This is a genomic window from Roseovarius sp. THAF27 (assembly GCF_009363655.1).
Classification (GTDB): domain Bacteria; phylum Pseudomonadota; class Alphaproteobacteria; order Rhodobacterales; family Rhodobacteraceae; genus Roseovarius.
Genome location: NZ_CP045393.1, coordinates 724,563 through 780,356, shown reverse-complemented (window position 1 = coordinate 780,356; position 55,794 = coordinate 724,563). Strand labels below are relative to the sequence as shown.

Below are 55,794 nucleotides of genomic sequence, written 5' to 3'. Positions count from 1 at the left end.
GGCGAAAGAGATCATCGAACGGCTGGGCGCCCGCGTGATCGGACCGGAAGACGTGCGCAAGAAGCTGGGCCTGACCAAGCGGGCGCCGGTCTAAAAATGGCTGTCGGTATCGCGTCGGTATCCCGGTTGCATCGCGTCGGTGTCATCTGCGCGTGTCGGGATACCCGTCCATGAGCCGCCGCGTGGTCATCACCGCCGGCGCGTCGGGCATCGGCAAGCGGCTGGCCGAACGGTTTCTGGAGGCGGGCGACCGCATGGCGATCTGCGACGCCGACCCGGTGGCGGTGGCCGCGATGGCCGAGGCCAATCCTTCGATCATAGCGCAACAGGCCGATGTCACCGACGAGGCGCAGATGGACGCTTTCCTGGGTCAGGTCGAAGGCGAATGGGGCGGCGCGGACGTCGTGTGTGCCAATGCCGGGACCGGCGGGCAGGCGGGACTGATCGAGGACCTCGATTATGCCGCGTGGCAGCAGTGCGTGGCGGTCAACCTGCACGGGTCGTTCCTGACCTGCCGCTGGGCCGCGCGGGTGATGCGGGCGCAGGGCTCAGGGCTGATCGTGCTGACGACTTCGACGGCGGGGCAATGGGGCTATCCCTATCGCTCGCCCTATTCCTCGGCCAAGTGGGCGCTGGTGGGGCTGACCAAGACACTGGCGATGGAGCTGGGCCCGGCGGGCGTGCGCGTCAACGCCATCGCCCCCGGAGCCGTGGAAGGCGACCGGATGGACCGGGTCGTGGCCATGGAGGCCGCCGCCAGCGGCAAGACCGAGGACGAGGTGCGCGCGCAATACGTCAGGGGCGTCAGCCTGCGCAGCTGGGTCACGGCGGACGATCTGGCCGACATGGTGCTGTTTCTCGCCTCGTCGGGCGCGTCCAAGATCTCTGGGCAGGTGATGGCGGTGGACGGCCACACGGAAACGCTGGTGCCATGATCATGCGCCCTATTTGGCCCGCACGACCCGGCACAGGAAGCAATTGTTCGACGCGCTGCGGAGGTCGACGAACGCGATCTTCGGGGTCTCCAGCAAGCGCGCCGCGTAGGTTCGGATCTGCGGCGTCGCGGTTACCTGACCCGTGCCCGGGCATATGCGCTCGTCGGATGTGTAGCCCCGGACGATATAGGTCGGCGCCGTCAGCATCGGCGGCAATGTGTCTGCCAGTGAGGCCGCGTCGCAATCGTCTGCACATAGAAAGATCGGCCCGGTTTCCGTATAGGGGTTCAATCCCTGGAACGGGCGCCATGCCAGAACGAGATAGCGCTTCCCGTCCGGGACGGTTCGCAGGCAATGGCGGCATGGGGTTCCCGTGCCGTCGGATACCAGCGCTTCGATGGGCTGGTCGTGGATATCGCGCAGGGTTCCGCGCAGGTGCCGCACCTGATCGGTCGGCAGAGGTTGAAACTGTATGCTCATCATGTGTCTCCTTTACCCGGGACAGTCTTGCCGTGTTCGACGGCCCGGACGATCCGGATATTGCGGAAAGGAGAACGCGATGCTGAAACACGTGATCGGAGCAGGCATGGGCTTGCTGATGCTGGCGGGCTGCGGCGGCGGGCCCACCTCGCGCGAGGGATCGTTTCGCGACACGGGGCAGCCGCTGTCGGTCACGACGCGCGGCAACGGGATGCAGGACATGGGCGGGCCGTGGTTCGTGCGGGGGTATTTCCCCGGCGACGGCGGTTTGGCGATGGTGACGCTGCTGCCCGATCTGCGCGGCCAGCAGGCGGTGGAGTTCCGCAACGAGGCTTGCCTGCTGTCCGGCGACTGCGAAACGGACACCGAGATATGGATGGCAAAGCCGCTGGGGCAGAATCGTTGGCAACTGAACCGCGAGGGCGAAGCGCCGCGGCAGATGTGGGTCGTCTGGGTGGACGACGATTTCCGCACGGCGGCGATCGGGACGCCTGACGGCAGCTATGGCTGGATCCTCGACCGTCGCCCCGAAGGCGGTGCGGACCGGCTGCGGGCGGCGGCGGAAATTCTGAATTTCAACGGCTATGACACCTCGCGGATCAAGGTGAGATGACGAAGGGAACGACGATGACGAAACGGGCGGCAATCATCGGTGGCGGCGTGATCGGCGGCGGCTGGGCCGCGCGGTTCCTGCTGAACGGCTGGGATGTGCGGGTGTTCGACCCCGACCCGCAAGCCGAGCGCAAGGTGGGCGAGGTTCTGGAAAATGCGCGGGGTGCGTTGCCGATGCTCTATGACTGCGCCCTGCCCGCCGAGGGGAAGCTGAGTTTTCACGGCTCGATTGCCGAGGCGGTCGACGGCGCGGACTGGATCCAGGAAAGCGTGAGCGAGCGGCTCGACCTGAAGCACAAGGTCTTTGCCGAGATCCAGGCCGCAGCACCGGGCGTGCCCATTGGCTCCTCGACCAGTGGGTTCAAGCCGTCGGAATTGCAGCAAGATGCGACCGACCCGTCGACGATCATGGTCACGCACCCGTTCAACCCGGTCTACCTGCTGCCGCTGATCGAGGTGGTGCCGTCCGAGGCCACATCGCCCGAGATGGTCGAGGTGGCCAAGGCGACGCTGACCCAGGTGGGGCTCTATCCCCTGCATGTGCGCAAGGAGATCGACGCGCATATCGCGGACCGCTTCCTCGAGGCTGTCTGGCGCGAGGCGCTGTGGCTGGTCAAGGACGGCATCGCCACCACCGAGGAGATCGACAACGCCATCCGCTACGGCTTTGGCCTGCGTTGGGGGCAGATGGGCCTGTTTGAGACCTACCGCGTGGCCGGCGGCGAGGCCGGGATGCGGCATTTCATGGCGCAGTTCGGTCCGGCGCTGAGCTGGCCCTGGACCAAGCTGATGGATGTGCCGGAGTTCACGCCCGAGTTGGTGGACCTGATCGCGGACCAGTCGGACGCGCAGTCGGGGCACCTGTCGATCCGCGAGCTGGAGCGCAAGCGCGACCGCAACCTGATTGCCATGATGCGGGCGCTGAAACAGCAGGGCACCGCTTCGGGCAAGCTGGTCGGTCAGCATCAAAGGACGCTGATGCATCCGCCGCAGGACGCCCGGCCGATGATCACGCAGGACCGGATGGTGCCGGTCGACTGGACCGACATGAACGGGCATATGAACGAGGGCCGCTACGGGCAGGTTTTCAGCGATGCGGCTGAGGGCGTGATGGCCTATGTGGGCGCGGACGAGGCCTATGTGAGTGAGCGGCAGCTGAGCTATTTCACGGTGGAGACGACGATCAAGTACCTGGCCGAAACGCGGGCCGGGGAAGCGATCATCGTCGAGAGTCGGGTGACCGAAGGCGGCGGCAAGAAGCTGCGCTGTTTTCACGAGATGAAGCGCAAGAGCGACGGCGAGGTGATGGCGACCTGCGACCAGCTGATGCTGCATGTGAGCCTGGAGACCCGGCGCACCTGCGCGCCGCCAGAGGATGTGGCAGAGAAGGTGGCGGCGCTGGCCGCCCTGCACGCGGAGGAGTGAGACCATGCATTTCGGATTGACCGACGAGCAGGAGATGATCGTCTCGACGGTGCGCAGTTTCGTCGAGAAGGAGATCTATCCGCACGAGGAACTTGTCGAACGGACCGGCGAGGTGCCGGACGAGGTGGCGCAAGAGATCAAGCGCAAATGCATGGATCTCGGGTTTTACGCCTGCAACTTTCCCGAAGAGGTGGGCGGCGCGGGCCTCGGCCACGTGGATTTCGCGCTGGTCGAGCGGGAATTGGGGCGCGGGTCGATGGCGCTGACGCATTTCTTCGGCCGGCCGCAGAATATCCTGATGGCCTGCGAGGGCGAGCAGCGTGAGCGGTACCTCATGCCCGCCGTGCGGGGCGAGCGGATGGATGCGCTGGCGATGACCGAGCCCGATGCCGGGTCGGATGTGCGCGGAATGAAGTGCTTCGCCAAACGTGACGGCGGCGACTGGGTGGTGAACGGCACCAAGCATTTCATCTCGGGCGCGGATCATGCCGATTTCATCATCGTCTTCATCGCCACGGGCGAGGACGACACGCCGAAAGGACCCAAGAAGCGCATCACCGCCTTCCTAGTGGATCGTGGCACGCCGGGCTTCACCATCCGCGACGGCTACAAGTCGGTCAGCCACCGGGGCTACAAGAACATGGTGCTGGAATTCGACGATTGCCGGCTGCCCGACGCGCAGGTGCTGGGCGACGTCGACGGCGGATTCGCGGTAATGAACGAATGGCTCTACGCCACGCGGATCACCGTGGCGACGATGAGCGTGGGACGGGCGCGCCGGGCCTTTGATTACGCGTTGAACTACGCCGCCGAGCGCAAACAGTTCGGCCAGCAGATCGGCAAGTTCCAGGGCGTGAGCTTTCAGATCGCGGACATGGTCACCGAGATCGACGCCGCCGACTGGCTGACGCTGGCCGCGGCATGGCGGCTGGATCAGGGCCTGCCGGCGAACCGCGAGATCGCCTCGGCCAAGCTCTTTGCCAGCGAGATGCTGGCCCGCGTGACCGACGCCACCTTGCAGATCTTCGGCGGCATGGGCCTGATGGACGACTTCCCGGTCGAGCGGTTCTGGCGCGACGCACGGGTCGAGCGGATCTGGGACGGGACGTCCGAGATCCAGCGCCACATCATCAGCCGCGAGCTTCTGCGGCCGCTGGGGGCATAAGAGACGAATGCCTTCGGCGAGGATATTTTCGGCCAGAGGAAAAGGGGGGAGCCGGGAAAGCCCCCCCCGGGAAAAGGCGCGGCCTCTTCCCCTGGCGCGGTCATCGGCGTCCCCGCCTGTACCGCATGGCAAGCATTGCAGGGCGTGGTTAACAAACCGTTTCTTCCTCTGGCCGGAAATATCCCCGCCGGAGGCAATAAACTCTTCGGCGCAAGGATCCGCCCCATGCGCGACCTGAGCCGCCTCATTCAGCCGAAGTCGATTGCGGTGATCGGCGGCGGGGCCTGGTGCACCAGTGTCGTCGAGCAGTGCCGGAAGATGGCATTTCCCGGCCCGGTCTGGCCGGTCCATCCGGCGAAGGCGGAAATCGCGGGCCTGCCTGCCTGCGCCCGGCTGGATGATTTGCCCGCGCCACCGGATGCCGTCTTCATCGGGGTGAACCGACACGCCACGGTCGATGTCGTCCGCCAACTGCGCGAGATGGGCGCGGGCGGTGCGGTCTGTTTCGCAAGTGGCTTCAGCGAGGCGCAGGCCGAAACCGGCGACGGGGCCGACCTTCAGGCGACGTTGCTGGAGGCCGCGGGCGAGATGCCGCTCCTGGGACCCAACTGCTATGGTTTCATCAACTACCTGGACGGCGCGCTCTTGTGGCCGGATCAGCATGGTGGTGCGCGGGTCGAAAGCGGCGTGGCGGTGCTGACGCAAAGCTCCAACATGGCGATCAACATCTCGATGCAGTCGCGCGGCCTGCCGCTGGCCTATGTGACCACCGCCGGGAACCAGGCGCAGACCGGGTTGGCGGAGCTGGGCCACACGCTGTTGCAGGACCCGCGGGTGACCGTGCTGGCGCTGCACATCGAAGGGATCGGCGACGTGCCCGCCTTCGAGCGGCTGGTGCAAACGGCCCGGGACCTGGGCAAGCCCGTGGTCGCCCTGAAGGCCGGCAAGTCGGCGCGGGCGCAGGCGGCGGCGGTGTCGCACACGGCCTCGCTCGCCGGCAGCGACGCCGGAGCGCGCGCGCTTTTGCGGCGGCTGGGCGTGGCGCAGGTCGACAGCCTGCCCGCCTTGCTGGAGACGGCGAAGCTGTTGCACTACGCAGGCCCGTTGTCCGGTGTCTCTCTGGCCTCCCTGTCCTGTTCGGGGGGCGAGGCCAGCCTGATGGCGGACAGCGCCGAGGACCGGAAGGTTGCGTTTCCCGACCTGACCCTGACGCAACACGACCGCCTGCGCGAGACGCTCGGCCCCATGGTCGCACTGGCCAACCCTCTGGACTATCACACGTTCATCTGGAACGACGCCGGTCGCATGGCGCAGGTCTTTGCCATCATGCAGGAGGGCTCGGCGAACCTGACCTGTGTGATAATAGACTTTCCGCGCACGGATCGATGCGACCCCGGCGCCTGGGACTGCGTGTTCGAGGCCGGGGCGACGGCAGTGGCCGAGACCGGCAGACCATTGGTGCTGGTGTCCACCCTGCCCGAGCTGCTGCCCGAGGCGATGGCCGCGCGCGCCACGGCGGGCGGCATGATCCCGATGCAGGGACTGGACGATTTTCTGACCGCTGTCGAGGCAGCGGCCTTCATTGGCCGGTGCGGCCCGCTGCCTGCGCCGGTGGTGCAGGGAGACCGGCCGAAACGCGCAAGAGTGCTGGCGGAGGCCGAGGCGAAGCGCGCGCTGGCCGCCGCGGGCCTCGACGTTCCGCGGGCGATGGTCGCGGACACGGTCGACGAGGCCGTGGCGGCGGCCAAGGAGATCGGCTTTCCCGTGGTGTTGAAGGGCATGGGCGTCGCGCACAAGACCGAGGCCGGACTGGTGGCGCTTGGTCTGCGGGACGCGCTGGAAGTCGAGGAAGCGGCCAAGGGCATGGCCTGCGACGGCTTTCTGCTGGAGGAGATGATCGGCGACGGCGTGGCCGAGCTGTTGCTCGGCGTCGTCCGGGACCCGGCGCATGGGTTCGTGCTGACGCTGGGGGCCGGCGGGACGCTGACGGAAATCCTGCGGGACACGGTGTCGCTTATCCTGCCCGTGACGGAGGACGAGGTGTTCGGGGCGCTCGACAGCTTGCGCATCGCCCCCGTGCTTGCAGGGTATCGCGGCAGGCCCGGCACGGACCGCGCCGCCATTGCACGCGCCGTTCTGGCGGTGCAGGACTATATCGGCGCCGAACGCAACCGGCTGGAGGAAATCGAGATCAACCCGCTGATCTGCACGACCGAAAGGGCCGTGGCGGCGGATGCACTGATCCGGAAAGGAGACTGACATGACGGACAACCCGGTTAAGACCGAGACTCGCGGCCATGTGCTGGAAGTGACGCTGGACCGGCCCAAGGCCAACGCGATCGACCTGGCGACCAGCCGGATCATGGGCGACGTGTTCAAGGACTTCCGCGACGATCCGGAACTGCGCGTGGCGCTGATCACCGGCGCGGGCGACAAGTTCTTCTGCCCCGGCTGGGACCTGAAAGCCGCCGCCGGGGGCGATGCGGTGGATGACAACTACGGCGTCGGCGGCTTTGGGGGCCTGCAGGAAATGCGGGCGATGAACAAGCCGATCATCGCGGCGGTGAACGGGATCTGTTGCGGTGGCGGCCTGGAATGGGCGCTGAGCGCGGACATCATCCTGGCCGCCGATCATGCGCAGTTCGCCCTGCCCGAGATCCGGTCGGGGACGGTGGCCGATGCGGCCAGCGTGAAGCTGCCCAAGCGCATCCCCTATCATATCGCGATGGAGATGCTGCTGACCGGACGCTGGATCGACGCCGAGGAAGCAGCGCGGTGGGGCTTGATCAACCAGATCCATCCCGGCGATCAGCTTATGGCAAAAGCGCGGGAGATGGCGGATTTGCTGGCGAGCGGGCCGCCGCTGGTTTACGCCGCGATCAAGGAGATCGTACGCGAGGCCGAGGCGATGACATTCCAGGACGCGATGAACCGGATCACGCGGCGGCAATTCGAGAGCGTCGACGTGCTGTATGACTCCGAGGACCAGCTGGAAGGCGCAAAGGCTTTTGCCGAAAAGCGCGACCCGGTCTGGAAAGGGCGCTGAGGGCGGTCGAAGGCGGCTGAAAATTCGGAGGATTTTCTGGCCACATTCTTCTGCGAAGAATGTGCTGGCGCGCGACGTGCCAGCCGCGCGCCTGTGGCGTCAGTTGGTTATGATCTCCGGCCCCATGAAGGTTGTGGGCAGGTAGGTCGATATCCACGGGATATAGGTCACCATGATCAGGAAGACGAAGAGCACGGCGAGGAACGGCAAGGCCGCGCGCACCACGTTCATCATCGGCATCCCGGCCACGCCCGAGGTGACGAAGAGGTTCAGGCCCACGGGCGGCGTGATCATCCCGATCTCCATGTTCACCACCATGATGATGCCAAGGTGGATGGGGTCGATCCCGAGTTCGATGGCGATGGGGAACACCAGCGGCGCCACGATGACCAGAAGCCCCGATGGCTCCATGAACTGGCCGCCGATCAGCAGGATCACGTTGACCATCACCAGGAACATCACCGGGCCGAGGCCCGCGGCCAACATGCTTTCGGCGATGGCCTGGGGGATCTGTTCGTCGGTCAGCACGTGCTTCAGCAGAAGCGCGTTGGCGATGATGAACATCAGCGTGATCGTCAGTTTCGCGCCCTCGAAGACGGTGTTCACCGTGTCGCGGTGCCAGAAGGCCGTGACCAACGCCCAGGGCTTTTGCAGCAGGGTCGCGGGGCGCGGGGCCTCGGCGGCGTTGACGCTGCGCTCGCCCATGGCGCCGGTATAGGTCTCCTCTTCGGACGGTGCCGCCAGGGGGCCCATGTCGCGATAGATAAAGCAGGCCACGAAGAAAGCGTAGACGGCGGCGACGGCGGCGGCCTCTGTCGGGGTGAAGGCGCCGGGTTGCCAGTAGATCAGGCTGCCCTCACCGGTGAGATTGATCCACGGGTGGCCATAGATGCCGCCCATGATGATCCCGATCAGCAGAAGGCCCCAGAAGGCGTCGCGGAAGCTGTCGAAGATCTCGGCCCAGCCTTTCCACTCGCCGGCTGGCATGTTGCGGATGCGGGCCATGATGTAGATCGTGACCATCAGCATCGTGCCGGCCAGCAGGCCGGGGATGACACCGGCTAGGAACATCCGGCCCACGGACACGTCGGTGGCCGAGGCGTAGACGACCATCACGATGGAGGGCGGGATAAGGATGCCGAGCGTGCCGGCGTTGCAGATGACGCCGGCGGCGAAATCCTTGGTGTAGCCCACCTGCCGCATGGCGGCGATCACGATGGTGCCGATGGCGACCACAGTGGCGGGCGAAGAGCCCGAGAGCGCGGCGAAGATCATGCAGGCCAGAACGCCCGCGATGGCCAGACCGCCCTTCAGATGCCCGACGCAGGCGATGGAGAAACGGATGATCCGTTTCGCCACGCCGCCCGTGGACATGAAGCTGGAGGCGAGGATGAAGAACGGGATGGCCAGCAGCGTGTAATGTTCGGCCATCGCGTCATAGAGCGACTTGGCCACCGCACCGATGGACGTGTTCGAGAACATCAGCTGGAACACGATCGAGGAGAACCCGAGCGAGACCGCGATCGGCACGCCGATCAGCAGCAGGCCGATGATCATGATGAAGAGAAATGCGACTTCCATGGTCCTAGCCCCTGTTCACGGCTTCGCCGCGGGCGAGCTTGTCGGCGGCGGTTTCCACCGCGTCCTCGGCCTCGTGGCTGGTGATGATGCGCTGGCGGGTGCCGCGGATGACGCCCAGGGTCGCCTGAAGCACGCGGAAGAGGAGCAGTGCGGCGCCGATGGGCAGGATCAGGTAGGGAATGACGCGCGGGAGGTAATCGTATTCCTCGACCACGCGGGTGTCGCCGTCCATGTACCAGTTGAACGTGTTCTCGAGGAACTCCTTGCCGAAGGGGATCGGCACAGGGCGGACCACGGCATAGCCCTGGGCGCGCGCCTCGTCAAAGCCGGTGGGGAACCAGCGGCCCGAGGTCGGATTGAGGTTGGAGAACGGCGCCCAGAAATCGTAGGCGCCCTTGAGCAGAAGAAAGGCATAGGCCACGCAGACGAGACAGGCGATGATCGCCATGACCCGCTTGAGTCCGCCGCCGACCATGTTGACGATGGCATCCACACCCAGGTGGGCGGTGACCTTGAACCCGTAGGAAATGCCGAAGAGGACCAGCCAGGCGAAGAGGATTTCCACCACCTCCTGCCCCCAGAGCAGGCTTTCGGAGAAACCGTAGCGCAACACGACGTTGGCAAAGGTGATCAGGGTCATCGCGCCCAGGATCAGGGCGATGAAGATTTCCTCGGCGCGATGGACGACGCGTCCGACCGGGCCCGATGGTGTGTATCCGCTCACGCTCATGGCGTTTCCCTCCGGATCATGTGGGGTAAGGCCGGTGCAGGGTCCGGCGACACGGGTGGTGCCGCCGGTATCCGGCGCTGCGGGCACGGTCGGGCCTCAGGGAAGCCGCAGCCGCGCGCCCGCCTTGCCCTGCGTCAGCTGCCGCTGTTGTGCGACTGGGCCGCGTCGATGTTGTCCTGGCCCACATCCTCGACGAACTGGTCCCAGACCGGGCGCATCGCATCGACCCAGGCCTGACGCTGGTCGGCGCTCAGCTCGCGTACCTCGCCGCCGGCGTCGATGATCGCCTGGCGGTTTTCCTGGTTCACGCTGTAGCTTTCGGCGTTCCGGGTCTCGGTCACTTCACCCACGATGGTCATGAACTGGTCGCGCACGTCGGGTTCCAGCGAGTCGAGCCAGTCGCTCGAGGTCACCAGCAGGTAGTCGATGATGCCGTGGTTGGTCTCGGTGATGCCGTCCTGCACCTCGAAGAACTTCTGGCCGTAGATGTTGGACCAGGTGTTTTCCTGACCGTCGACCACGCCGGTCTGCAGCGCGCCGTAAACCTCGGAGAAGGCCATCGGCTGCGGCGAGGCGCCGAGCGCTTCCATCTGCGCGACCAGAACGTCGGAGGTCTGCACACGGAACTTCAGGCCCTTGGCGTCTTCCGGCGTTTCCAGCGGAACATTGGCCGAGAACTGCTTCATGCCGTTATGCCAGAAGCCCAGCCCCTGCAGGCCGCGGCGCTGCATGGAATCGAGCATGTCCTGACCCGCCTCGGAGGCCTGGAAGCTGTCCACGGCGTCGATGTTCTTGAACATGAAGGGCAGGTCGAAAATGCGGAAGACCTTGGTGAAGTTCTCGAATTTCGACAGCGACGGTGCGGCCAGCTGGACGTCGCCCTGCAGCATCGCCTCGAGCACCTGGTCATCGTTGTAGAGCGTGGAGTTGGGGAACACCTCCATGCACATCTTGCCGTCCATTTCCTCGTTGATGCGCTCTTGCAGCAGCGAGGCGGCGATGCCCTTGGGGTGTTTGTCGGTGTTGGTGACGTGGCTGAACTTGACGACGATTTCGCCATCGTCACAGGCGGCGCTCACGGCGCCGGCAGACACGGTCAGTGCGAGTGCCGCGGTTGCGGCAGACAGGAATTTCATGGTCTCTCCTCCCAAATTCGAGACTGGTTTCGATACCGTCACGGTATTGCGGGGCAAAGAATGGCGAATGGGGGAAATGCCTCAAGATGATTCGGGCGAAGATCAGCCGAATCAAAATATATCGAACGCTATCAGTGCATTAAGGCTTTCGAATCGCTGTGAGCCGCGTCACCCGCGAAAGGTCTGTGCGGATTCCCGCACGCGCCTCGCCTCTGCTGTGCGGATTTTCGCACAATTCGGTGAAGCGGCGTTCAGACCGCCCTGCCGGGCCAGCGCCGCGTCGCCACCAGGACACCGAGGACGACAAGCCCCACGGCCAGCCAGTTGACGCCGGTGATATTGTCCGCGCCAAGCCCGACCATGGCCATGACGACAAGCCCGGCGCAGGTCATCAGGGCGCCCAGCATGGCGAGGATCGGACCGGGCCGACCGGCGGGTTTGGTGCGGCTGCCGGCCTCGAACCGCACGAAGACCAGGACGAGAGGCAACAGAACGACGCTGAAGAGCGCCAACCAGACGGGCCGCATGGCCCACCAAGCGCTGCTGCCCGGCGGCTCTTGCAGGCCGACGCCGCCCAACAACACGGCGATGCCCACGACGATGATCAGCGCCGTCATGTGCCACAGGTAGATCGACATGATCATCTGATTGAAGAGGATCACCAACGCCCAGGGCCGCGTGCGCTGCAGCCAGGCCTGCGCGAGGTCGGTGAAAAGCAGGATCGCGCCGATCTGCATGGCCCCCACGGCCAGCATCGCGGTGGTGGGCGGGCGCGTGTTGGACATCTCGGCGTCCGGCACGCTGACCATGGCGACGGGGTATCCGAACTGCACGATCAGAACGTAGAGCCACGAGACACCCAAGGCGATGAAGCCCAGCGCCCATGTCTTGGGCCGCGCGGCGCGGCGCCACCAGTACCCAAGCTGGTGCACCGCCAGCCAGACGAAGCCGTAGTTGGCCCAGCGCAGCCAGCCCTGATCGAGACCGAAGGCGATGGCGTCCACGGCGATGGCACCGAGGACCAGCAGGAGGACCGACAGGACACCGATGCGATCCCACAGCGCGACGGTGACCGGCACGGCCATGGTGATGACGATGTAGACGGCCAGAAACCAGACCGGCACCAATGCAGCCTGCGAGGCAAAACCGATCAGATCTGGCGAGACGCCCATGGCGCGCGCGATCACTCCGCCAGCGGCCCAGGCCAGAACCACGGGAACGGTCGGTTTCAGAAGGCGCGACAGGCGCGTGGCGGCCCAGGCGCGCTTCGTTTCCGGGTCCTTCTGGGCGGAGTCCCATGACAGGCTGTTGGAAAATCCGCCGACGAAGAAGAAGACCGGCATCACCTGGAAGAGCCAGGTGGCGTAATGGGTCCAGCGTTGTTCGGCCAACAGGATCACCAGCGTCACCTCGCCGTCGCGCATGACGGCGGCGACCAGCAGCCAATGACCGAGGATCACGAAACTGATCGCGATGGCCCGGTAAAGATCGACGGCGCGGTTGCGGGTGTCGGGCGTGCGCTCGGCGGCCCAGCGGGCGGCGGCCATCAGGCCCTTGGGCATCTTGTCGGGGGGTGTCGGGGTGGTCATGGGGTCTGCCTGCTCTGCCGTCTTTCGCCCGCGATCTGGTGCAGCGTGGCGTGTCGCAGGAGCCTAAGGTCTTTCATCTGTGCGCGGAATCACCGTTTGCCGATCCGGGCACCAAGGCCCGGGTCTGTGGCACGGATGCCGCGTCAGCCCTCGCCGCGGCGGTAGTCCTCGGGCTTTATCCCGTAGCGGGCGAGCTTGTCGTAGAACGTCTTGCGCGGCAGCTTCAGCGCCTTTGCGGCCTCGGAGGCGCGTCCGTTCTGGCGCCCCAGCGCCGCGATCAGCAGCGACCGCTCGACCTGCGCCATCTGCTCGGACAGGCCCAGGTCGGCCGCGCGGGTGACCTCGTCGGGCATGCCGAGGACGAAACGCATGGCGGCACTCATGAGCGAGCGTGCGTTGCCGGGCCAGTCCTGCGCCATCAGGCGGGCCAGGTGATCGGGGGCGATATCGGGCGCGGCGATGCCGGATTGCTCGGCGGCCTGGGCCACGTAGTGGCGGAACAGCACCGGGATATCCTCGGGCCGCTCGGAAAGGGCCGGGATGCGCACGGGCGCCACGTCGAGCCGGTAGTAAAGCTCCGGGTAGAACCGCCCGTCCTGGGCGGTCCTGGCGAGATCGGTGGTGGTTCCGGCGATCAGCCGCGCCTCGGCCCCGTCCTCGAGCCGATCGAGAAGCGCGTGCTGCGATGGCGGCGGCAGGGCGGTGATCTCCTCGATGAAGAGACTGCCGCCCCGGGCGGCGGCCAGCGCCTCGTCGAGCGCGTCGACATCCAGCGCCGCCGCGGGCTGCTTGACGTAGGGCCCCCGCCCCGCCGGCGTCATCAGGTGCAGCACCTCGGCCACCTTCGAGATGCCGGCGCCGGGCGGGCCGCTGACCAGAACGTCGGTGCCCATGGCCGCCACGCGGCGCACGCGTTCGCGCAGGTCCTCGGCCAGTTTCGATGTCCCGAAAAGCATCCGCGCCGCCGCATCGCCGGTTTCCAGCTGGCGCTTCAGCCGCCGGTTTTCCAGCACCAGCGCCCGGGTCTGCAGGGCGCGGGTCAGCACGGGCAGCAGGGCGTCGGGCGCACAGGGCTTTTCCAGGAAATCGAACGCCCCCTTGCCCATCGCGCGGACCGCCATGGGAATGTCGCCTTCGCCGGTCAGCAGGATGACGGGCAGGTCGGCATCGGTCTTGCGAGTATGTTCCAGCAGGTAGAAGCCATCGCGGCCCGGCATCCGGATATCCGACAGGATGACGCCGGGAAAGTCCGGCGTGATATGGTCCTTGGCCTCGATGAAGGACCCGGCGACACGCGGCGCAAGGTCATGCAGTTCCAGCGTCTGGGCCAGCGCCTCGCGCACGGCGGCGTCATCGTCGACGATCAGGACATCGGTGCTCATGCCGCCACCTCTTCCTGCCAGGGATCCAGTTCGATGCGAAAGATCGCGCCGCCATCGGGCGCGTTGCTGCCGCTGATACGCCCGCCGAAACTTTCGACCAGGCCGTAGGAAATCGAGAGGCCAAGGCCAAGGCCATCCTCGCCGCCCACCTCCTTGGTGGTGTAGAACGGCTCGAATATCTTGGCGGGGTCCGAAATGCCGGGGCCGGTGTCGCGCACGGTCACCGTCGGACGGGCACCGGGGACGAGAGAGATCTCGATGCGCTTGCGGGCCTGTCCCGCCATGGCATCGACGGCATTGTTGATCAGGTTCACGAAGACCTGGCCAAGGCGGACCTCGCCGGCGCGGACGTGCACGGAGATGGCCGGACGCCGCCAGTCGAGCGACACGTTTTCCTGCGCGAGCCTTTGTTCGGTCAGTTCCACCGCGGTGTCGATCACGGCGCCAAGATCGACCTTGCCCGCCGGCTCCGCCTCGTTCCGGGCGAAGGCGCGCAGGTTCTTGATGATCCGCGCGGCCCGCGCCGCAAGGTCCGCTATGCGGGTCATGTTGGCCCGCGCCGGCCGCGTCTTGCCCGCGTCGAGGAAGGCCGCGCCATTGTCGGCAAATTGCTGGATCGCCATCAGCGGCTGGTTCAGTTCGTGGCTGATCCCCGCGGACATCTGGCCCAGGGCATTCAGCTTGCCGGCCTGCACAAGCTCTTCCTGGGCACGGGTCAGGGCCGCCTCGGCCTCCTTGCGTTCTGCCACTTCGCGGCGCAGCGCGGCGTTGGCCTGCGACAGTTCCGCGGTGCGGTCGGCGACACGGGTTTCAAGCTGTGCGTTGGCGATGCTCAGGGTCCGGCGCCGTTCGGCCAGGAGCAGCAGCACGGCTCCGAAGGCGAGGCAGATGGCGGCGAACACCGCCGCCTGCAGGTTTGCGACCCGCGCGGCGGCGGCGACGTCCATCAGCGCGTGGCCGGTCATGCCGATCACCGGCTTCGGGCTGGCCAGGTGCAGGGCGCGCTCGGGCAGGTAGGCCCCCTGGGACAGGTCCCAGATTTCGGCGAGCCGGCGCTCCGGTGCGCCGACCGGCGCGTCGCTGTCGGGCGAGACCAGCCCGACCGAGCCGGGCGACAGGCGCCATCCGATGATCTCGGCACGGTTGGACAGGAACACCCGCCCGTCAATGTCGGTGAAGAACACAACCGGCTGCCCCCCGATCCAGCCCCACTCGATTTCGGAGATGTCGACCACGACGATGAGGCTGCCGCGGATCGCGCCCGCGCCGGAAAAGGACGGGGCGGCATAGGCGTAGACGCGGCGCCCCTCGGGGCCGAGCCGGCCGAAGAACGAGCCCAAGGCCCCCTGCATCGCGCGTCGGAAATAGGCACTGCCCTGCGGGTTCAGTGTAACCGCGCCGGCCTGCGCCAGGACGGCGCCGGTCGCGTCAGTGAAGATCAGGCCGGCGGCGCCGCTCTTGTCCACGGCCGCCTGCAGCAGTCGGGTCGCCGCGGGCAGGTCGCGCCCGGCGCCGGTCAGCGCGGCCAGGGTCGGATGATCGGACATCAGGACCGCAAGTTCGCGATAGCGCCGCATCTCGCCGGTGAAGCGGTCGGCGGCGAGCGCGAGGTCGGCGCGCCCCTGCTTGGCCAGCTGCGTCAGCCCCTGGGAATAGCCGTAGCGCCAGACCCCGCCGGCCGCCGCAGCGACGGCGAGCAGGAACAGGACGATGACCAGCCAACGGGCGCGAAGGAGCGACAACATGGCAAGGTGATAGCAAGCCGGCGGCCCGATTGGCCAGACAAAGCGTGCGGCGCGGTCTAGGCCGGGGCGGTCGCCAGCGGCAGGTCGAAGCGCAGGCACAGCCCGCGGGGCGCGTCGGTGGGACCGACGGCGATCTCGCCGCCGAGGCTGCGCACGACTTTGCGCGCGATGGCGAGGCCCACGCCGGCATGGCCTGTTTCGCTTTTGGGGCGAAGGGTGGAGAGCGGTTTGAAGATCGTCTCGTACTGTTCGGGCGATATGCCGGGGCCGTCATCGGCCACGGTGACGTGAATCCGCCCCAGGCCCGGCGCGGCCGTGACGCGCAGCTTGCCGAAATCGCGGTCGTGATGGACCGCGGCATTGCCCAACACCGCGTCGAAGAGCCTGATCAGATCGTTCGCGGGCCCCAGAACGAAGACATCGTTGCAGGCTATGTCGCACGAGAGCCTGGGCGTGGCAGGCAAACGCGCGCAGGCCTCGGTGACGAGAGCCTGAAGGTCGTGGGCAGCAGGCGGATCGGCCCGCCGGCGCACGCGGGACAGCTCGGTCAGTGCGGTCATCGCATCATCCAACCTGTGCGCGTAGTCCCGCATCATGTCGATGTTTTCGCGCGTATCGGCGGGGATGGCGACGCCCTGGCTGGCCAGATCCTCGTCGATCCAGTCCGGAATGGTGCGCATGGCGCGGGCAAACGCCTTGAGGTCGTGGGTCACGATATAAAGCAGGTCCTCCGCCTCGCGGACCGTACCGAGCGGATCGTCTGGGAGGTCTTTCGACACGATTGCCCACTTTCCTCGTTCTCATGCAGGTGAGCAGCGACATTGCCACAGTGGACTTTCCATTTCGTGAACGGTGCCGGGGCCGCGGCGCCGCAATCGTTAAAATCAGCGATACAGCCCGGTCCACGAGTAACGCTCCGGTAACGATCGCGCGGGTAGCGTGGGGCCAGGTATCCAGGACGTTTGAGTTAGAAAGGTGCACCATGGCCTCTGTTTCTCCGATCCCGACCGAGACAATGGTCGCTCAGGCGCTTCCCGTGCCCGGCTTGCACGGCGCCCGGCGCGGCGATTGTTTCGATGTTCTGATTCTGGACGACGACCCGTTCGACCAGAAACGGCTGACGCGCTCGCTGGAATCGACGGGCCTGCCCGTCAACGCCGTCACCGCGGCCTCGATCAACGAGTTTTCCGCGGCGCTGGATGCGGACAGTTTCGATGTTGTCCTGATCGACTATCTTCTGCCGGACAGCGATGGCCTGGCGGCGCAGAGGATGGTGCAGAATCACCCGAAGAATTTCGCGGCGGCCGTGGTGATGATGTCGAACCGGATGCGCACCGATGTGGCGATCGAGTCGATCAAGCAGGGATCGCTGGATTGCCTGGACAAGGTCGAGCTCGATACCGACAGGCTGCGCGAGCTGATGATGGCGTCGGTCAAGTTTCTGGCCGAGACCTCGCGCCACTGGATCGGCGAATTGCTGGCGAAGCAACGGGTGATGATCGCGCAGGACGTGGCGAAACTCGTTCGCGACGAAATGGAGTTCGGACGCCTGATCGACACGATCGACAAGCGCATTCTCGACATGCTCGCGGCGCGCGGGCTGACCCAGCCGGACCGCTGGGATGCCGATGGCATGAACGATCCCGACCCGCCCTTCGTCTTTCGCTGAGTGCGGCGCATCCACCCCGTTGCCTCGACGCCGCGGTTGGGCGAGACTGTCCCCGCCACAGCTTCGGAGGACGACATGGCCGCGAACACCCCGCCCGTATGTGACTTCCACTGGCCTGCGCCGGATTTCGATCTGCCCGGGACGGACGGATTGCGTTACACGCTGCATGACGTGTCCGGCCCGCGCGGCACGCTGATCATGTTCATCTGCAACCATTGTCCCTATGTCCTGGCGGTGCTGGACCGGATCAAGCGGGACGCCAGGGAGTTGCAGGCGCGCGGCATCGGCGTGGCCGCCATATGCTCCAACGATGCCGAAGCCTATCCCGACGACAGCTTCGAGAACATGGTCAGGATGGCAGAGAAAGAAGACCTGCCCTTCCCCTATTTGCATGACGAGGATCAGTCGGCGGCGCGGGCGTATCACGCCGCCTGCACGCCGGACTTCTTCGGGTTCGATGCCAAGGGCGGGCTGCAATATCGCGGTCGGCTGGATGCGTCGCGCATGTCGCCCGCGCCCGAGGACGCGCCACGGGAACTTTTCGAGGCGATGAAACAGGTCGCGGACACCGGCGAAGGCCCGCGCGACCAGGTCGCATCGGTCGGCTGTTCGATCAAGTGGAAACCGGCCGCCTGACACCGCGGCGCTTGCGCTGCGCCCAACATTCGCACATATTCCTATAAGAGAATTTCTGGGAGGAATATCATGCGACTGACCCGACGCCACCTGATGGCGACCGGCGCCGCCCTGCCCCTGGCGGCAGCACTGCCGCGCTGGAGCCTGGCGGACATGTCCCTTGGCGATGCGACGGTCACGACCGTCAGCGACGGCCACCTCGTGCTGCCGGGCGACTTCCTGTTCGAGCCGATGCCGCAGGAGGAATTGCAGAAAGTCCTGGAGGCCACCGGCCAGAGCCGCGACGAGCTGCGCCCCGAATGCAACCTGACGCTTTACCGCGACGGCACCAACACCGTGCTGTTTGATGCCGGCGCCGGGTCGAACTTCATGCCCAGCGCGGGCGAGTTGCCAGCGAGCCTGGAGGCTGCGGGCCTTGCCCCGGAGGATATCACCCACGTGGTGTTCACCCACGCGCATCCCGATCACATCTGGGGCGTTCTGGACGATTTCGGAGATCCGCTGTTCTCCAACGCCGTCTACATGATGGGCCGCACCGAGTGGGATTACTGGTGGGACCCCGAGACCGTGAACACCATCGACGAGGCGCGCGCCGCCTTCGCCGTGGGCGCCAAGAACCGGATGGAGGCGATCGAGGACGTCGTCGAGTTCTTCGATGACGGACAGGAAGTCTTGCCCGGTATCGCGGCGGTCTCGACCCCCGGTCACACACCGGGCCATATGAGTTTCGAACTGCGTCGCGGCAGCGAGGCGGCAATGGTCATCGGCGACGCGATCGTTAACCACCACGTCGCCTTCGCCCGGCCCGACTGGCCCAGCGGATCGGACCAGGACCCGGACTTGGCCGTGGCGACCCGCAAGACGCTGTTCGACCGGCTGACCGCCGACGACATGACCCTGATCGGGTTCCACCTGCCGGGCGGCGGCGTGGGCCGGGCGGAAACATCCGGGACCGGCTATCGTTTCGTCGGAAAGGATGCGTGATGCGCGTCCTGACAGCCTGTCTTGTCGCCCTCGGCACGGCCCCCGCGCTGGCCGATGAAAACATACCCGATCAGTATCCCGGCTCGCCGCTTTATTCCAAGCCGGTCGAGGTGATCCCGCATGTCTGGTCGGCCATCGGTGCCACCGCGCCGCCGACCTATGAAAACACCGGGCATAACAACAACCTGAGCTTCATCGTCACCGGCGATGGCGTTGTCGTGGTGAATGGCGGGGCCGCCTATGTGTTGGCCGAGGCCCTGCACGACGAGATCAAGCGCATCACCGATCAGCCGGTGAAGCTGGTGATCAACGAGAACGGCCAGGGCCACGCGATGCTGGGCAATGCCTATTGGGCCGAACAGGGCGTACCGATCCTGGCGCATGTGGATGCCGCCGAGGAGTTCGAGGAATACGGCGCCCAGATCCTGCGGCGGATGGAGGAGTATAACCGCGACAAGGCCGAGGGCACGGTGCTGGCCGGGCCCACCGAGACGTTCGAGGACAAGAAGATCATCGAGTTGGGCGATTTCCGGATCGAGGTCTTGCACCTGGGGCCGGCGCACAGCCCCGGCGATATCTCGGTCTGGTTGCCCGAGCAGGGCCTGGTGATCGCGGGCGACATGGCGTTTCACGAACGGATGCTGCCGATCTTCGACGATACGATCACGAAGGACTGGCTGGAAACATGGGAGACCGCGTTCGAGCCGCTGGAGGCGACGTATGTGATCCCCGGCCACGGGCACCCGACCAACATGGCGCAGGTGCGGCGATACACGCGTGACTACCTGATTTACCTGCGGGAAAAGGTGGGCGCCCATCTGGAGGAAGGCGGCAGCTTGGCCGATGCCTACTACGTCGACCAGACGCCATACAAACATCTGCATACATATGAGGAACTGGCAACCAAGAATGCGGGCCGGGTCTTTGAGCAGATGGAGTTCGAGTAGGGCTTACTCGGCAGGAACGGCGACACCGCGCGGCGCGAGGACGCCGCGGGCCACAACCGCGCCAAGCACGATGAATCCGAGCGCCAGCAGGGCGGCGATGCTGAGGTTCGCGCCGCCGCTGAGGCCCGCGCCGATGGTGCAGCCACCGGCCAGCACGCCGCCGAAGCCCATCAGCACCGCGCCCGCGCTGTAGCGCAGCGTTTGCACGGGGGACCCGAAGCTTTGCAGGGCCAGTTCGCCGCGCGCGGCGGCGCTGAGGAAGCTGCCGACGATGACCCCGCCGATCACACCGACGCCGAAGCCCGCGGGCACGGCGGTGGAGGCGATGGCGTAGAACAGTGTGTCGGTCCATGGCAGGGTGAAGGCCATCGACTGGACGGGCAGCGGGTCGAAATCATCCAGCAGCAGCACCGAGGTTCCGGCCCAGCCCGCGACGACCACGAGGCCGATCACCGCGCCCATGACAAGGTGCAGGACGCGGGCGCCGGAGCGGTGCGCGAGCAGGACTGCGACGGCCAGCAACCCCAGTGCCACGGCGGGCGCCACGCCGGGAATAGACGCGAGGCTGCCGATGCCGAAGTCATACTGGATCGCACCGAGGGAAGTGCGCAGAGGGGCCAGAACGCCCTTGAGCGTTGCGTGGGCGACGATGGCGAAAAGCGCAATGACGCTGACCGCGCGCAGGTTGCCCGTGCCGGCAAGCACGGTCAGGCGGGACATGCAGCCGCGTGTGAGCACCATGCCGATGCCGAAAGCGAGCCCGCCCAGGGCGATCGCTGCGACCGGCACGCTGCTGGAGAGGTAGCGGTGGTCGCCAAGCTCGACCCAGCCCATGACCCCGGCCAGGGCCATGCCGCCGATGGCCACGGCAAGCGCGACCAGCCAGACCGAGAGCGCCGAGCGGTCCACGCCGTTTTCACCCGCCACGGCACGCCGCAGACAAAAGCGCGAGATCTGGGCGGCAACACCGAAGGCAAGGCCCAAGAGCGCGCCAAGCAGAAGATGCAGGGATTGCGCGGGCAGGTCGAACGGCAGGGAGTCGAGCAGCATGGGTCACGTCCTGATTCAGGTAATCCGTCCTTATCTGGTGTGATATCGCGCGAGTCAAAGCCCAGGGCGAAGAGCATTGTTCCGGCTTTGCCAGCAATGGCGAAACAACGTTCCGGAACGCGGAAAACGTTACAACGCCGGACCATCGGGGGACGGTCCGGCGAAACGGATTTTCCTATTTTTCGTGTGCGCGGAATATTTTTCCGATCACTGGGCCGCGATGGGCAGCCGGGCAAGCTGGCACTGCGCCCAGAGCTTTTCGAGGGCGCCGATCAGCCGCTCGACATCCTCGGCGGAGTGAACCGGAGAGGGCGTGATGCGCAGCCGTTCGGTGCCCTTGGGCACGGTCGGATAGTTGATCGGCTGAATGTAGATCCCGTGGTCGCGCATCAGGACGTCCGAGATGTATTTGCACTTGACCGGATCGCCCACCATCACCGGGATGATGTGGCTGGGGTTCTCGATATGCGGCAGGCCGATGGCGTCGAGCCGGGCACGCACTTCGGCCACGCGGGCCTGTTGCTGGCTGCGCTCCTCGCTGCTGTTCTTCAGGTGGCGCACAGCGGCGGCGGCGCCGGCTGCAACGCAGGGCGGCAGGGCGGTGGTGAAGATGAAACCCGAGGCGAAGGAGCGGACGAAATCGCACAGCTCGGTCGAGGCGGCGATATAGCCGCCCATGACGCCGAACGCCTTGCCCAGCGTGCCCTCGATCACGGTCAGGCGGTCCATTAGTCCCTCGCGCTCGGCGATACCACCGCCGCGCGGACCATACAGGCCGACGGCGTGCACCTCGTCGAGATAGGTCATGGCGCCGTATTTGTCCGCCAGATCGCAGATCTCCTTGATCGGGGCGATGTCGCCGTCCATCGAGTAGACGCTCTCGAAGGCGATCATCTTGGGCGCGTTGGCAGGAAGGGCCGCCAGCTTGGCCTCGAGATCGGCGAGGTCGTTGTGTTTCCAGATCACTTTCTGGGCGCGACTGTGACGGATGCCTTCGATCATCGAGGCGTGGTTGAGCGCGTCGGACAAGACCACCAGCCCCGGAATGCGCGACGCCAATGTGCCCAGCGCGGCCCAGTTCGAGACGTAGCCGGAGGTGAAGAGGAGCGCGCTGTCCTTGCCATGCAGATCGGCCAGTTCGGCCTCGAGCTGCACATGGGCGTGGGTGGTACCGGAAATGTTGCGCGTGCCCCCTGCCCCGGCGCCGGTGGTGTCGAGGGCATCGTGCATGGCCTCGAGCACGACCGGGTGCTGGCCCATGCCCAGATAATCGTTCGAACACCAGACAGTCACCGTTTCGGGGCCGTTATAGCAATTCGCCTGCGGAAACTGGCCGCGCCGCCGCTGCAGTTCGGCGAATTCGCGATAGTTGCCTTCGGCCCGCAACCCGTCGAGTTCGGAGCGGAAAAATTCCTGGTAGTTCATCAGTTCTCTGTCGCCTCTTTCACGATCTCGGCCAGCAGTGCCTCGACCTTTTCCATCGGACCATCAGGGTAGTCGCGGTAGCCTATCGTCACGGCACCCTCGGGATCCTCGGCCACGAAGATGCCGTAGGGGCAGTGCGCAAGGTTCATCGGGTCGGCCTCCATAACCTCGCGCGACACGACGGCCGAGCAGAAGATAAAAATGTCCGCTTCCTTGAAGATCAAGACATCGCTGCCGACGTCCTCGCCCGTGCGGTTGAGCATTTCGCCCACGTGGCTGACATAGTCGATCACCAGCCCCTGCCCCACTATCGCGGTCTCCACGGCAAAGGCCGCGTCATCGAAGGAACCCTCGTAGGCCGTGGTGATCGGGGCTTCGGCGTGGGCGGCGGTGGCAAAGGCCAGGGCAGCCGTCAGAATCACGGGTTTCATGGTCGGTCCTCCTCGGTGTCGGTTGGTTTTCGCACGGGGGCGCCGCCCCGGTCTTTGAGCGAGATCAAAGCCGGGACGGCGCGTTGGCTTAGCCGAACATGTCGGTGGTGATGCCGGTGTACCAGCCTTCGGACTCTTCGTAGGTCGCCTTGCGCAGGGCGGAATCCTCGCCGGTTTCGCTGATGAAGCCGTCGACCTTGGCGATTTTCTCTTCGGTTGCCTCGTAGGTCGCACCAACTTTGACGCCGTCATCGGTGGCGATGAGCGACCAGCAGGTATTCGAGAACTTGGCCGGGAACACCTTGGACCCGGTCAACGCGCCGCGCACGGCATTGGCGCAGACCTTGGCCTGGCTGTTGGCGGCGAAGCCCGATTTCGGCATGTCGCCCTGTGCCGCGGCGTCGCCCAGCACGTAGACATCCGCATCGGCCTTGGTGGACATGTCGGCGGCATTCACCGGCGCCCAGTTGCCATCGGTCACGCCCGCCATGTCGGCGATGCGGCCCGCTTTTTGCGCGGGGATGACGTTGCAGACGTCGACGCTGGTTTCCTCGCCGTCGATGGTGACGGTCATGTTCGCCGTGTCAACCGAGACGTTGCCGCCGCCGAACTCCTCGCCGATCCAGTCGACCATGCCGGGATAATGCTTGTTCCAGCCTTCCTGGAAGAGCGACATCTTGGAGAATTTGGGCTTGGGGTCCGCCACGATGATCTTGGCGGTCGGGTTGTTCTCCTTCATGAAATGCGCGACCATCGAGATGCGCTCGTAGGGGCCCGGGGGGCAGCGGTAGGGGTTCGGAGGGGCCACCATGGCAAACGTCCCGCCCTCTGGCATCGCCTCGAGCTGGGCGCGCAGGAGTTCGGATTGCGAGCCGGCCTTGTAGGCATGGGGCATGGCGTTCTGGGCGCTGATGTCCCAGCCTTCGACAGCGCCGTCGACGAAGTCGATGCCGGGGCTGAGGATCAGCTTGTCGTAAGGCAGCGTCGCGCCACCGGCGAGCGTCACGGTCTTGGCGTCGCGGTCGACATCGACGGCCCAGTCGTGGATCACGTTCACGCCGCTGGCGGCGATGGTGCCATAGGTGTGGCCGATATCGCTGATCTCCTTGAAGCCACCCAGATAGAGGTTGGAGAAGAAGCAGGTGAAGTAGGTGCGCGTCGGTTCGACCAGCGTGACGTCGATGGCGCCGTCGCTGTCCTTGGCGATGTAGCGCGCCGCCGTGGCGCCGCCCGCGCCGCCGCCGATCACGACGACGCGCGGCTTGCCCGCGCCCTGCGCCAGCACGTTCGGCGCCGCGAGCACTGTCGCGGCCGCGGCTGTCGTTCCGAGGAAAGTCCGTCTGTCGAGTGTCATGTTTAGTCCTCCCTAAGGTATTATTATCTTTATTGTTCCGTCAGTTGGCCGAAATAGGCGGCCAGTGCGGCGATCTCCTCATCGCCCAGGCGCCCGGCGACCATCTGCATCACCGGATGGTTGCGTTGCTTGTTCTTGTAGGCGTGCATGGCCACCACGAAGTCCTCCTCCGGCCAGAGCACGATAGACGGGATACCGTCATTGGCGCCACCGGCTTGATGGCAGGCGACGCATTCCCCGCTGAGATATTCGCCATATTCCGGGTCGCCCACAAGCGCGAGGATTTCTGGGGCGACGTCGTGGTCCATGCCCCGGATGGTCGGGTCCGCCTCGGGAATGTCGCGGGGGTTGTCGGAAAAGCGCCGCAGATAGGCGATCAGGTCCAGACGCTCTTGCGGGTCCTCGAGTCCGTCAAAGCTCATCCGTGTGCCCGACGCGATTGCGGCGGGATTTTCAAGGAACACGTCGAGTGTATCGGCGTGCCATTCCAGGCCGCCAGTGCCGGCGCGCTTGAAGCTCTCGGAATATGGAAAACCCTCTTGCGTGGCCGCTTTCCGGCCGAAAAGGCCGTTGAGGTGCGGACCGATGCCATGCTCGGCCCCCTTGCCCACCTGGTGACAGCCGGAGCAATATTGAAAGATTTCCTTGCCGGCCTCCGGGTCGCCCTCTTCCGCGACTGCGGGGATGGCGCAGGCCAGCAGGCCTGCCGCCAGTTTGAGGGAAAGAGCGCGCAGTCCGACCGGCATTCGGTCAGTCCCCGAAGCTTTGCAGATAGGCGATGATGGCGTCGATATCCTCTTCCTTCTTCAGTCCGGCAAAGCTCATCTTGGTGCCTTTCATGTAGCTTTTCGGCGCGGCGAGAAACTCGGCCATCGCCGCGTCGTCCCAGACCCGGCCTTCGGCGGCGGCTTCCTCGAAGACGCTGGAATACTTGAAGTCGTCGTGGCCGCCGATGGTCGCGCCCATGACGCCGTTCAGCACCGGGCCGACGCGGTTCTTGGCGCCTTCGCCCACCATGTGACAGGCTTTGCACTTGCGGAAGACCTTTTCGCCTGCAGCAACCAACTCGGGATCGGGGGCGGTGCTTTCGTCAGCCGCCGGCGCGGCAGTCTCGGTGGGTTCGGGATCTGCGGCGGCCATCTCGATCTCTTCCGCCGCGTCTTCGGCGGCAGGCTCGGCGGCGGCTTGCTCTTCGGCGCCGTCTTCCTCGGGCGTCACGTCGACGACGGAGGCGCGCATGGTGATCTCGACGTTGTCCTTGCAGCCTTCCATGCAGGGCTCGGTCCGCCAGATGGTGTATTCGGTTTCCGGGCGGTCATCGACGATGAAGCCATCGGCGTTGGGCATCTCGACCTCTGCAAAGTTCTCGTGGCTGAGCTCGAAGTCGTCTTCGACCAGGTAGTTGGAGTAAAGGATGTAGGCGGTGATGGCGTAGACCTCATCGGGGCTGAGCGACTGCGCGTTGCCGAAGGGCATGGAGCGGTGCACGTAATCCCAGACGGTCGACAGGTACGGCCAGTAGGAGCCGACGGTCTTGACCGGGTCCTTGTCGTCGAGCGTGTCGAAGCCGCCGGCCAGCACCGGCCAGTTGCCGACGCCCTCGGCGAAGTCACCGTGGCAGACGGCGCAGGCTTCGGCAAAGACCTGTTCGCCGGTTGCCACGTCGCCGCGGCCCTCGGGCAGGCCGATGCCGCCGGGGCGGACGTCGACATTCCAAGCGGCGATTTCCTCGGGCAGTGCTTCGCGACCCAGACCGAAGCCGCCTTCCGGCGTTTCGGTTGCGGCAGCTTGAGTTTCATCCGCAGCATCGGTCGAGGCCGCGTTGGCCTGCGACACGAGCGCAGGCGTGATCGACGGGATGTCGACGACGAACTGGTCAGCCAGCACATAAGCCATCGTCAGGACGCCTGCGGCGCCGCCGGCGGCGGGTGCGAAAATCTTAAGAAACTTCGACATTTTCGGCCTCCCCGTTGGCTTTGACATGCCAGGTCTGGATGCAGTTGTTGTGGTAGATCGAGTTCTCGCCGCGCACCTCGCGCAGCTGCGCCTTGGTGGGCTGGACATAGCCCGTCTCGTCCATCGCGCGGGCCTGAAGCAGCATCTCCTCGCCGTCCCAGGTGGTGTCGAGGTAGAAGCGGGTCAGCGCCTTGCTGTCGCCTTGCGTGCCGAGGCGGGCGGTTTCCCAGGTCATGCCGCCATCGCGCGAGACATCGACGCGGGTGATCCTGCCGTGGCCGGACCAGGCAAGGCCCGAGATGACCAGCGGGCCGGGGCCGTGGGAGATGGGCGATTGCGGGCTGGGGGAGGTGATGACCGATTTGGCATCCATGACCCAGGTCCATTTGCGGGCCGTGCCATCAGCCAGGACGTCGGTGTATTTCGACGTCTCCTCGCGGCTTTCCACGGGGCCGTCCATGACCTCGATCCGACGCAGCCACTTGACCCACATGTTGCCTTCCCAGCCGGGCACGACGAGGCGCACGGGGTAGCCGTGCTCCTTTCGCAGCGCCTCGCCATTGGCCTTGAAGGCGACGAGGCAGTCGTCCAGCGCCTTTTCCATCGGGATGGACCGCCCGTTCGAGGACGCGTCGGCGCCTTCGACATAGACCCACTTGTCCGAAAGATCGCCGGCGGCATCCAGCCCTGCCTCTTCCAGCAGGGTGCGCAGGGGGACGCCGGAATATTCCATGTTGTGGATCATGCCGTGGGTGAACTGCACGCCGTTCAGCTGTGCGCCCGCCCATTCCATGCCGGTATTGGCCGCGCATTCGCAGAAGTAGACGTGGTTTTCGCGCGGGAAGCGTTCCAGATCGGCGTATGTAAAGACCAGCGGTTTGTCGACCAGACCGTTGATCATCAGGCGGTAATCTTCCTTGGCCAGTTCAATGGCACCCGAATGGTGACGCTCGAACGCGCAGCCTTGCGGCGTGATCGTGCCGTCGAGCGCGTGGATCGGCGTGAAGTTGATCGAGCTGATCGGGTCGGCGGTCAGCCACGGCACGTTGCGGCGCACCACGTCATCCTCGAACCGGATCGGCAGGCCATAGGGGGTTTCGTCGACACCCTCGCCGGTGATCGCGGCCCAGTCCTGAATCTCGGTGATCAGCGGATCGGGCTCTTGTGCCGAGGCCGCCCCGGCCACCGAACCCGCGACCGCAGCCGCACTGCCGCGCAGGAAAGCGCGGCGGGAGGGGGATTTGAAAAGATCATTCATGGCTGAACGCTCCCTTGATGAATGCTCAGACGCCCGTCACTTCGACGCTGTCGTTTTCCTGCACCGTGACGGTGCCCATTTTCCTGATGTGGCTTTCGACCACGTCCCAGATCTGCGGCCCTTCCGTGCCCTCGTTGACCGAGGCCCAGCCGGCGATGACGTAGTTGCGCGACGGGTCGATCGGCTCGCCCGTCTTGAGCAGGGTCATGTTGCTGATCCGCTCGCCCTGCGGCTTGCTGACGTCGATGCTGTAGCCAAGGCCGCCGGTGCGGACCATGTCGCCGCCCTGCTGGTAATAGGGGTCGGGGTTGAAGATGTTGTCGGCCACGTCTTCCAGCACGACCTTGAGGAATTCGCCGGTCATTTCCGTGCGATAGGCCTCGCCATAGGTCATGGAGGTGACGTTCCAGATATCCTCTCGGGTGATGTCCTGACCGGGGATCAGGGACGGGCCCCAGCGCACGCCGGGGCTTAGCGCGATTTCGGCGTCCCGCTCGGACAGGAGTGCGTCGCAAATGAGGTCGTCCCAGCTGCCGTTGAAGTTGCCGCGACGATAGAGCAGGCTTTCGGTCTGGCCGATCACCTCCGACAGTTGCTCTTCGTAAGGCGCGCGCTGTTCGTCGATCAGTGCTGTCATTTCCGCGTCGGGTTCGATCACGTCCGAGAAGATCGGGATCAGCTTGTGGCGGTAGCCCATCATCCGGCCATCGCGGATATCGAGGTCGACGCGGCTGACGAACTTGCCGTTGCTGCCCGAGGCGATGATCAGCGTCTCGCCCGACAGGACAGGTTCCGGCAGCGCATCGTGGGTGTGACCCGACAGGATCACGTCGATGCCGCTGACCACGGTCGCCATCTTCTTGTCCACGTCAAAGCCGTTATGGCTGAGCACGACGACACATTCCGCGCCCTCGCTGCGGACCTGATCGACGATTTCCTGCATATGCTCGTCCCGGATGCCGAAGGCGTATTCCGGGAACATCCAGCCGGGGTTGGCGATGGGCATGTAGGGGAACGCCTGCCCGATCACCGCGATCTTGGTGCCGCCGCGTTCGAACATCGTGTAGGGCGGGAAGAGATCGGTGGGTTCGTCCCACTCGGCGTCGAAGATATTCTGGCCGAGCGCGGCAAACGGGAGAGAGGAGACGAGCTCGGCCACGCGATCGGACCCCAGCGTGAATTCCCAGTGGAATGTCATCGCATCGGGTTTGAGCGCGTTCATCACGTTGACCATGTCCTGGCCCTGGGTGTGATAGCAGGTGTAGGAGCCGTGCCACGTGTCGCCACCATCCAGCAGGATGGCGTCGGGGCGGTCGGCGCGGATGGCGTTGATGACGGTCGCGACGCGGTCCAGCCCGCCGACGCGGCCGTATTCACGGGCCAGCGACGTGAAATCGCCGCTGCTGAGCGCGTAATGGCTGGGGCTGCCGTCCTCGATCCCGTAGAGGCGGCGGAAATCGGCGCCGGTGACATGGGGCACCTCGCCCTTGTTCTCGCCCACGCCGATATTGACCGAGGGTTCGCGGAAATAGATCGGCTTCAGCTGCGCGTGGATGTCGGTGACGTGGATCAGGGACACGTTGCCGAACGTGTCGAACTGCAAGAGCTGGTCCTGGGTCAGCGACTGTTGCGCGGCCAGCCTGGCCCAGTTGCCAAAGCCCGAGGCTCCGACGAGCGCCGATGCCGCCATGCCGACCTGTAGGAAATCCCTGCGCGAAATCATGAGTGCTCATCCTTCAAGACATATGCGCATATTTGAATGTAGCGCAGATGAAAAAGGCCCCGCCTGTGCGACGGAGCCTTGAATTGAGTTCAGTTGCGGACCGACGGTCCTTCGACGCTGAGGCCGTTGCCGCGCGAGGCGACGTAAAGCTCAAGCGCCACGAACTCCGGGCTGCCGGGCGAGAATGTGTGTGCCCGGGTGTCGCGGATGCAGCCCTTGAAGCGGGCATGCACGGCGTTCAGCTTGGTGTTCTTCAGTCGGTAGGTCGGAAAGCCGTTGATCTGGCCCTGGCTGAGATGGTCGGCGCGGATCATGTTGCCATAATTGTCTTCGTGACAATTGGCGCAGCTAAGTTCCAACTGACCGTAGCGGGTATAGTAGATCTCCTTGCCCTTTTCCCAGGTGGACTGGGCCGGACCGTCGATTGCCACGTTCACGGGCATACCGCGCGACACCGAGGCCAGCAGCGCCGACATGTTGGTCATGTCGCCACCGGCGTATTTCCACGGCTCGGCGCCCATGCGGTTTTCGCGGCAGTCGTTGATCTGCATCTCGATCGTGCGAACTTCGCCGGCATCCTCGTTCCACTTGGGATAGACGGCCTTGACGCCGGCCATGCTGTCGACGTCGTTGTGGCACGATGCGCAGGACTTGCCCTCGGACCCTTCCGCCGTGTTCCAGACCTCACGCGCCTGTTCCACCCAGAGCATCGCCGGGTTGTCGAAATCGTCCGTTTGCACCGCCTGCGTCTCGTCCGAGCGGAAGCGCCAGCCCGAATAGATCGTGTCGAAAGCGTCGACATGATCCGGCGCGTCGGTCTTGGTGACCATCTCGATATCTTCGTTGACCACCAGTTCGTCTTCGTCGGGTCCGGCATAGGCGGCCAGCGCGAACGCGCTGGCGGCTGCTGCCATGATCAAACGTCCACCCGTTACAGTCGCTTTTGTCATGTTATACTCCCTGACGCTCCGCGGCGCCTTATCCGACCGTAACCGTCTGAGTTTCCTCATAGACGGAGCCGTCATCGTCGTACCAGGTGAACTTGAAGTCGCCGGTTTCGGGCACGGTCGCCTCGAACTCGAAGAACGGGTTGGTCGAGATCGCCGGTTCCATCTGGACGTCGATCACGTTCTCGCCGTTGAAATCGACAACGAAGCGGTTGATGATCGAGCGCGGGATGACGTTGCCGTCATCGTCCTTGCGCTGACCGCTTTCCATCTGGTGGCTGATCAGCGTCTTGATGGTGATCGTCTCACCGGCGCTTGCCTTTTTCGGGACCTTGACGCGGGGTTTTACACCTTCGGCCATGTTCTGTTCTCCTTGTCCTCTGTTCAGCCGCCGCAGCCGCCGATGGTGACCTTGACGTTTGCCGATGCCTGCTTGAACGAGCCGTCTTCCATCTCGGCGACGGCGATGACGTTCTGCGTGCCGGCAAGGCGGATCCGGGTGGACGCGAATTGCGACGCGGCCAGCGGACCGAACTTGAACGTGGCCACGGGCGGCGTCGGGTTGCCATCGGCAAAGATCGAAATGGCGACGGCGCCCGGGGCGCTGACCTCGATCGGCACGGTGTTGCCGTTCTCGGCGATTTCAGGCGCGGTCAGTTCGACACCGCCCTCGCCCACGTCGGCACCGCCGGTGAATTTCGCGATTGCATCTTCGGTGGCCGACGCGAAGGCCGGCAGCGCGCCGAAGGCCGTCACGGCTGCGCCTGCGGTGCCGAGCACCAGCATCTTTCGGCGATTCAGTTCCATCTTGTCCTCCAGGTATCTGAGTTATTCGTACTTGAGCGTCATCAGGTAGGCGACGACATCCTCGATTTGCTGGCCGGTCAGCAGCGGTTCGACCTCGCCCTCATGCGCTTCGCCCGTATAGGCGTCGCCGAGGCGCGTAAAGCCGTCGACCTTGTAGAAGGCCGGCATCATCGTGCCTTCGAACATGACCTTGGCATTGGCCACGATACCGCGCAGCTCCGCCTCGCTCCAGCGGTCGGCGACGCCGTCGAGCGGCGGGCCGATTTCCCCGTGGAACTGAAGCTGCGACTGGTCAGAGATCATGTGGCAGGCAACGCAGTTGCCCGCCCCCTTGTTCATCAGAACGGCGCCCGCCTCGGGGTCGCCGGGCTGGCCGGTCAGCGAAGTTTCAACCGCACCATCGACGTAGTCTACATCCTGGGGTGCGATGGTTTCCGCAGCCGCAACGGTGGCGAAAAGCGCAGTTGCGGATACAAATGCAGTTAAACGTGTCATGTGCCCTCCCGTATGACAGTTAGCTTATACTTGCACACACAAAACCGATTCACGCAACAACAAATTCAAGTAAGTGAATTTTTAAATCTGTTCGCTTTCGCAGAAAAACCCGGCAGATGGCCGTGCGCATGCAGCAATTCACGCGGCTATTCCGCCAGTTTCCGTGCCAGGTATTTCTGGAACGGTTCATCGGTTTCATAGCCCTTTTCGACGACCCAGCGCAGCAGGTTCAGGGTGGTCCCCTTCTCGAACGCGCCGGGCATCGTGACCACCGCCAGTTCGTCGGCGGGCAGCTCGCCGTCGGACTCTTCGGGGAAGAACATCATCGTCGGCGTGAACATGGCATTCCAGCGGCGCACGGCCGCTTTCTCGGGCATCGCTTCGTCGTCGAAATCGGTGACCTCGACATCGCCGAACATGTTGATCTGCACCACGAAGTAATTCTCTTCGATGAACTGCTTGATCTCGGGGACGACGAACACCTCCTCGTGCATCTTGGTGCAGTAGATGCAGCCGCGCTGCTCGATCAGGACGAGCAGGCGCTTGCCTTCGGCGGTCGCCTCTTCGAGGTCGTCGCCCAGGTCCTTGAAGGTGTCGCGCATCCAGGGTGCCTTGTGCAGGCCGTCGTCGCCTATCTCTGCGGCGAAGACCGGCAGCGCGATCAGCGCCGCGAAGGCGAAAGCGAAAAATCTGGTCATCTGGTGAATCCTCCGATTTATCCGATTGTGCTGAACCAGGGGACGTTTTCAAGCATCCACTGGGCAATGATGTTCACCGAGTTGGTCGCGATCAGTACGCCGAACAGGATCAGCAGCGCGCCCATGATCTTTTCAACCAGGCCAAGGTGGCGGCGGAACCGCGCCATGAACCGCATGAACGGGCCGATGAAGAGCGCCGCCGCGATGAACGGCAGCGTCATGCCGAGGCCGTAGACGAAGAGCAGCAGCGCGCCCTGCGAGGCGGAGTCCTGCCCCGCCGCGGTGAACAGGATCGCCGCCAGCACGGGGCCCACGCAGGGCGTCCAGCCGAAGGCGAAGGCGAGACCGATGACGAAGGCGCCGGCAAGACCCACGTTGCTGGTGTCGCCCGCATCCGCGCGGAACTGGCGGTACAGGATGCCGATCCGAACGACGCCGAGGAAATGCAGGCCCATCGCGATGATGATCGCCGCCGCGACCCAGCGCAGGATGTCGAAATAATCCTGCACCAGCTGGCCGAAGGCGGTCGCCGAGGCGCCCAGCCCGACGAAGACCGTGATCACGCCGAGCGCGAAGAAACACGCCGCGAGAAAGGCGCGCACACGCACCCCGCGGCAAATCTCGGCCTCTGCCGTGATCTGGTTCATGCCCACGCCCGCCAGGTAGCTGAGGTAGAATGGCACGATCGGCAGGATGCAGGGCGACAGGAACGACAACAACCCTGCAATCAACGCCCCGTAGATCGTTACGTCAAACATTCTCAGATCCACCGCATTTTCTTGAAATATTCGAATATTAGATTATGATCGGTTTTAGCAAGCCGTCAATCGGAGTTTCACGTGGCAGCGATCAGAGCATTCCTGCTGGTTTTCCTGACCTGGCTTCCGGCGCCTCTGCTGGCAGAGACCTATCTACTCATGGCCGAGGAAGAGGGGTGTTACTGGTGCGCCCAATGGAACAAGGAGGTTTCGGCGAAGTATCCGAAAACCCCCGAAGGACAAGCGGCCCCTTTGCGCCGCTACGAGCTTTACTATGAAACGCCGGATGTCGAATTCGTCCGGCGCGTCCGATTTACGCCGACATTCATCCTCGTCCGGGACGGCACCGAGCTGGGCCGGATCGAAGGATATCCCGGAGAGGATTTTTTCTGGGGTCTGCTCGGCAAGATGCTGGAAGAGGCGCGCATCGACCTCGAAAAAACAGGCTGACGAAACCCATGACACTCGATCCCCAGAATTCTTCCGACGCATCCGAGTCCGAAACGCGGCTGCCGGTGCTTGACGCCAACATGTGCGCCGAGGACATGGAAAAGATGATGAAAAACGCCCAGCGGGCGTCGAACTTCCTGAAGGCGATCAGCCACGAGGGGCGGCTGATGATCCTGTGCCATCTTGCCTCGGGCGAGAAGTCGGTGACGGAACTGGAAGACCTGTTATCGGCGCGTCAGGCGGCGGTTTCGCAGCAGCTGACCCGGCTTCGGCTGGAAGGATTGGTGACGCCCCGGCGCGAGGGCAAGGCGATCTACTACAGCTTGACAGACGACAGACCGCGGCAAATCATGGAGGTCGTCTATGACCTCTTTTGCAGGGAAGACTGACCGGGATTGAGGAGAGGTTCCGGTCGTTAAACGGGAACCAAGATGCTGGACGTTCTGGGCGAAGCCAATAGCGCAGCCTTGATCGGGCTGTTGGGTGGTCTGGCCCTGGGGCTGGCCGCGCGGCTGGGGCGATTCTGCACGCTGGGCGCAATCGAGGACGTGCTCTATTCCTCGGACGACCGCCGCATCCGCATGTGGGGCATCGCCATCGGCGTGGCCATCATAGGCACGCATTTCGCCATGGCCGGAGGCTTGATGGACGGAACCGCCACCGCGTATCTCGATAGGGTCTGGAACCCTTTGGGCACCATCGTCGGCGGGCTGATGTTCGGCTATGGCATGGCGCTGTCGGGCAATTGCGGCTACGGCGCACTGGCGCGGCTGGGGGGCGGCGACCTGCGGTCTTTCGTGATCGTGATCGTGATGGGGCTGTCGGCCTACCTGGTGATGTCCGGGCCGCTGGCCCATTTCCGCGTCTGGCTTTTCACGGTCGAGGAAGGCGCGCGTTCGCCGCAAGGGTTCAGCCAGTTGGCCCAGGCGCAGCTGGGCATCGGCCCCGCGCTGAGCGGACTGATCCTGGGAGGTGGCATCCTGGTAGTCTCGCTGGCCAGCGCCAGAATGTTGCGCTCGCCCGGCATGGTGTTCTGGGCCGCTGTCGTCGGGTGCGCCGTGATCCTTGGCTGGGTCGGCACCTACTGGGTGGCCATGACGGGGTTCGAGGCCGAACCGATCGAGACGCATTCCTTCGCCGCGCCCATCGGCGACACGATCTATTACGCGATGACCGCCTCGGGCAACAGCCTGTCGTTCAGCGTGGGCTCGGTACTGGGCGTGGTTGTGGGCGCCTTCATCGGGTCGCTCTTCAAGGGGCATTTCCGGTGGGAAGCCTGTGAAGACCCGCGCGAATTGAAGCGCCAGATCTTCGGCGCGGCCCTGATGGGGCCGGGCGCGATCCTGGCGGTGGGGTGCAGCATCGGACAGGGGGTCTCGGCCTTTTCGGTGCTGGCCTTTTCCGCGCCGGTGGCGTTTCTGGCGATCTTCACCGGGGCGGCGCTGGGGCTGAAACAGCTGATCACCGGGTTCGCGCCGGCGGAGTAGCGAAACAGCGGTGGACACGAAAAGGCCGCGCCGGGATGGCGCGGCCTTTGTGTCTGCGTCGGGGCGGGCTTAGCCCAGCACGGACTTCACGACCTTGCCCAGCTTGGTGGCCACTTCGTCGGCCTCTTCGCGGGTCATGCAGAAGGGCGGCGCGAAGCCAAGGATATCGCCCTGCGGCATGGCGCGGGAAATCACGCCTTCCTTGACCAGTTCACCGGCCAGCCGTGCGCCGACCTTTTCCGAGGCGTCGAAGAATACGCGGTCGTCGCGGTCCTTGACGAATTCCACGGCACAGAGCAGCCCCTCGCCACGCACTTCGCCGACATGGGCATGGTCGCCCACGGCCTCGGTCAGCGCCTTCTTGAAGTAGGCGCCCACCTCGCCCGCGTTCTGCACGAGGTTCAACTCGTCGATCAGCTTGAGGTTGGCGACACCGGCGGCGGCCCCGATGGGGTGCGCCGAGTAGGTCCAGCCGTGGCCGATGGGACCGTTCTCATCCGTGCCTTGCTCCAGCACTTTCCAGACCTTGTCGGACACGATGGAGCCGGAGAGCGGCGCATAGGCCGAGGTCAGGCCCTTGGCGATGGTGATGATGTCGGGCTTGATGCCGTAATGGTCCGAGCCCATCATGCTGCCCAAGCGGCCAAAGCCGGTGACGACCTCGTCGGCGATGAGCAGGATGTCGTGCTTGGCCAGCACCTCCTGGATCGCGGCCCAGTAGCCTGCGGGCGGCGGCACGAGGCCCCCGGTGCCCAGGGCGGGTTCGCCGATGAAGGCGGCGATGGTGTCGGCTCCCTCGCGTTCGATCAGCGCTTCCAGCTCGGCCACGCAATGGGCGACGAATTGTTCCTCGGTCTGGTTCACGTCGGCGCGGCGATAGTAATAGGGCGCTTCGGTGTGCAGCACCTGCGCCAGCGGCAGGTCGAACTTCTGGTGGAAGAGGTGCAGACCGGTCAGAGAGCCGGTCATCAGGCCCGAGCCGTGATAGCCGCGCCAGCGCGAGATGATCTTTTTCTTCTGCGGAAGCCCGCGGATGTTGTTGTAGTACCAGACCAGCTTGATGTTGGTCTCGTTGGCGTCCGATCCCGACAGGCCGAAATAGACTTTCGACATGTGGTCCGGCGCGCGGTCCAGCACCATCTTGGCCAGCGTGATCGCGGCCTCGGTGCCGTGCCCGACATAGGCGTGGTAATAGGCCAGCTCGCGCGCCTGTTCGGCGATGGCGTCGGCAATCTCGGGCCGGCCGTAGCCCACGTTCACGCAGTAGAGCCCGGCAAAGGCGTCGAGCAGGCGGTTGCCGTCGCGATCCTCGATATGGCAGCCGGAGCCGCCGGTCACGATGCGCTGCGGGGCCTCACCCCGGGCGAATTCCGCCAGGTGGGTCGAGGGATGGAAAAAGTTCTCGCGGTCCCACTGGTCCAGTTGGTCGTTCTTAAGCATTCGTATTCTCCTTAGCCCCAATCGCGGCAGACGTATTTGATTTCCATGAACTCTTCCATGCCCTTTCGCGCGCCCTCGCGGCCAAGGCCGGATTGCTTGACCCCGCCGAACGGGATCGGCGCGCCCGTCACCTTGGTGCGGTTGACCGCGACCATGCCGAATTGCAGCGCACGGCTGAGCCGGTAGATACGGCGCGGGTCGTGGGCGTGGACATAAGCCACAAGGCCGTACTCGGTGTCGTTGGCACGCCGGATGGCCTCGTCCTCGGTCTCGAACGGCGTGATCGGTGCGACGGGTCCGAAGGTTTCCTCGCGCATGATCTCGGCCTCGTCGGGAACGTCGGTCAGAACGGTCGCGTCATAGAACAGACGGCCGAGCGGATTGCGCTTGCCACCGCAGGCTAGCTTCGCGCCTTTCTCCAGTGCGTCGGCGACATGCGCTTCCTGCTTGGCCACGGCGCCTTCGTTCATCAGCGGTCCGAGGTCGCAGTCATCCATGCCGACGCCAATCGTCAGCGCCTTTGTCGCGTTGGTGAAACGCGTGCAGAATTCATCGTAGATGCCACGCTGGACATAGATGCGGTTCGCGCCCAGGCAGTCCTGACCGGAGGTGGCGAACTTGGCCTTGATCGTTTCCGCGACGGCATGGTCGAGGTCGCAATCGTCGAACACGATGACCGGCGCGTGACCGCCCAGTTCCATCACCAGCTTCTTCACGGTCTCTGCGGACGCGCGATAGAGCAGTCGGCCGACCTCGGTCGAGCCGGTGAAGGACAGCGCCCGCACCCGCGAGTCGTCGGTCCAAGGCGGCACCACGGTCGAGGCGCGGCCCGTGACCACGTTAAACACGCCCGGCTCGACGCCTGCGCGCTCGGCCAGTTCGGCCAGAGCCAGCGCCGAGAACGGCGTCTCGTGGCTGGGATGCGCGACGATGGTGCAGCCGGCGGCAAGCGCCGCGGCGGCCTTGCGGGTGAGCATGGCCGAGGGGAAGTTCCACGGCGTGATCAGCGCGACGACGCCTACGGGTTCAAGCCACAGCTCGACCTCGGCTGTGTTGAGGTGGCTGGTGACGCCCTCGATGTTGGGGCGCTTGGCCTCTTCGGCGTAGAATTCGACGAAGGACGCGGCGTAGTCGATTTCACCCCGCGCCTCGGACAGGGGTTTGCCCTGTTCGGCGACCATCAGGCGGGCCAGATCCTCTCGGTTCTCGATTATCAGGTCGAACCACCGGCGCAGGATCGCGGCGCGGTCCTGCGGCAGCTTGGACGACCACCCGGGAAAGGCATTCTGGGCGACGGTGACGGCGTCACCGCTCTCTTCGGCGGAAAGGCTCGCAACCTCGCCGACCACGGCGCCATCGGCAGGGTCGGTCACGGTCAGGGTGCTGCCATCGGCAGCGGCGACCCATTTGCCGCCGACATAGGAAAAGTTGCGCACGAGGCGCAGGTCTTCGATCAGTCGCAAAGACGAGTCGGGCATGGTTTCCTCCTTTGACTTGCGGAGGTTTTATATGGTTTGGGCAATGGGTGAGCCTGAATGACCCCGGCTTGGAAGATGATTTTTCTGCAAGCCCAGGAGAGCGCAGAAAAATCTACTGCCGACCCAGAATCACATCCAATGGCGGGGCGCTCGGGCCCTTGACTGGCTTGGTCACCACATAGCTGAAATACCGCGCCATCCCGATCCGATCGTTAAGCATCTGGTCGACAAGCCGCTGGTAGGCATTGATGTCGGGGGTGACGATCTGCATCAGGTAATCATAGCCCCCGCCGATGCCCCAGCACGCGACGATCTGGGGATATTGCTGCACGGCATCCTCGAAAATGCGGAATGTCGCGGCCGTATGATCGGTCAGTTCAACGGCCACGAACACGGTCACGTGCGGCCCAAGTTTCCGCAGCGCGATCTCGGCGCGGTAGCCCTCGATCAGCCCTTCCTTCTCCAGCCGTTTCAGCCGCTCCCAGCAGGGCGATGCGGACAGGCCGACGCGCTCGGCCAGCTTTGACTTGGTGATCCGCCCATCCTCGGCCAGGACCTTCAGGATTTCGATGTCGCGCGCGTCGAGGCGGGTCATGGTCAGGTCTCGATGCGCGTGCCGGTATCCGGCAAGGCGGCGCGGACATGGCTGGCGATGGCAGTGTCCTGCGCGCCGGTGCCGGTAAGGTCGCAGATCGTGACGTCTTCGGGGGTTCTGCGGCCCGTGGCGGTGCCGGCAATGATCTCGCCCAGTTCGGGCGGGGTGACGTCGGCCAATACGCCCGCGGCACGGGCGGCTTCCAGTTCGCCGCTGGTCTGGCACTGGCTGACCCGGTCGCAGACGTAAAGGTCCGCCGCGGCCAGCGCCGCCGGGTCGATCTCGTTCTTGCCCTCCTGGTCGGAACCCATGGCAGTGATGTGCAGGCCGGGGTGCAGCCAGTCGGCCATCAGTACGGGCGTGCGGGCGGGCGTGGTGGTGACGACAAGCTGGCTGTCGGCCACGAGCGTGGCGGGATCGGCGACCGCTTCGGCCGCGATGCCAAGGGTCTGCGCGAGGTCCTGGGCACAGGCGGCAGCCTTGGCCGGATCGCGTCCGTGGACCAGGACGCGCTTGAACGGTCGCACCAGATGCGCGGCCTGAATTTGCAGCCGTGCCTGCACGCCGGTGCCGATGACCCCCGCCGTCTCGATGGTGTCCGGCGCGAGGTGCCGCGCGGCCACGGCCCCCGCTGCGGCGGTGCGAATATCGGTGAGATAGCCGTTGTCGAGGTAGACCGCCTCGACCAGCCCGGTCTTGGCCGAAAAGAGGATCATCAGGCCGTTCAGGCTGGACAGCCCCAGCTTGGGATTGTCGAAAAAGCCCGGGCTGACCTTGATGGCGAACCCGTCGAAGCCGGGGATATAGGCGGTTTTCACGTCGACCTCGGCATTGGCCTGCGGCAGGTCCATGGACAGGATCGGCGGCATCACCACCTCGCCACCGGCAAGTGCAGCGAAGGCGCGTTCGACGACATCCACAATCTCCACGTCCAATTGAATGGCGGCGCGCAGTTCCGCCTCTGTCACGATCTGGATCTCATGTGCCATAGGCGCGTCCTTTCACCATGGTGTCGCCAAGCCGGATATCCTCGCCCGCCATGATCCGGTGGAACATACCCATATCGAGATTGCGGCCCGTGATGATCGTGCCGATGGGCCCCGGCAGCGCTGCCAGCTTGCCCGACAGGAGCGCCGCAATGCCAACGACGCAGGCGCCTTCGGCCACAATGCGGTCCTCGTAGAACAGCACTTGCATGGCGTGGTAGATCTCTTCCTCGGTGACAAGCACGATGTCGTCCAGGTGATCGCGGCAGAGCGCGAAGGACAGCTTGTTGTCCATGCCGATCCCGCCGCCAAGGCTGTCGGCGAGGCTGGCGACCTCCTCGACCTCGACCGGGTGACCAGCGGCGACCGAGGCGTGCATGGCCGCGCCGCGGTCCATGCTGATGCCGATCACCCTGATCTGCGGGTTGATCGCCTTGGCCGCAACCGCGACCCCGGCGGCCAGGCCGCCGCCCGAAAGCGGCACGAGGATGGTGCCCAGGTCCGGGCGGGCCTGGAGCATTTCCAGCCCGATTGTCCCCTGCCCGGCGATCACGTGCGGGTCGTCGAAAGGCGAAATCTCGACCAGGCCGTCGCTGTCGACCAGTCGCAGACTTTCGGCCAGCGCGTCGTCCTGGCTCTTGCCGCAGATCTGCACCTCGGCCCCCAGCGCGCGGATGCCGTCGACCTTGGCCTGTGGCACCAGGCTCGACATGCAGATCACCGCCCGCAGACCGCGATGCGCGGCGGCATAGGCCACGCCGCGCCCGTGGTTGCCGGTCGAACAGCAGGTCACGCCGGCGACGTCTTCGGGCAGGTTCATCACCGCGTTCACCGCGCCGCGCAGCTTGAACGCGCCGATGGGCTGCATGTTTTCGAGCTTCATCAGGAATTCGGTGCCGGTCTTTTCGGTCATGAAAGGCGACGGCACGAAAGGCGTGGCGTCGGCGATGCCGGCGATGGTCTTCCGGGCCGCCAGTATGTTCGACAGGGCGAAGGCCAAGTCTGCACTCCTCTTGCTGTTGCACCCGGGACCCGGCCGGACTGCGCCGGTGCCCGCGTGCCCCGCAGGATGGGGGATGCGGCACGCCGAACGCAACCTCAATTGGCGCGACTGGCGGAAACAATAGGTCCAAGGGGCAGGAGACCGCCGGCGTTCGCCGGGCGGGGACGGCGAGGCGTGCGAGCGCATGAAAAGACCCGGCCGGCGCGTGGCGCCGACCGGGCCGAAATCGTCAAAGCGTGGTCAGGCGTTCAGGCCGCGGCTTTCTTGCGGTTCTCTTCCAGGCGGGCGTCGATGATCGACACGGTTTCGTCCGCTTCGGCCATGGGCTTGCCCTTCTGGTCGGCGATCAGTTTCACCAGCATGTCGACCCGTTCGATCGAGTCCGCACCGCTGTCGATGGCCCTGGCGGCCGAGGACGGCTTCAGCAGGCCATTCGCGGCACTGGCATATTTCTCGAACGGCACCTGGTCGTCCTCGTCCGCGCCGAGTTGCATGACTAGGTCGCAGATCTTGCTGTAGATCGACTGCGATTCCAGCAGGTCGCCATGCACCGCTTCCTTGATGGGGCGAACGCCGTCGCGCTGGACGCAGCGGTAGTTGCCGGTCAGCAGCATGGCCCACTTGGCGAAGGGCACGAACAGGGAATCGAAGAGGCGCAGCTTGACCGGCACGTCCTTGCCGTCGACGCGCACGGCCTCGATCGCCTCTTCCAGTTCCCGCACCATGGCGGTGTGGGCCGGATCCTCGAACGGTGCGGCCTTGAAGTTGGTGGGCAGGCCCACATGCAGGACGTTCGGGCCTTCCTCGGGCGGGCGGAACGCCTGCGGATCGGGGCTGCACAGCGACACGAGGCCGGGCTTGAAATCCTCCCACGGCTCGATGCTGTTGAAGGCCGGGCGCAGCGCCTCGGCGTCCAGGCCCTCGATCCGCTTGAGGTAAGGCAGCGGCGGCATGTTCATGATCGAGAGGCAGGGCCGCCCGGACGCCGCGATCCGCTTCATCAGCTTGGTGATCTCGGCGTTGCCGTATTGCGGCTCGGACATGGCGAGGGCCACGAGGTCATAGTCCTCGGGGATCACGTCGCCCGGCGCCTTGGCATCGAGCGTGCCCGGAAGGTCACCCGACTTGAAGGCGCGGTGTTCATCCTCGTCACGCAGCTTGATGCGGACTTCGGTGCCCTGTTCGTTGATGATGTCCGCCGTCGCCTGGCGACAGACCAGCGTCACGTCCTGGCCGGCCATCAACAGTTTGGTGCCCAAGAGCGAGCCGTAGGATGCCCCCAGAATCAGAACCTTGCGAGCCATGATGAAATCTCCTTGTCATTTCATCACGCAAGATAATTGCGTGAGCAGATTCTTCTACAAAATTCGTGTAAATGTGTTATTGATAATGATTACAACTTCTGTATCTGTAATCTTGTAAAGTTCCTGCCATGGCAAAGACCTTTATCGGCCCCAAGCTGCGCCAGCTGCGCATCGCGCGCGACCTGACGCAGGCGGACGTCGCCGAACGTCTGGGGATCAGCCCCGCTTACGTGAACCTCTTGGAAAACAACCAGAGAAGCCTGTCGGTCAAGATGCTTCTGGCGATTTCCGAGACGTTCGACGTGGACGTAAAGGAATTGACGAAGGACAACAGCGCCCATGTGCTGGCCGATCTGCGCAACGCATTCGGCGACACCACGCTGGAAGGCGCGGCCCCCGACATCCAGGAGCTGCGCAGCGCCATCGACCGTGCGCCGGCTTTTGTCGATCATTTCCTGCAGTTGCACCGGGCGCATCGCGCCGCCCTTCGCATCATCATGCGCGGCGGCATGGATGGGCGGGACGAAGAGATGCTTCACGCCTCGCCCGAGAACGCGATTCACGATATTTTCCGCAAGAACAGCAATTACTTCGCCGTGCTGGAGGTGGCCGCCGAAAATGCGCGCCGGGCGATCCCCGTCGCGCCGGAATCGCTGTTTGTCGATCTGCGCGCGGGCCTGCAGAAACACCACGGGGTGTCGGTGGAGGTGCGGTCACTGGAGGAAATGGGCGAGTCGCTGCGTATCTACGATGACACCAGCCGCACGCTGTTGCTGTCACAGGCGCTCAATACCGAGAACCGCGCCTTCCAGATGGCGCATGTCCTGGCCTTTCTGACCGAGGGGCGGATGATCGCCAAGATGGCGCGCAACGCGCAGACCGATCCCGAACGGGTTCAGCCCCGGCTGGAGGTCGAGCTTGGCAATTACTTCGCCGCCGCTTTCCTGATGCCCTACGAGCCGTTTCTGAACACCGCCGAGGAAACGGGCTATGACATCGACCGCATCGCGCTCGCGTTCGGCGTGACCTTCGAGCAGGCCTGCCACCGCCTGACGACGATGCAGCGCGACAAGGCGCAGGGCATTCCGTTCTTCCTGCTGCGGCTGGACCGGGCGGGCAACGTGACCAAGCGGTTCAACGCCACCTCGTTCGACCTGGCCGAGTATGGCGGGGCCTGCCCGGTGTGGAACGTGCATGCCGCCTTTTCGGTGCCCGGTGTGATCTTTCCGCAATTTGTCGAGATGCCGGACGGGCAGCAGTTCTTTTCGATCAGCCGGACGGTGCATCGCCCCGTCTTCAGTGCCGAAACCCAGGACCGCCGCCTGACGCTGACGCTGGGCTGCGAGGCCCGTCACGCGCATCGCATCCGCTATGCCGCCAGCTTCAAGATCGACGACCCGACGCTCTATCAGCCGATCGGCATCAACTGTCAGCTTTGCCCGCGGCAGGCCTGTTCGCAGCGCGCGCACCAGCCGTTGTTCATCAACCTGCCGATCGACGCCAACCGGCGCGGCTCGACCCGCTACGAAAGCTGAAGCCACGAAAAAGCCTGCCCCCCGGGAGATCAGGGGGCAGGCGTTGGGCGTCGCGGAAAGATGCGTGGCCCGTATCAGGCCCGTATCAGGCCCGTATCAGGCCCGGCGTTCCGCCGCCTTCTTGCGCTTGCGCAGGATGCGCTGCACCACCGGGAACAGGACCAGCGCCAGTGCAAGGCAGATGCAGACCAGCGAGATCGGGCGCGTGATGAACGTGGTCGCGTCGCCCTGAGCCGAGATCAGCGACTGGCGCAGCGAGCGTTCTGCCAGGGGCCCAAGCACGATGGCCAGAACCGCCGGCGCCACCGGGTAGTTCAGCTTGCGCATCAGGTAGCCCACCACGCCGATGATCAGCATGATCCAGGTGTCGAACATCCGGTCCGTCGTGGCGAAGACCCCCAGCACGCAGAGCGTGAAGATGATCGGCGTCAGCAGGGTGAACGGCATCGCCAGCACCCGGATGAAGATCGGGATCAGCGCGATGTTCAGGATCACCGTCACCGCGTTGGCCACGTACATCGAGCCGATCAGGCCCCAGACGAAATCCGGGCTTTCGGTGAACAGCAGCGGCCCGGGGCGCAGGCCCCAGATGATCATGCCACCCAAGAGGATCGCCGTGGTGGGCGAGCCGGGAATGCCCAGCGTGATCATCGGCAGCATCGAGCCGGTCGAGGCCGCGTTGTTGGCCGATTCAGGCGCGGCCACACCGGCCACGTTGCCTTTGCCGAAGCTGTCGGGATCCTTCGAGAAGGTCTTGCTGAGACCATAGGACATCAGTGCCGCCGGGGTGGCCCCCGCCGCGGGCAGCGTGCCCACGAAGAAGCCGAGGAACGAGCCCACCCAGGTCGAGTTGATGTACTGCCGGATCTGCTTGAAGTTCTCCTTCATCCGCGACATCGAGATCTTGACGTTGTGCATCTGCACCTTGCCGCTGGTGGTTTCCAGCGTCCAGAGCATCTCGCCGATCCCATAGATGCCGATCGCCAGCACCAGAAAGCCGATGCCGCGCTGGAATTCGACCATGTCGAAGAAGATCAGGCGCGGGCTGCCCGAGATGATGTCAAAGCCGACCGCGGCTAGAACGAGACCCAGAAGGATCGAGAAGATCGTTTTGGGTATGTCGTCCCCACCCAGACCGATGAAGGTGGCGAAGGCCAACAGCATCAGCGCGAACTCCTCCTGTGGTCCGAACTTCAGCGCGAAGGCGGCCAGGGGCGGCGCGAAGAGCGTGAAGAGGATGATCGAGACCGTGCCGCCGATGAAAGACGCGATGGCCGCGGCCATGAGCGCCTGGTCGGCCTTGCCGGCCTGGGCCATGGGTCGCCCGTCGAACACCGTTGCCACGGCCGTTGACGCCCCTGGAATACCCAGGGTGATCGAACTGATCGCCCCCCCGTACATCGCCCCGTAATAGAGCGCGGCAAGGAAGATGATCGCCGTCGTCGGCGGCACCAGGAAGGTGATGGGAAGCAGGATTGCCACCCCGTTGACCGAGCCGAGACCCGGCATACAGCCCACGAACAGCCCCGCAAGGCAGCCCGCGAAAATCATCATCAGGTTCAGGGGCTGGAACGCCTCCAGAAGGCCTGCTGTCAAAGATACAAGTATCGTTTCCATCTCTCGTCAGACCTCTCAGTAGAACCATTCGTAGCGGAAGTTATCGACCCAGAGGAATGCGTCCTCGAAGATCGGCAGTCCCTTCGGCAGGTACTTCGTCAACGCCACCTCGAAGAGCAGGTAGACGAAAATCGGCGTGCCGATTGCGAAGCCGAGGGTCATCGGCCACGAATGCCGCCCCATGAAGCGCACGAAGAACAGCATGAAGATGACCAGCGCCAGGTAGGTGCCGATGAACGTCATCATGATCAGCAGCGCGAGAACCGACCCCGCCGAGATCGACACGAGAAAGATCGTGTCTCTGGATATGTAGGGATCGGTGTTGCGCGACTCCGGCGTCTTTTTCTGCGCCCATCGCACGAGGGTGGCGACGGAGGCCAGTGCCATGCCCGCCGACAACCAGAACGGCCACATGCCGGCACCGGGACCCCTGCCCCTGACCCAACCGATACTGAGGTCGTCTGTGTATACGTTTAACATCAGGCCGAGTGACACCAGCAGGGTCACGATCGCCATCAGGAGTTCCGCTGTCCGGACCGTCATTCTCTTTGGCTCCGTATAAATCGTTTGCGATCTTTCGAGGGGGCGTGTCCCTGCCGGACCAACCTGCCCGCGCCCGGATCGTCAGGCATCCAGGTGCAGGGCCCGGCACGTCCGGGCCCTGCTGTTTTCAGGATTGGCTTACTCGCCGGTGATCGCACCCGCGCCGACCTTTTCGATCAGCTTTTCATGCGCGACCTTCTGGTTTTCGTGGAACGTGGCGAGGTCCTCGCCCTTCATCATCGAGTCGCAGGTCAGGCCGTCGGACTTGCAGAACGCCTGCCATTCCTCGCTGTCGAACAGTTCCTGGAAAAGGTTCACGTACCATTCGACCGCCTCGGGATCCATGTCCGGAGGCCCGTTGACCGAGCGCTGCATGTAGTACTCGATCTCTACCCCCAGCTCCTTGGCCGTCGGCACGTCCGGGAAGGCCGGCATGCGTTCGGCCGAGAATTGGACCAGCGGCTTGGTGTTGCCCGCGCGCCAGAACTCCATCTGCTCGGCGGGGTTGTTGACGGTGCTGTCGATCTGGTTGCCCACGAGGTTCTTGGCCACCGTGCCACCGCCCGGGAACGGGATGTAGGTCACGTCATAGCCGAACTCGGCTTCCATCATCGCGGTCAGAACGCTGTCTTCCTGGCCCGATCCGGTGCCGCCGACCTTCCAGTCCTTGCCGGCCTCGGACACGACGGCGTTGAAGCTGTCGAGATCGGTGATGTCCTCGCGGTCGGTGTTGACCCACAGCAGGAACGTGTCCATGGCCATCAGGCCGATGGGCGTGAACTCGGTCACGTCGATGCCGAGATCCTCCTGGATGATCGGCGTGGTGTAGAAGCTGTTCAGAGTCATCATGACGGTGTGATTGTCACCCGCCTTGTCCTGCATGTAGCGCAGCGCCTCGGCGCCCGAACCACCCGGCTTGTTGATCGGGATGAAGGGGCGCGGGCTCAGGTCCTTTTTCTGGATGAGGCCCTGCAGCAGCCGCGCGATCTGGTCCGCCCCGCCGCCGGTGCCGGCCATGATGATGAACTCGACCGGCTTTTTCGGCTGCCATTCCGCCAGCGCTGCCGGTGCCGTCAATGCCAGTGCGGACGCACTTGCAACAAGTAGCTTAAAGGTATTCATGGTTATCCTCCCTATGGTCTCCATGTGTGTCAGGGCTGGTGCGCGTGCATTCTTGACGTGTTTGGCGCTTGCCCCATTCCTGGTCGTCTGCTCTGTCTTCGTCGAGCCTCCCCTCTCTCCTCAATGAACCATGATGACCGGGAAATCCGCCTCGGCGACAACGACTTGCGAGTTGCCACCGAACAGGGATTCCCGTTCGTAACTGTCGTGATAGGCGCCGATGATCAGCATCCCGGCGCCCGCGGCGCGGGTTTCCGACAAAAGCTGCCGGCCGACGTTGCGCCCCTCGGCCTTGAAAAGCCGGATGTCGGCCGCGACGCCGCGCAGTTCGAGATAGCGCTGCAACTGGTCCGCCCCGGGATGCTCGTCCTTGGGGCTGTCGCCGGTGTGCAGGATCGTGACCTTCTTGGCGTTGGAAATGATAGGCATCGCCATCGCCACGGCGCGTGTCGCCTCGAGCGATCCGTTCCAGCCGATGGTGACGTGATCCGCGAAACCGGCGTCTGCAACGTCCTGGTCGGGGCACATCATCACCGGTCGGCCCGAAGAAAACAGCGCCGATTTCAAAGTGTTGACCCCGAGGTTCATCTTCTGGTCCGGTTTGGCCACGCAGACAAGGTCGCACAGGCGACCGTATCTTTGCACTGCATCGACCTGCTTGCCTTCGTACTCGATGAACCGGGTCGTGGGCTTGTCCAACTCGTGATCGGCGATCTCGAGCCCGAGTTTCCTGGCTTGCTTCTCGAACTCACCGTAGAGCTGGTCCCGGGTCACGTCGGCATTTGCATGCGCCGCATCCTCGATCTGGCGGCGCAGCATGGTCGGGATCACGACGCCGTAAGGCATCATGTCCTCGGTCTTGGGATGGCAATGCACCACGCGGACCCGGGCGCCGAAGCGCCGCGCCAGGGCGGCGGCGTGGGCAAAGACGTTATCGCCTTTGCCGTCGCCCCGCACCGGAAGCATGATGCTGTGGATGGAGTCGTAAGCCATGGCTTAGAACAACCCTTCGATTTCGCCCTGGTCGTTCAGGCGGATGGATTCCGACGCCGGCCGACTGGGCAGGCCGGGCATGGTCATGATCTCGCCGCAGACCACCACGACGAAGCCCGCGCCGGCCGACAGGCGCACTTCGCGCACCGGGACCGAGTGGCCCGTGGGCGCCCCGCGCTGCGTCGGATCGGTCGAGAAGCTGTACTGCGTCTTCGCCATGCAGACCGGCAGGTTGCCGTATCCCTGCTCTTCCCAGCTCTTCAGCTGGTCGCGGATCTTCTTGTCCGCGATCACCTCGTCGGCGCGGTAGATCTTCTTGGCGATCGTCTCGACCTTCTCGAAGAGGCCCATCTCGTCGGGGTAGATCGGCTTGAAGTCCGCCTCTCCCTTCTCGATCGTCTCCACGACCTTCTTCGCCAGGTCCGCCGAGCCTTCAGAGCCCAGCTCCCAGTGGCGCGACAGCACCGCCTCGGCGCCGTTTTCCGCCACGAAGTCCTTCACCGCCTGCACCTCGGCATCGGTGTCGGTCACGAAGTGGTTGATCGCCACCACCACCGGGACACCGAAAGACTTAACATTTTCGATATGCCGGCCCAGGTTCGGGCAGCCCGCCTTCACCGCGTCCACGTTCTCGGCGCCAAGGTCCGCCTTGGCCACGCCGCCGTTCATCTTCATCGCCCGCACCGTCGCCACGATCACCACCGCCGACGGCGCGATCCCGGCCTTGCGGCACTTGATGTTCATGAACTTCTCCGCGCCCAGGTCGGCGCCGAACCCGGCTTCCGTCACCACGTAATCGGCGATCTTCAGCGCCGTGGTCGTGGCGATGACCGAGTTGCAGCCATGCGCGATATTGGCGAACGGACCGCCATGCACGAAGGCCGGGTTGTTCTCCAGCGTCTGCACCAGGTTGGGCTGCATCGCGTCCTTCAAAAGGACGGTCATCGCGCCTTCGGCCTTGATATCGCGGCAGAAAACCGGGCTGCGGTCGCGGCGATAGGCCACGATCATCGCGCCCAGCCGCTCCTCGAGGTCCTTGAGGTCACTCGCCAGGCAGAGGATCGCCATCACTTCCGAGGCCACGGTGATGTCGAAGCCGTCCTCGCGGGCAAAGCCGTTGGCCACGCCGCCCAAGCTGGACGTGATCTGACGCAAGGAGCGGTCGTTCATGTCTACCACCCGGCGCCAGACGATCCGGCGGGTGTCGATCTCGGCGTCGTTGCCCCAGTAGACGTGGTTGTCGATCATCGCGCTCAAGAGCGCATGGGCCGAGGTGATCGCGTGGAAGTCGCCGGTGAAATGCAGGTTCATGTCCTCCATCGGCACCACCTGGGCATAGCCGCCGCCCGCGGCGCCGCCCTTCATCCCGAAGTTCGGCCCCAGCGAGGCCTCGCGGATGCAGATCATCGCCTTCTTGCCGATGTGGTTCAGACCGTCGCCCAGGCCCACCGTGGTGGTGGTCTTGCCCTCGCCCGCCGGCGTCGGGTTGATCGCGGTCACGAGAATCAGCTTGCCGTTCTCGTTGCTCTTCACCGAGTTGATGTAGTCCTGGCTCACCTTCGCCTTGTCATGCCCGTAGGGCAGCAGGTGCTCGGACGGTATCCCAAGCTTGTCGCCAATCTCCTGGATCGGCTTCTTCGACGCCGCACGCGCAATCTCGATGTCTGATTTGTGGCTCATTGTAGGTTCCTTTGTCGCGTTTCAGCTTGGAAATTCTTCGCCGACCTCAAGGCCGACCTCGGAGGCCCACTGGGCGGCGGGTGTCTTGTCCCCGCCCTCGGGGCGTACTCGTTTGACCAGGATACGGCCGCCGACGCACTGCACCTCGATGCCGTCGTCGGTGATGGCGCGGACGCGGCCGGAAATGCCGTCGCCGGAGGCGCGGGCACTGTCGAAGATCCCCAGCTTGGCCCCCTTGTAGGTGGTCCAGGCGCCGGGCGCGGGGTTCGTGCCGCGGATGAGGTCATAGACCTGCCCCACCGGACGGTGCCAGCAGATTTCCGAGTGCCGCGCGGTGCAGCGCCGCTCGTAGGTGGCCTCGTCCTCGTCCGGCACGATATGCGGCGGATTGCCGGCGCGGAAAAGGTCGCAGACCTCCAGCACGCTGTCCACTGCCGCCGGGTAGATCTTCTTGAAATAGAGGTCGATCACCGTGTCGTCGGGGCCGATCTCGCATTCCCACTGCATCAGGCTGTCGCCTTCGTCCAGCCCGTCGGACGGGTAGAACCAGCTGAAGCCCGACTTGTCCGAGCCCATGATGATGGGCCAATTGACCGCGCTGGGGCCGCGATGCAGCGGCAGAAGCGACGGGTGGAAACAGATCGAGCCGTGCTTGGGCGTATCCCGCGCCGCCTCGGGCACGAAGACGTTGACGAAGGCCATGACCATGAGGTCGGCATCGAACTTCGCCAGTGTTTCAAGTGTCGCTGCATCGTCGAAATTCGCGGGCTGCTCGACGGGCAGACCCTTTTCCAGCGCGAACTCCTTGATCGGGTCCACCGGCTTGCCATCCCGGTCGGGCTCGCAATACACGGCCACGACCTCGTCGGTTCCGGTCTCGATGATCTTGGCCAGCGCATCCTTGCCGAAGGCTTGCTGCCCCATGACGATCAATCGCATTTTCTTCCTCCCTTGGGTCCGGCAGGTGCGGACATGCGCCGCACTCCGCCGTTCTTTCCTTTACTACTCCGCCGCGGTTTTCTGCGGGTCGCCCACAGCGCCGCTGTCGAGCACCGCCTGCAGGTCCTCGCCGTCATAGCCCAGCACGTCGCGCAGGATCTCCACCGTGTGCTCGCCAAGAAGCGGCGAGCGGGTCACCTCCACCGGGCTGTCGCTCAGCTTGATCGGGCAGCCCACCGACGCGTATTTGCCGCGCTTGGGATGCTCCACATCGACGATCGTGCCCGTCGCCCGCAGCCCCTCGTCCTCGATCAGCTCCTTGGTCGACAGGATCGGGCCGACGGGGATGTTCAGCGGGTTGCAGATGTCCATCACCTCGAACTTCGTCTTGGTCATGGTCCACTCCTCGATCGCCCCGAAGATCTCGTTCAGCTTGTCCAGACGCTCGGGCGGCGTGGCATAGCCCTCGGCCGTCTTCCACTCCGGCTTGCCGATCACGTCGCAGATCTGCTCCCACACCGCGGCCTGGGTGATGAAGTAGGTGTAAGCGTTGGGGTCGTCCTCCCAGCCCTTGCATTTCAGGATCCGCCCCGGCTGGCCGCCGCCCGAGTCGTTGCCCGCGCGCGGCGTCGCCTCGCCGAACTCGATGCCCTCGCCGTACTGGCTGTATTCCTTCAGCGGGCCCGCCTCCAGCCGCTGCTGGTCGCGCAGCTTGACGCGGCAGAGGTTCAGCACCCCGTCCTGCATCGGCGCCAGCACCTTCTGGCCGCGGCCCGTGCGCTCGCGCTGGAAGAGCGCCGTCATGATGCCGAGGCAGAGATGCAGGCCGGTGCCCGAGTCACCGATCTGCGCGCCCGTCACCAGCGGCGGGCCGTCGCGGAACCCGGTGGTCGAGGCCGAGCCGCCGGCGCATTGCGCCACGTTCTCATAGACCTTGCAATCCTGGTACTTGCCGGGCCCGAACCCCTTGACCGAGGCCATGATGATGCGGGGGTTGATCTCCTGGATCCGCTCCCAGCTGAACCCCATCCGGTCGAGCGCGCCGGGCGCGAAGTTCTCGACCAGCACGTCGCATTCCTCGATCAACCGGGTCAGCACCTGCTTGCCGGTCTCGTTCTTTGAATTGAGCTCGATCGAACGCTTGTTGTGGTTGAGCATGGTGAAGTACAGGCTGTCCGCCCCCGGCACATCCACCAGCTGCTGCCGCGTGGCGTCGCCCACGCCGGGCCGCTCCACCTTCAGCACGTCCGCCCCGAACCACGCCAGAAGCTGCGTGCAGGTCGGACCCGACTGAACATGCGTGAAGTCCAGGATCTTGATGCCGTCCAATGCTTTCATGAGTTCTCTCCCGCTCAGATGTTCTTGGCTTGGGGGTAACGGTTCTGCGCCACCACCGAAGACGGGTTCAGGTTGCCGATGTTGCCGCTTTCCTTGCCGGCATCCTCGGCGATGATGGCGTTGATCAGGGTGGGCTTGCGGCTTGCAAACGCCTCCTTGATCGCCTGGCGCAGTTCGTCGGGGTTGTTGGCGGTCACGCCGACCCCACCGAAGGCCTGCATCATCAATTCGTACTTGCTGTCCTTGACGAACACCGTGGTCGAGGGATCTTCGCCGCCGGACCAGTTTTCGCCGTCACCGCGATAGATGCCGTTGTTGTTCATGATCACGATGCAGACGGGCAGGTTGTAGCGGCAGACCGTCTCGATCTCCATTCCGCAGAAACCGAACGCGCTGTCGCCTTCGACCGCGAGGACCTGGTTGCCGGTTTCCACTGCGGCGGCGATGGCTGAGCCCATGCCGATTCCCATGATGCCCCAGGTGCCCACGTCCAGACGCTTGCGGGGCTTGTGGATGTCGACGATCGAGCGGCACTGGTCCAGCGCGTTGGCGCCTTCGTTGACCAGAACCGTATCCGGGTTCTCGGCTATCAAATCCTTGATGACGCCCAGAGAGCCTTGGTAGTCCATCGGCGAGTTGTTGTTCTTCAGCCGAGGGGCCATCCGTTCGATATTGGCCTCGACCTTGGAGCGCACGGCCCCGGTCCAGTCCTTGGACGGTTTTTCCCAGTTGCCGCGGATCTTTTCCAGCAGCGCGCCGGCACAGCTGCCGATATCACCGATCAGGGGGGCCGCGATGGGCTGGTTGCTGTCCATCTCGCTGGGTTCGATGTCGATCTGGACGAATTGCTTCGCGCCCTTCTCGCCCCAGGCCTTGCCCTGTCCGTGGCTGAGCAGCCAGTTCAGGCGCGCGCCGATCAGGAAGACGCAGTCGCTTTCCTTCAACACAAGAGAGCGGGCCGCCGAGGCGCATTGCGGATGCGTGTCGGGCAACAGGCCCTTGGCCATGGACATCGGCAGGTAGGGGAAACCGAGCGTTTCCACCAGTTCCTTCACCTGCTCGTCCGCCTGTGCATAGGCCGCGCCCTTGCCGATGATGATCAGCGGCTTTTTGGCGTTTTTCATGACGTCCAGCGCGCGATCCACCGCCGCGGGGCTGGGAACACTGGCGGGGGACGGATCCACGACCTTGATCAAGGACTTGCTGCCCTCGACCTCGTCCATCACCTGCCCGAGAAGGGCACCGGGCACGTCCAGATAGACACCGCCGGGACGGCCCGTCAGGGCGGCGCGGACGGCCCGGGCGACACCGAGGCCGATATCCTCGGCGTGCAGGATACGATAGGCAGCCTTGGCATGGGGTCGCGCGATGGCCAGCTGGTCCATCTCTTCGTAGTCGCCCCGCTGCAGGTCGACGATCTCACGCTCGGACGACCCCGAGATCAGGATCATCGGCCAGCAATTTGTGGTGGCGTGGGCAAGCGCGGTCAGGCCGTTCAGGAAGCCGGGCGCCGATACTGTCATGCAGACGCCGGGTTTCTTGGTCAGGAAACCGGCGGCAGCGGCCGCATAGCCTGCGTGTTGTTCGTGGCGGAAGGACAGCACGCGCATACCCTGTGCCTGCGCGTAGCGTCCGAGGTCGGTGATCGGGATCCCCGGCACGTTGTAGATCGTCTCGACGCCGTTCAGCTTCAGCGCGTCGATAAGAAGATGAAACCCGTCGGTCAACGTTTCCGGAGCCGTGTCGGCCCGCGCGACGAGGTCATCGGTCATCTGGGTCATGCCCATGGTCTTCCTCCCTGTTCGGGGCCCCGTTCCGGCCCCTATCCTATTGCTCATTCCCTGTTAGCTGGCCTTGGCGCCTCCCGCGCCGACAGCCAGTTCGAAATTGCTCCATGTGCGACTGACGTGGGTGTGCAACCGCATGGTGTGCTCTCGGACGAGACGTTCGGACAGATCGGCATCCCGTGCCTCGATCGCCTCGATGATTTCTGCGTGATCGACGACCGACCGCCGCACGCGGTTGCCCTCGCCCATCGCCCGGACGCGCACCGCGTTCATGTGCAGAAAGAGGCCATCGGCCATCTTCCGCAGCATCGTGCAGCGCGAAATCTCGAGGATGCGCTGGTGAAAGCGGATGTTGTCGTCGGAATATTCCGAGATGCGCGTGTCGGCGAGCTCGTCGTTGTACTTGGCCGCGATGGTGCGCAGGCTGGCGATTTCGCGGTCCGTCGCGTGTTCGCAGGCCAGCCGCGCGGCCATGCTTTCCAGCGCGGCCCAGGCAACGATCATGTCCAGGATGTCGTCCAGGCTCTTGCGCTGCACGAAGACACCCTTGCGCGGCTGAACCTCGACCAGGCCGTCACGCTCCAGACGGGCCACGGCCTCGCGCAGGGGTGTCCGGGACACGCCCAGCTGCTCAGCCAGGTTGCGCTCGTCAAGGCGCAGATCGGTCGCGGCATCGTAGATGTTCATCTCGGTGATCGCAGTCCGAAGCATTTCGTAGACGTGGTCCTTCAGCGTGAAGTTCGAAGGCACAGGTTTCAGCTTCATGCGCCCTCTCCGATCTCAAGTTGCGCGGCGTCATTTGCGACGTTGGTATACCATACACAGCATACCTATCTCGACAAACGGTTTTTCCGTTTTGCATGAAAATTCAGCGAAATCAGGCCGATTTTTAGCTGATTTTTTTTCGATATAATTTTGATTTTATTGTGTTTTTGGATTTCGAAAAAAATCTGCCCGATCCATCAGTACAAGTTAGCGAATACCGAAACCTCGCAGGTTGCGATAAGGAGATATTGCTGGTATCTGGTATTCCACACGGTGGCAGCACCGAGCCAGAAAGGACCTGTTTTTGCTTATCCGCGCCGACGAATCAGCCCTCATCGTCATCGACATGCAAGAGCGCCTCGTCCCCGCGATGCAGGCTCCGGCCCGGACGATTCGCAACACAAGGACGCTGTGCGCCGGGGCGCGCGAGATGAACATTCCCATCGTGATGACCGAACAATATCCCAAGGGCCTTGGCAAGACCGTGCCAGAGCTGCAGACGCCGGACGCCACAGTGCTGCCGAAAATGCATTTCTCCTGCATGGAAGACGAGGGATTCGCCGCGCATTTCCGCAGCCTGGATCGCAAGCAGGCGGTTATCGCGGGGATGGAGGCGCATATCTGCGTGGTCCAGACCGCCGCCAGCCTGATCGAGGACGGCTACGAGGTTTTCGTCGTGTCCGACGCCACCGCCTCGCGTACGCTGGAAAGCGAGGCGGCCTGCATCGCCCGCCTGAGCGCCTGTGGCGCCGGCATCGTGACCACGGAAATGGTGGTGTTCGAGTGGCTCGGCCGCGCCGGGACGCCAGAATTCAAGAACTTGTTGCATCTCATCAAGTAGACAAAAGCATCGGGAGGAGCTTTGAGACTATGAACATCCATGAATACCAGGCGAAGGCCTTGCTGCGCTCTTACGGGGCGCCTGTATCGGACGGGCGTGTCGTGTTGCGCGCGGAGGAGGCGAAGACGGCGGCGGGCGAGCTTGACGGTCCCGTCTGGGTGGTCAAGGCGCAGATCCATGCCGGCGGCCGCGGCAAGGGCAGCTTCAAGGAGGAAGGCGCCGGCGACAAGGGCGGCGTGCGGATCACCAAGTCGGTGTCCGAGGCCGCCGAGGAAGCCAAGAAGATGCTGGGCCGCACGCTGGTGACCAAGCAGACCGGCGACGCCGGCAAGCAGGTGGGCCGGATCTATATCGAGGAAGGCGCGGCCATCGCCAAGGAATTCTACCTGGCGCTCCTGGTCGACCGGGTGACCTCCCGCGTCAGCTTCGTCGCCTCCACCGAGGGCGGCATGGATATCGAGGAAGTGGCCGAGAAGACGCCCGAGAAGATCCTCAGCCTGAGCGTCGATCCCGCCACCGGCTACCAGCCGTTTCATGGCCGCCGCATCGCCTTCATGCTCGAGCTCGAGGGCGCGGCGGTGAAGCAATGCGTCAAGCTGATGGGCACGCTTTACCAGATGTTCCTGGAAAAGGACATGGAGATGCTCGAGATCAACCCGCTGATCCTGACCGAGAGCAACGAGCTGAAGTGTCTCGACGCCAAGATGGGTTTCGATTCCAACGCGGTCTACCGCCATTCCGACATCGCCGAGCTGCGCGACACCACGGAAGAAGACCCCAAGGAGCTGGAGGCGTCGAAATACGACCTCAACTACATCGCGCTGGATGGCGAGATCGGCTGCATGGTCAACGGCGCGGGGCTGGCGATGGCGACGATGGACATCATCAAGCTCTACGGCGCCGAGCCCGCCAACTTCCTCGACGTGG

The 55,794-nt window shown here is 64.6% G+C and carries 54 protein-coding genes (2 of these 54 running past the window's edge); 17 read left to right on the top strand and 37 right to left on the bottom strand.

The annotated features are described in order from the left end of the window. On the top strand, positions 1-94 hold the 3' end of the coding sequence (locus FIU89_RS03990; protein ID WP_152491394.1) for a 3-keto-5-aminohexanoate cleavage protein. 818 nt of this gene lie to the left of the window's left edge; the window shows 94 of its 912 coding nt (coding positions 819-912); its start codon lies beyond the left edge, outside the window; it ends in the stop codon at positions 92-94. Positions 95-170: 76 nt separating this feature from the next. After that, a complete protein-coding gene (locus FIU89_RS03985; RefSeq protein ID WP_152491393.1) occupies positions 171-935 on the top strand; it encodes an SDR family oxidoreductase in 765 nt (254 codons plus the stop codon). Between the two features lie 9 nt (positions 936-944). Here the strand turns inward: FIU89_RS03985 and FIU89_RS03980 are convergent, their stop codons facing one another. After that, positions 945-1,415, bottom strand: a complete 471-nt coding sequence (locus tag FIU89_RS03980; protein WP_152491392.1) for a DUF1203 domain-containing protein — start codon at positions 1,413-1,415, stop codon at positions 945-947. Between the two features lie 79 nt (positions 1,416-1,494). Between FIU89_RS03980 and FIU89_RS03975 the strand changes: the two genes are divergently transcribed. The 5 genes from FIU89_RS03975 to FIU89_RS03955 all read left to right on the top strand — a co-directional run bounded on the left by FIU89_RS03975 (position 1,495) and on the right by FIU89_RS03955 (position 7,663). Then, entirely contained in the window at positions 1,495-2,028 is a 534-nt protein-coding gene (locus FIU89_RS03975) for a lipocalin family protein (protein ID WP_172978020.1), read from the top strand. A 14-nt stretch (positions 2,029-2,042) separates the two neighbouring features. After that, the gene (locus tag FIU89_RS03970; RefSeq protein ID WP_152494391.1) at positions 2,043-3,452 is read left to right on the top strand and encodes a carnitine 3-dehydrogenase; all 1,410 of its coding nucleotides are present in this window, start codon (positions 2,043-2,045) and stop codon (positions 3,450-3,452) included. A gap of 4 nt (positions 3,453-3,456) precedes the next feature. Beyond that, complete coding sequence (locus FIU89_RS03965) at positions 3,457-4,617, top strand: acyl-CoA dehydrogenase family protein (protein WP_152491390.1); 1,161 nt, start codon at positions 3,457-3,459, stop codon at positions 4,615-4,617. A 225-nt stretch (positions 4,618-4,842) separates the two neighbouring features. Continuing rightward, positions 4,843-6,876 (top strand): acetate--CoA ligase family protein, encoded by a 2,034-nt coding sequence (locus FIU89_RS03960; protein ID WP_152491389.1) that lies wholly within the window; start codon positions 4,843-4,845, stop codon positions 6,874-6,876. Position 6,877: 1 nt separating this feature from the next. Next, complete coding sequence (locus tag FIU89_RS03955) at positions 6,878-7,663, top strand: carnitinyl-CoA dehydratase (RefSeq protein WP_152491388.1); 786 nt, start codon at positions 6,878-6,880, stop codon at positions 7,661-7,663. 99 nt (positions 7,664-7,762) lie between these two features. Here the strand turns inward: FIU89_RS03955 and FIU89_RS03950 are convergent, their stop codons facing one another. The 7 genes from FIU89_RS03950 to FIU89_RS03920 form a co-directional block, all read right to left on the bottom strand. Beyond that, a complete protein-coding gene (locus FIU89_RS03950; protein WP_152491387.1) occupies positions 7,763-9,244 on the bottom strand; it encodes a TRAP transporter large permease in 1,482 nt (493 codons plus the stop codon). Between the two features lie 4 nt (positions 9,245-9,248). Beyond that, a complete protein-coding gene (locus FIU89_RS03945; protein WP_152491386.1) occupies positions 9,249-9,974 on the bottom strand; it encodes a TRAP transporter small permease in 726 nt (241 codons plus the stop codon). Positions 9,975-10,108: 134 nt separating this feature from the next. Then, positions 10,109-11,110 carry a DctP family TRAP transporter solute-binding subunit gene (locus tag FIU89_RS03940; RefSeq protein WP_152491385.1) on the bottom strand — a complete coding sequence of 334 codons (1,002 nt, stop codon included), beginning with the start codon at positions 11,108-11,110 and terminating at the stop codon, positions 10,109-10,111. A gap of 251 nt (positions 11,111-11,361) precedes the next feature. Continuing rightward, a complete protein-coding gene (locus FIU89_RS03935) occupies positions 11,362-12,699 on the bottom strand; it encodes an acyltransferase (protein WP_152491384.1) in 1,338 nt (445 codons plus the stop codon). Positions 12,700-12,842: 143 nt separating this feature from the next. After that, complete coding sequence (locus tag FIU89_RS03930; RefSeq protein ID WP_152491383.1) at positions 12,843-14,081, bottom strand: sigma-54 dependent transcriptional regulator; 1,239 nt, start codon at positions 14,079-14,081, stop codon at positions 12,843-12,845. Beyond that, a complete protein-coding gene (locus FIU89_RS03925; RefSeq protein ID WP_152491382.1) occupies positions 14,078-15,826 on the bottom strand; it encodes an ATP-binding protein in 1,749 nt (582 codons plus the stop codon). Before FIU89_RS03925 ends, FIU89_RS03930 begins: the two co-directional genes overlap by 4 nt. Positions 15,827-15,882: 56 nt before the next feature. Then, positions 15,883-16,605 (bottom strand): ATP-binding protein, encoded by a 723-nt coding sequence (locus tag FIU89_RS03920; RefSeq protein ID WP_152491381.1) that lies wholly within the window; start codon positions 16,603-16,605, stop codon positions 15,883-15,885. A gap of 203 nt (positions 16,606-16,808) precedes the next feature. Here FIU89_RS03920 and FIU89_RS03915 point away from each other — a divergent pair, with 203 nt between their 5' ends. The 4 genes from FIU89_RS03915 to FIU89_RS03900 all read left to right on the top strand — a co-directional run bounded on the left by FIU89_RS03915 (position 16,809) and on the right by FIU89_RS03900 (position 20,062). Continuing rightward, a complete protein-coding gene (locus FIU89_RS03915; RefSeq protein ID WP_172978019.1) occupies positions 16,809-17,495 on the top strand; it encodes a response regulator in 687 nt (228 codons plus the stop codon). Positions 17,496-17,570: 75 nt separating this feature from the next. Further along, entirely contained in the window at positions 17,571-18,131 is a 561-nt protein-coding gene (locus tag FIU89_RS03910) for a thioredoxin family protein (protein ID WP_152491379.1), read from the top strand. A gap of 69 nt (positions 18,132-18,200) precedes the next feature. Further along, positions 18,201-19,115, top strand: a complete 915-nt coding sequence (locus FIU89_RS03905; protein WP_152491378.1) for an MBL fold metallo-hydrolase — start codon at positions 18,201-18,203, stop codon at positions 19,113-19,115. Beyond that, a complete protein-coding gene (locus FIU89_RS03900) occupies positions 19,115-20,062 on the top strand; it encodes an MBL fold metallo-hydrolase (protein WP_152491377.1) in 948 nt (315 codons plus the stop codon). Before FIU89_RS03905 ends, FIU89_RS03900 begins: the two co-directional genes overlap by 1 nt. Before the next feature lie 3 nt (positions 20,063-20,065). Here the strand turns inward: FIU89_RS03900 and FIU89_RS03895 are convergent, their stop codons facing one another. The 14 genes from FIU89_RS03895 to FIU89_RS03830 form a co-directional block, all read right to left on the bottom strand. After that, positions 20,066-21,112 (bottom strand): YeeE/YedE family protein, encoded by a 1,047-nt coding sequence (locus tag FIU89_RS03895; RefSeq protein ID WP_152491376.1) that lies wholly within the window; start codon positions 21,110-21,112, stop codon positions 20,066-20,068. A gap of 207 nt (positions 21,113-21,319) precedes the next feature. Then, positions 21,320-22,537, bottom strand: a complete 1,218-nt coding sequence (hemA, locus tag FIU89_RS03890; protein WP_152491375.1) for a 5-aminolevulinate synthase — start codon at positions 22,535-22,537, stop codon at positions 21,320-21,322. Further along, positions 22,537-22,968 carry a DUF302 domain-containing protein gene (locus tag FIU89_RS03885; protein WP_152491374.1) on the bottom strand — a complete coding sequence of 144 codons (432 nt, stop codon included), beginning with the start codon at positions 22,966-22,968 and terminating at the stop codon, positions 22,537-22,539. The genes hemA and FIU89_RS03885 overlap by 1 nt, the downstream gene beginning before the upstream one ends. A gap of 88 nt (positions 22,969-23,056) precedes the next feature. Next, positions 23,057-24,322: an NAD(P)/FAD-dependent oxidoreductase gene (locus FIU89_RS03880; RefSeq protein ID WP_152491373.1), complete on the bottom strand. Its 1,266-nt coding sequence runs from the start codon at positions 24,320-24,322 to the stop codon at positions 23,057-23,059. A 29-nt stretch (positions 24,323-24,351) separates the two neighbouring features. Further along, on the bottom strand, positions 24,352-25,068 hold the full coding sequence (locus FIU89_RS03875; RefSeq protein WP_152491372.1) for a c-type cytochrome: 717 nt from the start codon (positions 25,066-25,068) through the stop codon (positions 24,352-24,354). A gap of 4 nt (positions 25,069-25,072) precedes the next feature. Beyond that, positions 25,073-26,278 carry a c-type cytochrome gene (locus tag FIU89_RS03870; protein WP_152491371.1) on the bottom strand — a complete coding sequence of 402 codons (1,206 nt, stop codon included), beginning with the start codon at positions 26,276-26,278 and terminating at the stop codon, positions 25,073-25,075. Then, positions 26,262-27,536 (bottom strand): sulfite dehydrogenase, encoded by a 1,275-nt coding sequence (soxC, locus tag FIU89_RS03865; RefSeq protein ID WP_152491370.1) that lies wholly within the window; start codon positions 27,534-27,536, stop codon positions 26,262-26,264. Before soxC ends, FIU89_RS03870 begins: the two co-directional genes overlap by 17 nt. A 25-nt stretch (positions 27,537-27,561) precedes the next feature. After that, positions 27,562-29,259: a thiosulfohydrolase SoxB gene (soxB, locus tag FIU89_RS03860; RefSeq protein ID WP_152491369.1), complete on the bottom strand. Its 1,698-nt coding sequence runs from the start codon at positions 29,257-29,259 to the stop codon at positions 27,562-27,564. 89 nt (positions 29,260-29,348) lie between these two features. Beyond that, positions 29,349-30,173, bottom strand: a complete 825-nt coding sequence (gene soxA, locus FIU89_RS03855; RefSeq protein WP_152494390.1) for a sulfur oxidation c-type cytochrome SoxA — start codon at positions 30,171-30,173, stop codon at positions 29,349-29,351. A gap of 64 nt (positions 30,174-30,237) precedes the next feature. Continuing rightward, the gene (gene soxZ / locus FIU89_RS03850) at positions 30,238-30,567 is read right to left on the bottom strand and encodes a thiosulfate oxidation carrier complex protein SoxZ (RefSeq protein ID WP_152491368.1); all 330 of its coding nucleotides are present in this window, start codon (positions 30,565-30,567) and stop codon (positions 30,238-30,240) included. A gap of 23 nt (positions 30,568-30,590) precedes the next feature. After that, complete coding sequence (gene soxY / locus FIU89_RS03845) at positions 30,591-31,013, bottom strand: thiosulfate oxidation carrier protein SoxY (protein WP_152491367.1); 423 nt, start codon at positions 31,011-31,013, stop codon at positions 30,591-30,593. A gap of 21 nt (positions 31,014-31,034) precedes the next feature. Next, on the bottom strand, positions 31,035-31,508 hold the full coding sequence (gene soxX / locus FIU89_RS03840) for a sulfur oxidation c-type cytochrome SoxX (RefSeq protein ID WP_152491366.1): 474 nt from the start codon (positions 31,506-31,508) through the stop codon (positions 31,035-31,037). Positions 31,509-31,654: 146 nt separating this feature from the next. Further along, positions 31,655-32,206 (bottom strand): thioredoxin family protein, encoded by a 552-nt coding sequence (locus FIU89_RS03835; RefSeq protein WP_152491365.1) that lies wholly within the window; start codon positions 32,204-32,206, stop codon positions 31,655-31,657. A 17-nt stretch (positions 32,207-32,223) separates the two neighbouring features. After that, complete coding sequence (locus FIU89_RS03830; protein WP_152491364.1) at positions 32,224-32,964, bottom strand: cytochrome c biogenesis CcdA family protein; 741 nt, start codon at positions 32,962-32,964, stop codon at positions 32,224-32,226. 81 nt (positions 32,965-33,045) lie between these two features. Between FIU89_RS03830 and FIU89_RS03825 the strand changes: the two genes are divergently transcribed. The 3 genes from FIU89_RS03825 to FIU89_RS03815 all read left to right on the top strand — a co-directional run bounded on the left by FIU89_RS03825 (position 33,046) and on the right by FIU89_RS03815 (position 34,901). Then, the gene (locus FIU89_RS03825) at positions 33,046-33,414 is read left to right on the top strand and encodes a hypothetical protein (protein WP_254701784.1); all 369 of its coding nucleotides are present in this window, start codon (positions 33,046-33,048) and stop codon (positions 33,412-33,414) included. Positions 33,415-33,494: 80 nt separating this feature from the next. Beyond that, positions 33,495-33,803, top strand: a complete 309-nt coding sequence (locus FIU89_RS03820; protein ID WP_254701854.1) for a helix-turn-helix transcriptional regulator — start codon at positions 33,495-33,497, stop codon at positions 33,801-33,803. 42 nt (positions 33,804-33,845) lie between these two features. Then, positions 33,846-34,901, top strand: coding sequence for a YeeE/YedE family protein (locus FIU89_RS03815; RefSeq protein ID WP_152491363.1), 1,056 nt, complete (start codon positions 33,846-33,848; stop codon positions 34,899-34,901). Between the two features lie 69 nt (positions 34,902-34,970). Here the strand turns inward: FIU89_RS03815 and FIU89_RS03810 are convergent, their stop codons facing one another. The 6 genes from FIU89_RS03810 to FIU89_RS03785 all read right to left on the bottom strand — a co-directional run bounded on the left by FIU89_RS03810 (position 34,971) and on the right by FIU89_RS03785 (position 41,707). Further along, a complete protein-coding gene (locus FIU89_RS03810) occupies positions 34,971-36,341 on the bottom strand; it encodes an aspartate aminotransferase family protein (RefSeq protein ID WP_152491362.1) in 1,371 nt (456 codons plus the stop codon). A gap of 11 nt (positions 36,342-36,352) precedes the next feature. After that, on the bottom strand, positions 36,353-37,819 hold the full coding sequence (locus FIU89_RS03805) for an NAD-dependent succinate-semialdehyde dehydrogenase (protein ID WP_152491361.1): 1,467 nt from the start codon (positions 37,817-37,819) through the stop codon (positions 36,353-36,355). Between the two features lie 112 nt (positions 37,820-37,931). Next, positions 37,932-38,414, bottom strand: coding sequence for an Lrp/AsnC family transcriptional regulator (locus FIU89_RS03800; RefSeq protein WP_152491360.1), 483 nt, complete (start codon positions 38,412-38,414; stop codon positions 37,932-37,934). A gap of 2 nt (positions 38,415-38,416) precedes the next feature. Next, complete coding sequence (locus FIU89_RS03795) at positions 38,417-39,403, bottom strand: cyclodeaminase (protein WP_152491359.1); 987 nt, start codon at positions 39,401-39,403, stop codon at positions 38,417-38,419. Next, on the bottom strand, positions 39,393-40,400 hold the full coding sequence (gene eutB, locus FIU89_RS03790) for a hydroxyectoine utilization dehydratase EutB (protein WP_254701783.1): 1,008 nt from the start codon (positions 40,398-40,400) through the stop codon (positions 39,393-39,395). Before eutB ends, FIU89_RS03795 begins: the two co-directional genes overlap by 11 nt. Before the next feature lie 251 nt (positions 40,401-40,651). Further along, positions 40,652-41,707 carry a ketopantoate reductase family protein gene (locus FIU89_RS03785; RefSeq protein ID WP_152491357.1) on the bottom strand — a complete coding sequence of 352 codons (1,056 nt, stop codon included), beginning with the start codon at positions 41,705-41,707 and terminating at the stop codon, positions 40,652-40,654. A 128-nt stretch (positions 41,708-41,835) separates the two neighbouring features. Here FIU89_RS03785 and FIU89_RS03780 point away from each other — a divergent pair, with 128 nt between their 5' ends. After that, the gene (locus FIU89_RS03780) at positions 41,836-43,242 is read left to right on the top strand and encodes a short-chain fatty acyl-CoA regulator family protein (RefSeq protein WP_152491356.1); all 1,407 of its coding nucleotides are present in this window, start codon (positions 41,836-41,838) and stop codon (positions 43,240-43,242) included. A gap of 96 nt (positions 43,243-43,338) precedes the next feature. On the opposite strand, the gene FIU89_RS03775 is transcribed toward FIU89_RS03780, so the two are convergent. The 9 genes from FIU89_RS03775 to FIU89_RS03735 form a co-directional block, all read right to left on the bottom strand. Then, on the bottom strand, positions 43,339-44,796 hold the full coding sequence (locus tag FIU89_RS03775) for a tripartite tricarboxylate transporter permease (RefSeq protein WP_254701853.1): 1,458 nt from the start codon (positions 44,794-44,796) through the stop codon (positions 43,339-43,341). Positions 44,797-44,874: 78 nt separating this feature from the next. After that, on the bottom strand, positions 44,875-45,402 hold the full coding sequence (locus tag FIU89_RS03770; RefSeq protein WP_152491354.1) for a tripartite tricarboxylate transporter TctB family protein: 528 nt from the start codon (positions 45,400-45,402) through the stop codon (positions 44,875-44,877). A 138-nt stretch (positions 45,403-45,540) separates the two neighbouring features. After that, a complete protein-coding gene (locus FIU89_RS03765) occupies positions 45,541-46,524 on the bottom strand; it encodes a tripartite tricarboxylate transporter substrate binding protein (RefSeq protein ID WP_152491353.1) in 984 nt (327 codons plus the stop codon). Between the two features lie 120 nt (positions 46,525-46,644). Then, positions 46,645-47,517 carry a universal stress protein gene (locus FIU89_RS03760; RefSeq protein ID WP_152491352.1) on the bottom strand — a complete coding sequence of 291 codons (873 nt, stop codon included), beginning with the start codon at positions 47,515-47,517 and terminating at the stop codon, positions 46,645-46,647. A 3-nt stretch (positions 47,518-47,520) separates the two neighbouring features. Then, entirely contained in the window at positions 47,521-49,197 is a 1,677-nt protein-coding gene (locus tag FIU89_RS03755) for a formate--tetrahydrofolate ligase (protein WP_152491351.1), read from the bottom strand. Positions 49,198-49,218: 21 nt separating this feature from the next. After that, complete coding sequence (locus tag FIU89_RS03750) at positions 49,219-50,136, bottom strand: methionyl-tRNA formyltransferase (protein WP_254701782.1); 918 nt, start codon at positions 50,134-50,136, stop codon at positions 49,219-49,221. A 63-nt stretch (positions 50,137-50,199) separates the two neighbouring features. Next, positions 50,200-51,474, bottom strand: a complete 1,275-nt coding sequence (frc, locus tag FIU89_RS03745) for a formyl-CoA transferase (RefSeq protein ID WP_152491350.1) — start codon at positions 51,472-51,474, stop codon at positions 50,200-50,202. Positions 51,475-51,488: 14 nt separating this feature from the next. Beyond that, entirely contained in the window at positions 51,489-53,261 is a 1,773-nt protein-coding gene (gene oxc, locus FIU89_RS03740) for an oxalyl-CoA decarboxylase (protein ID WP_216647049.1), read from the bottom strand. A gap of 57 nt (positions 53,262-53,318) precedes the next feature. After that, on the bottom strand, positions 53,319-54,026 hold the full coding sequence (locus FIU89_RS03735) for a GntR family transcriptional regulator (RefSeq protein WP_152491349.1): 708 nt from the start codon (positions 54,024-54,026) through the stop codon (positions 53,319-53,321). A 304-nt stretch (positions 54,027-54,330) separates the two neighbouring features. Between FIU89_RS03735 and FIU89_RS03730 the strand changes: the two genes are divergently transcribed. Continuing rightward, entirely contained in the window at positions 54,331-54,867 is a 537-nt protein-coding gene (locus FIU89_RS03730) for a hydrolase (RefSeq protein ID WP_152491348.1), read from the top strand. A 29-nt stretch (positions 54,868-54,896) separates the two neighbouring features. Continuing rightward, on the top strand, positions 54,897-55,794 hold the 5' portion of the coding sequence (sucC, locus tag FIU89_RS03725) for an ADP-forming succinate--CoA ligase subunit beta (RefSeq protein WP_152491347.1). It continues 296 nt past the right edge of the window; 898 of the gene's 1,194 nt are visible here — the first part of the coding sequence; the start codon lies at positions 54,897-54,899; the stop codon falls past the right edge of the window.

What these genes read in the sequence shown, in the direction of transcription:
- FIU89_RS03985 (WP_152491393.1), top strand. Translation starts at nt 171, where the DNA reads ATGAGCCGCCGCGTGGTCATCACCGCCGGCGCGTCGGGCATCGGCAAG.
- FIU89_RS03980 (WP_152491392.1), bottom strand. Translation starts at nt 1,415, where the DNA reads ATGAGCATACAGTTTCAACCTCTGCCGACCGATCAGGTGCGGCACCTG.
- FIU89_RS03975 (WP_172978020.1), top strand. Translation starts at nt 1,495, where the DNA reads ATGCTGAAACACGTGATCGGAGCAGGCATGGGCTTGCTGATGCTGGCG.
- FIU89_RS03970 (WP_152494391.1), top strand. Translation starts at nt 2,043, where the DNA reads ATGACGAAACGGGCGGCAATCATCGGTGGCGGCGTGATCGGCGGCGGC.
- FIU89_RS03965 (WP_152491390.1), top strand. Translation starts at nt 3,457, where the DNA reads ATGCATTTCGGATTGACCGACGAGCAGGAGATGATCGTCTCGACGGTG.
- FIU89_RS03960 (WP_152491389.1), top strand. Translation starts at nt 4,843, where the DNA reads ATGCGCGACCTGAGCCGCCTCATTCAGCCGAAGTCGATTGCGGTGATC.
- FIU89_RS03955 (WP_152491388.1), top strand. Translation starts at nt 6,878, where the DNA reads ATGACGGACAACCCGGTTAAGACCGAGACTCGCGGCCATGTGCTGGAA.
- FIU89_RS03950 (WP_152491387.1), bottom strand. Translation starts at nt 9,244, where the DNA reads ATGGAAGTCGCATTTCTCTTCATCATGATCATCGGCCTGCTGCTGATC.
- FIU89_RS03945 (WP_152491386.1), bottom strand. Translation starts at nt 9,974, where the DNA reads ATGAGCGTGAGCGGATACACACCATCGGGCCCGGTCGGACGCGTCGTC.
- FIU89_RS03940 (WP_152491385.1), bottom strand. Translation starts at nt 11,110, where the DNA reads ATGAAATTCCTGTCTGCCGCAACCGCGGCACTCGCACTGACCGTGTCT.
- FIU89_RS03935 (WP_152491384.1), bottom strand. Translation starts at nt 12,699, where the DNA reads ATGACCACCCCGACACCCCCCGACAAGATGCCCAAGGGCCTGATGGCC.
- FIU89_RS03930 (WP_152491383.1), bottom strand. Translation starts at nt 14,081, where the DNA reads ATGAGCACCGATGTCCTGATCGTCGACGATGACGCCGCCGTGCGCGAG.
- FIU89_RS03925 (WP_152491382.1), bottom strand. Translation starts at nt 15,826, where the DNA reads ATGTTGTCGCTCCTTCGCGCCCGTTGGCTGGTCATCGTCCTGTTCCTG.
- FIU89_RS03915 (WP_172978019.1), top strand. Translation starts at nt 16,809, where the DNA reads ATGGCCTCTGTTTCTCCGATCCCGACCGAGACAATGGTCGCTCAGGCG.
- FIU89_RS03910 (WP_152491379.1), top strand. Translation starts at nt 17,571, where the DNA reads ATGGCCGCGAACACCCCGCCCGTATGTGACTTCCACTGGCCTGCGCCG.
- FIU89_RS03905 (WP_152491378.1), top strand. Translation starts at nt 18,201, where the DNA reads ATGCGACTGACCCGACGCCACCTGATGGCGACCGGCGCCGCCCTGCCC.
- FIU89_RS03900 (WP_152491377.1), top strand. Translation starts at nt 19,115, where the DNA reads ATGCGCGTCCTGACAGCCTGTCTTGTCGCCCTCGGCACGGCCCCCGCG.
- FIU89_RS03895 (WP_152491376.1), bottom strand. Translation starts at nt 21,112, where the DNA reads ATGCTGCTCGACTCCCTGCCGTTCGACCTGCCCGCGCAATCCCTGCAT.
- hemA (WP_152491375.1), bottom strand. Translation starts at nt 22,537, where the DNA reads ATGAACTACCAGGAATTTTTCCGCTCCGAACTCGACGGGTTGCGGGCC.
- FIU89_RS03885 (WP_152491374.1), bottom strand. Translation starts at nt 22,968, where the DNA reads ATGAAACCCGTGATTCTGACGGCTGCCCTGGCCTTTGCCACCGCCGCC.
- FIU89_RS03880 (WP_152491373.1), bottom strand. Translation starts at nt 24,322, where the DNA reads ATGACACTCGACAGACGGACTTTCCTCGGAACGACAGCCGCGGCCGCG.
- FIU89_RS03875 (WP_152491372.1), bottom strand. Translation starts at nt 25,068, where the DNA reads ATGCCGGTCGGACTGCGCGCTCTTTCCCTCAAACTGGCGGCAGGCCTG.
- FIU89_RS03870 (WP_152491371.1), bottom strand. Translation starts at nt 26,278, where the DNA reads ATGTCGAAGTTTCTTAAGATTTTCGCACCCGCCGCCGGCGGCGCCGCA.
- soxC (WP_152491370.1), bottom strand. Translation starts at nt 27,536, where the DNA reads ATGAATGATCTTTTCAAATCCCCCTCCCGCCGCGCTTTCCTGCGCGGC.
- soxB (WP_152491369.1), bottom strand. Translation starts at nt 29,259, where the DNA reads ATGATTTCGCGCAGGGATTTCCTACAGGTCGGCATGGCGGCATCGGCG.
- soxA (WP_152494390.1), bottom strand. Translation starts at nt 30,173, where the DNA reads ATGGCAGCAGCCGCCAGCGCGTTCGCGCTGGCCGCCTATGCCGGACCC.
- soxZ (WP_152491368.1), bottom strand. Translation starts at nt 30,567, where the DNA reads ATGGCCGAAGGTGTAAAACCCCGCGTCAAGGTCCCGAAAAAGGCAAGC.
- soxY (WP_152491367.1), bottom strand. Translation starts at nt 31,013, where the DNA reads ATGGAACTGAATCGCCGAAAGATGCTGGTGCTCGGCACCGCAGGCGCA.
- soxX (WP_152491366.1), bottom strand. Translation starts at nt 31,508, where the DNA reads ATGACACGTTTAACTGCATTTGTATCCGCAACTGCGCTTTTCGCCACC.
- FIU89_RS03835 (WP_152491365.1), bottom strand. Translation starts at nt 32,206, where the DNA reads ATGACCAGATTTTTCGCTTTCGCCTTCGCGGCGCTGATCGCGCTGCCG.
- FIU89_RS03830 (WP_152491364.1), bottom strand. Translation starts at nt 32,964, where the DNA reads ATGTTTGACGTAACGATCTACGGGGCGTTGATTGCAGGGTTGTTGTCG.
- FIU89_RS03820 (WP_254701854.1), top strand. Translation starts at nt 33,495, where the DNA reads ATGTGCGCCGAGGACATGGAAAAGATGATGAAAAACGCCCAGCGGGCG.
- FIU89_RS03815 (WP_152491363.1), top strand. Translation starts at nt 33,846, where the DNA reads ATGCTGGACGTTCTGGGCGAAGCCAATAGCGCAGCCTTGATCGGGCTG.
- FIU89_RS03810 (WP_152491362.1), bottom strand. Translation starts at nt 36,341, where the DNA reads ATGCTTAAGAACGACCAACTGGACCAGTGGGACCGCGAGAACTTTTTC.
- FIU89_RS03805 (WP_152491361.1), bottom strand. Translation starts at nt 37,819, where the DNA reads ATGCCCGACTCGTCTTTGCGACTGATCGAAGACCTGCGCCTCGTGCGC.
- FIU89_RS03800 (WP_152491360.1), bottom strand. Translation starts at nt 38,414, where the DNA reads ATGACCCGCCTCGACGCGCGCGACATCGAAATCCTGAAGGTCCTGGCC.
- FIU89_RS03795 (WP_152491359.1), bottom strand. Translation starts at nt 39,403, where the DNA reads ATGGCACATGAGATCCAGATCGTGACAGAGGCGGAACTGCGCGCCGCC.
- FIU89_RS03785 (WP_152491357.1), bottom strand. Translation starts at nt 41,707, where the DNA reads ATGGCTCGCAAGGTTCTGATTCTGGGGGCATCCTACGGCTCGCTCTTG.
- FIU89_RS03780 (WP_152491356.1), top strand. Translation starts at nt 41,836, where the DNA reads ATGGCAAAGACCTTTATCGGCCCCAAGCTGCGCCAGCTGCGCATCGCG.
- FIU89_RS03775 (WP_254701853.1), bottom strand. Translation starts at nt 44,796, where the DNA reads ATGATGATTTTCGCGGGCTGCCTTGCGGGGCTGTTCGTGGGCTGTATG.
- FIU89_RS03770 (WP_152491354.1), bottom strand. Translation starts at nt 45,402, where the DNA reads ATGACGGTCCGGACAGCGGAACTCCTGATGGCGATCGTGACCCTGCTG.
- FIU89_RS03765 (WP_152491353.1), bottom strand. Translation starts at nt 46,524, where the DNA reads ATGAATACCTTTAAGCTACTTGTTGCAAGTGCGTCCGCACTGGCATTG.
- FIU89_RS03760 (WP_152491352.1), bottom strand. Translation starts at nt 47,517, where the DNA reads ATGGCTTACGACTCCATCCACAGCATCATGCTTCCGGTGCGGGGCGAC.
- FIU89_RS03755 (WP_152491351.1), bottom strand. Translation starts at nt 49,197, where the DNA reads ATGAGCCACAAATCAGACATCGAGATTGCGCGTGCGGCGTCGAAGAAG.
- FIU89_RS03750 (WP_254701782.1), bottom strand. Translation starts at nt 50,136, where the DNA reads ATGCGATTGATCGTCATGGGGCAGCAAGCCTTCGGCAAGGATGCGCTG.
- frc (WP_152491350.1), bottom strand. Translation starts at nt 51,474, where the DNA reads ATGAAAGCATTGGACGGCATCAAGATCCTGGACTTCACGCATGTTCAG.
- oxc (WP_216647049.1), bottom strand. Translation starts at nt 53,261, where the DNA reads ATGGGCATGACCCAGATGACCGATGACCTCGTCGCGCGGGCCGACACG.
- FIU89_RS03735 (WP_152491349.1), bottom strand. Translation starts at nt 54,026, where the DNA reads ATGAAGCTGAAACCTGTGCCTTCGAACTTCACGCTGAAGGACCACGTC.